Origin of the sequence: Caballeronia sp. INML1 (assembly GCF_023631085.1) — a bacterium.
GTDB classification, from domain to species: Bacteria; Pseudomonadota; Gammaproteobacteria; order Burkholderiales; family Burkholderiaceae; genus Caballeronia; species Caballeronia turbans.
Genome location: NZ_JALQDT010000064.1, coordinates 1 through 56,898, shown reverse-complemented (window position 1 = coordinate 56,898; position 56,898 = coordinate 1). Strand labels below are relative to the sequence as shown.

Below are 56,898 nucleotides of genomic sequence, written 5' to 3'. Positions count from 1 at the left end.
ATGCCGCGCTGTGCAGCGTGCCGTCGGCCGCGAAGCTGAAGCGCCCTTCGCGCCAGCCGAGGCCGAAGAGCATCAACACGCTCGTGTAGTAGCCCGGCGCCGCTTCGTGGTCCGCGCGCGCCGCCTGCGCATCCGCGAGTGCGCTCTGGCCGCGCGCGGCGAGAAACGGCACGGCGGCGGCGGAGAATCCCGCGTTGCCGTCGTTTTCTCCCGGCGTGCCGGTGCGCGTATCGACGCGCTCGGGCGGCGCGCCGTGCCGCTCAATATACGCCGCGAACGGCGCGAAGCGTTCGAGCAGTTTCGTTCGCGCGTCGTCGTCGGCGGCGAGCATGCCCGCCCACAGATAGACGCGGATCGCGTTGTAGGCGCTCTCGGCCTGGGTCTGCTCGTCGGGGGCGAAGCCTTTCGCGCGGTAGAGCGCCCAGTCGGGCGAGAACCCGCGCGGCGCGGTATCGATCAGCATGCGCGCGCTCGTCGCGGCGAGGCGCGGCCAGCGCGTGTCGTCCGGCAGGTGCGCGCCGATACCGCGTATGACTTGCAGCGGCGCGTAGCTCGGATTCACGCGCCAGGTATCGGCGGCGGGATGAAACCCCGCCGGCCCGGGCAGCAGCGTGGGCCCGAGGCCCGGCAGCGTGGCGGCTTCCTCGTCGAGCACGCGTTTCGCGAGCAATGTCCCGCGCGCCGTGTAGCTGCGCTCGCCCCACGCGCGGCCGGCTTCGAGGAGCGCGTAGGCGATCCACAGATCGGCATCGGATGCGGCGTTGGCATCGAGCACGCGGAACTGGCCGGCTTCGTCGCGGCCCCACAGCCACGCGGGCAGGTGCGAAGCGAGATCGCCCTGCGCGAGTTCGTGCTCGGTCCAGTGCAGGATCGTGTCGAAGCTCGCGCGATCATTGGCGACGAGCGCGAAGAACAGCGCGTAGGACTGACCTTCGGAAACGGTGCGTTCGTCAGCCGAGCCGACGTCGATCACGCGCCCGTCCTTCGAAACGAAGTCGCGCCTGAACCGCTCCCAGCGCGCCCACGATGCGCAGACGCGCGGATGACCGGACGACGGCCCGGATGCCGTCATGGCTGCGGCCTGCGCGGGCGCGCCGTGCGGCCCGTCGGCCACGCTTGCCCCGAACGCGTTCGCGCCAGCCGTGCCGGATGCGCATACGATCGACGCCACGCACGCCGCGCGCAGTAAGACCGGAGCCTTCATTCACATGCTCCGGCGGGCGGGACGCGTCATGCGGCGCGAGAGAAGAACGGTCATCGCTCAGATGCCCCGGCGGCGCGCGGCCAGTTCCTGAAGCCCGGTGAACGCGCCGATCGCGAGCAGCAGGCCCGCCAGCGCGCCGAGCACACCGAGCAGCGCCGGATGCCGGACCGCGAGACTCCACAGCTTCGCGTACCACGGTACGTAGCCGATCACATAGGTATCGCCGACGCGCGTGCTGTCGACGCCGCCGCGCCGCACCAGTGACAGATCGCCCTGCACCTGCGAGACGCGGTCGGAGCGCTCCAGCACGTCGAGCAGGTCGCCGAGGCGGCCGTCGCCGGTCGCCGCCAGCGCGACGACGCTGCGCCCCGCCGCGCCGGGCGCCTCGAAGCCCATGATCGCGGCGAGCGGGCCGCTCTGATCGAGCGATGCGCCGCCATGCGTGGCGAGCTTGCCGTCGCGCCAGCGCTCGCCGACCGAGAAGGACGCACGTGCGATGCCGTCGTTCGCCGCGGCGGCACCCGCCGCGCGCCCGCCCGCGATCGACAGCGACAGCGGCAGCGCGTCGTGCCAGCGTGCGAACACCGGCGATGACGGCGAGCCGCCGATCACGAGCAGATCCTTCTGCGCGAGGGCCGCGACATCGCCGGGACGGGCGATCGTCACGCGCAGCGCGGGAAAGCCGGTCCACTGGCCCATGTGGCCGAGCATCGTCAGCATCGTCTCGAGCTCGGCGTCGCTCGGATGATCCGGGATCACGACGGCCGTCTGCGCCAGGTCCGCATGGCGCGTGAACGGAAAGCCACTGTTGGCGAAGTACGCGAGGTTCGGCATCTGTGCGTAGTGCACGAAACCGGAGAAGTCGATGGTCGAATCCGGGTCCACCGCCGCCCGCGCCGGGTTGTTCTGCACGCCGGCGCACAGTCCGGTCTTCTGCGAATCGAGGTTAAAGCGCAGTTGCAGCTGGTTCGAGCTGCCTACGCGAAACGCCGGAATATCGAGCGCGCTCGCCGAGCCGCTGTTGACGCCCGACAAGAGCGGCAACTGGAAGCGGCCCTGGCTGTCGTCGCTGCGGGCGGGCGGCAGGCGGAACGACTTCACGAGCTGGTCGTTGACGTCGACGGCGAGCGCGGAGTTGTTCTGCACCGTCGGCGCGGTGTAGCGGTAGCGCAGGTTGAGCGGCACACCCGCGCTGTTCCACGCGAAGAGGTCGGCGGGCACGCGCAGGTTCAGGCGGATCGCATCGGGAGTGCCGCCCGAGACCTGCAGTTGCGACGGGTCGTCGACGAGTTCCTTGAAGGCGACCGGGCGATCGGTCGGCATCCAGCGCGGCGCATCGTAGGGCTCGCGCGGCTTGCCGATATCGACGTGCGCGACCTTGACCGAAGCACCCGACATCGCCGCGCGACCGAGCACCAGCGCATAGGTCGCGTCGTCCACTTCGGCGGCGGTGCGCCCGGTCACGACGAGCAGCTTGCGGTCCGCCGAGGCGGGGTTGTCGGTGACGAAGATGGTCGGCCCGTCTATCTCCGGCAGCACCGCATGCGCCGATAATTCGGCGGGCAATTGCGCGCGCGTGCCGACGACGAGCGCGTGCTCGTTCGCCGGCAGCGACGTGCGCGCCGGGAAACGCGCGTTGCGGTAATCGGCGAGCGCGCCGAGCCACGAGGCGAGAACGCCCGCGCTTTTGAGCGTTGCGCTGTCGGGCGACGCGGGCAGCACGAACGGCAGCGTGAGGCGGCTCACGTCGCGCGGGTCGAAGAACGGTGCGGGAAGAAGCGCGAGATCGCTCGGCAGCTTGATCGGCGCGGTGTCGAGAATGAATTCGCTCGTCGGGCTCACGTCGGCCCACAAAGCGGTGTTGGCCGGATCTTCGCAATGATCGAGCGTGTAATGGCCGATGAAGCGCAGGCCGAACTGGTTGTAATCGGTGAACAGGTGCGGATCGACGGGAATGTCCTGCGTGACCATCGTTCCCGCGTGCTCCTTGTCGAAGGGCACGGTGGCGATCACCTCGTTGTTGATCGACACCTTGACGTGCGACAGCGCGAACGCGAGCGCGGGAGAATACGTATAGCGCAGACGCAGGCGCGCGCCGGTCACGACGCGGTCGAGCCGCACGCCGAGCGAGACCGAGCGTGCGTCCTCCAGGCCGCGCAGATGCAGCGGCTCATACGCGCCCAGCGCGGAGAACGGCACGTGGATCGAGGCCGCGTCGCTGACGGCGGCAGGAACGGTTGCGTCGACGGGCGCGTTGGCGGCGACGGCCGGCAATGCCGCGGCGTAGATCGCGCCGGTAGCCATCGCGAGGAACAGGCGGAACGGAACGGACGGCTTCATCGACGAGCCTGCGCAGCGTCACGCGGGCGCAGACCGGCTCGCGGGCCATCGCCGTCTTGCGTTTGCTCGATGCATGCTGGCCCCACCCCGCCAGCCGCCGGCCCTACCGTCGCATTCTTCGTAAGCATCCGTACCAATCCACGCTTCTTCGATAAAGACCACATCGCCACGGCCAACTTCTTCTACCCGGGGCCACTCTCTTGCGTCGCAAAACCGCGCCACGGCAAATGCAGCGGACTGCCGCGCGGCTTCTTCGCACTCAACTCCATACGAAGCTTTGTCGGTCGATAAAGGCGAAACTTGATGGCTACGTTCGAGGAAGTTCGCCTGGCGGATGGAAAGTGCGCGAAAAACTTACCGATTCGATGAGAAATAGAGAATGAGAGAATGCGGACGCTGCCCTTGCTTACGAAACCGGGAAACGCGCGCCCGCACCAGTCTTGTCGACTACCCGGTATTGCGCGGCGATTGCCAGGAGGATGGCAACGAACTCGTCCATCGCTTGCGAAGTGGCTTCGTCTTTTCGCGTAATAACGCTGTAATTCGACAGCGTCCGCCGTATCGGCACGTCCAGGTATCCAAGCAGGCCATGCTTGACGTACTTGTCCATCGCGGCCTGTGGTTGAAGGGAGATCATGTCGGTGGCCTGCAGCAACTCCAGCGTCGAAAAAATCGAGGGCGTTTCCACGATACCCACCGGCGCGATCATCCCCGCCGCCGCGAACGTCTCTTCGAATAGCTGCCGCATGGCGGTGCCTTGGGGATACAGGATCCAAGGCCACTGGCCGAGATCGGTGATCTCCATGCGCCGCCGCTTCAGCAACGGATGATGCTGCCCGACGACCGTACGTGCAGGCTCCGCCAATAGATCGACCACATGGAAAAGCGCTTCGTGTCGTGGCTCTGTCGGGCGCCCGACCATCACGTCGAGTCGCCTTTCCTCGAGCCATGTCGCGAGCTGATCGCTACTTTGCTCGACCAGCTTGATGATGAGTCTCGGGCGCCGGCGCTGGATCTCCTTGATAGCCGCGGTCACGAGTTGTGCGGCGGAAGCCGGAATGAAACCCACCGTGAGATGTCCATAGCCGCCGTTCTTCAGTGTCGCGAACTCGTTCGAAAACTTGCCGAGACTGGATAGCGCGGTGCCGGCGTAGCGGACGGAGAGCGTTCCAAGATCGGTCGGCCGCATTTCGCGCGGTAGCCGTTCGAAGAGCGGCGCACCGAACATCGCCTCCAGATCGCTCAGAATCTTCGTCGCGGCCGGCTGCGTGATGTGCATGTGCTCAGCCGCAATACGGAGGTTGCGCGTACGCCCGAGCAGTTCGAGCAACTGCAGATGCCTGAAGCGCAGCTTCGTCAGCGCTGAAATAGCGGAGTTATTCGAATCTTGAGGCATAGGGCAAACGCGTAGAGACTCATAACCAGATGGAATTGATTTTACGCAATTCTCGATTGGACGCTTATCAAAAGCGCAATGGACAATCCAGAGCGCATCGGGCCTTTACTTGCCCGGCAGCTTCCAACAACCACCTTACTGACGCGATCACGATGAATACACAAGCCCGGTACTCCGCCGATGAACTGCAAGGCTTCGCACAGCGTCTGCTGGTCAGGGCCGGAATGGACGACGTCAAAGCGCTGGCAGTCGCCCGTACGCTCGTCGATGGCGACTTGATGGGACACGATACGCACGGGCTCGCGCTGCTGCCCGGCTATATCCGTGAGATTGAAAACGCCACGATGACGTGCTCCGGCGAGCCCGAGGTCGTGGCGGACCGGGGCGCCAGCCTGTTGTGGGATGGCCGGCGTCTTCCCGGCCCGTGGCTCGTGCTCAGCGGCATCGAAACACTCGCGCCGAGAGCACGAGAATACGGGAGCGCGACGCTCGTGATTCGGCGCAGTCATCACATCGCCTGTCTTGCCAGTTATCTGGAAAAGGCCACTGCCGACGGATTCATGATCGTGCTCGGCAGCTCCGACCCGGCGGTGCAAAGCGTGGCCCCTCATGGCGGCACGCGTTCGGTATTTACACCGAATCCGATCGCGGCGGGCATTCCGACATCGGGCACGCCGTTTCTGATCGATATCTCCTCGTCGACCGTGACGAACGGCATGACCGCGCGCCGACACAAGGCCGGCGAACTCTTCGAGGAGGCATGTTTTCTCGATGCGGACGGTCAGCCCAGCCGCGATCCCGCCGTGCTGTCCACTGAGCCTCCGGGATCGATTCTCCCGGTCGGCGGCATGACGTGGGGACACAAGGGCTTCGGGCTAGCGTTGATGATCGAGGCGCTGACGGGAGGTCTCGCCGGTCACGGCCGGGCCGATCCCGCCGAGGGATGGGGCGCCACCGTGTTTGTGTCGTTATACGATCCGGCGGCTTTTGGCGGTCCCGCCGCGTTCGCGCGGCAAATGGACTGGCTCGGCGATGCCTGTCGGGACAATCCGCCGCGCCCTGGAACGTCGGGTGTGCGGATGCCGGGCGATCGCGGATTGAGCCTCAAGCGCGAGCAACTACGCGACGGAGTCGCGCTGCACCCGACGATCGCACCGGCACTCGAGGCCTGCGCTCGGCGCTATGAGATCGGGTTTCCTGATGCACTGACCGGCTGAGTCGAGGCGAGCGAGAGTCTCTGACTCTCGCTCGCAGCAGCGCTGTGTTGCGGTTACGCGTCCTGGGCCAGCGCCGCCGGCGGAATCGGGCCGCGCACGAGCAGCCAGTAGCCGATCAGCGCGACGGCGGCAACGCCCGCCCCGACGAAGAGCGCAGGCTGGAACGAGCGTGTCTGCTGCACGATGAAGCCCGTGACGACCGGTGCCAGCGCGCCGCCGAAGTAGCCCCCGAAATTCTGCATGGCGCCGATCGACGCGGTGCAGTTGGAGGGCGCGGCAACGGACGCCGTCGCCCAGGCCGCACTGCTCGACACATACAGGAGCAACATCGAGATCGAGATGAATACGACCGCCAGTGTCGCGCTGTGCGTGAGGCCAGTCAGCACCGTAAACACGGCGACACCGAAAAGCGAGGCGGCCATCGGGTACTTCCGGCTGTTGATCGCCGACACCCCTCGCCGAGCGAGCACGTCGCAAATCTTTCCGCCGGAAAGGCTGCCCACTACGCCGAAGAGATAGGGGACCGCCGCCACCCACCCCGACTTCGCGATGGTCAGGTGAAATTCCATTTGCAGATACGTCGGCAACCACGCGTTGTAGAGCCACAAGACGTAGATCGTGCCGAAGAATCCCAGCAGCATGCCCCACGTGGTGCTGAACTCGAACAGACGGCGCCACTCGCGCCATGTCGGGCGGCTCTGGATTTCACCATCGACGTCGGTGAGATACGCGCGCTCCCGCTGCGTCAGGTCGACCTGACGCGGGTCGCGATGCACGAGAAAGAAACACAGTGCCACGACGAGCCCGGCGATTCCCATGATGCCGAACATCCATCGCCATCCCACGGTCAACATTACGACTGTCAGCAAAGGCGCCGATATTGCGGTGCCCAGCGTCGATGAACTGTTCCAGATGCCGGTCGCGGCGCCACGCTCTTTCTTGCCGAACCAGTCGCGAACGACTTTGGCGCTCGTCGGAAATTGCGGCGCCTCCCCGATTCCCAGCACCATGCGAGCGGCGAAGAACTGGCCGAAGCTGCTCACGACGCCGCCGAAGGCTTGCGCCACCGACCAAGTCGCGAGGCTGACGGTAAGCATGATCCGCGCGCCGAAGCGATCGACCAATGCGCCCGCCGGCAGTTGCGCAAACGCATAAGCCCATAGGAACGCGGAAAGCAGCAGGCCCATTTCCCCGACCGAAAGCCCGAGATCCTGCCGGATCAGCGGATTCGCGATGGATAGCGTTGCGCGATCGATGTAGTTGATGACCCCGCTCAGGAGGAGAAGAGCAAGCGCGGTACGCTGGATTCGCCGCACCCTTGGCGTAGCTCGATCGTTGGAAGCGATGTTCTGAGCGGCGCTGGCGTCCGACTCCGGCACACGCGGCACCGCGGAGGATTGCTCCATGGGTAAGTCTCCTGGATATTTTGTTCTGTCGGCGAGGCCGTTATTTCGATGCGAGCGCGCGGATTGCCGCATCGGACTACGCACGATAGGTCCGCACCCGATGGAAATCCAATCAAATTTTCTCGCAAAGCAATTCCATTTGTTTATCGCGAGCTAGGGGCAAACCCGCGCAGCACCCTTGCAGCTATCAGCGCACGATGCCAGCATCACTGCGGCGCCATGATGCGCAACGCCGGATGACCGTTGAGATCCTTGAGAGCGAAGTACGATCGATGCGTCGCCGGATCGACATACACGACATGAGCGTTCGGCCCCAGAGAACCTTCGCCCACTTTTGCCACATGAGTCCCGTCAAAACGGAACATCGGGACGACACCGCCCTCGCCAGCCACATACACCGTGCTCGCCGAAGCATCGAGCGCCAGTACGTCCGGATTTCGTCCCACGTCGAACGATTGGGAGACACGCATTGTGCGCATGTCCAGCACCAGCAATTTGCTGTTGCCTTCACACGCAATGAAGGCGAGTCTGGCTTGCCCAACGATGAGCAAGCCGTGATTCCCGTCTGCTCCGGGCAAGTCGATCCGCGCCGCGATTGCACCCGTCGAAAGGTCGATCTCGACCAGTTGCCGACGCGTTTGAACGTTGACGAAGATATGCCGCGTGACTGTCGATCGCCACGACTTCATTCGTTCCGGTCGCCGAGGCAAACACCCGCGAGCGCGGCGGGAACGTTGGTGGTAGCTGGCTGATGCGATGGCATGTACAGGTACAGGATCAGGATCGCGAGTCCCGACAGGGCGCACACCATGAACATGACTCGCATGGCCGAAAGCGCCGATATTTCGGAATGCGCAGCGACCCAGTCGGGGACGCCGGCCAGCAGCGCACCGAGCGCGCGCCCGCGAGCGCGCCCGCGAGGCTGTAGCGCGCGAACAATGCTGTACGTGCCTGCGCCTGCGACGCTTCGGCAAGACATGCGTGCTCGATCGGTAGAAACAGACTGACATCGTCCGCGCTCGGATTCAGCGTTCCGACGAATGCCACCGCAAGCTACAAGGTGACTCGCCTCCGGTAGTTACGCGCAAGGGTCGCGGGCGACTGCCCTCCAGCCCACTATTTACTTGACATCTAAACTATCAAAACCTAAATTATCGACGTGAGAAGACAACGGTCGGAGAGCAAGCATGCGCATCGTCTGCATCGGCGGAGGCCCGGCGGGCCTGTATTTCGGGCTTTTGATGAAGCACCGCCACCCTGGCTACGACATCACCGTCGTCGAGCGCAACCGGCCGTACGACACGTTCGGCTGGGGCGTCGTGTTCTCCGACCAGACGCTCGGCAACCTGCGCGCGGCGGACCCGCAAAGCGCCGACGCCATCCTCGATGCCTTCAATCATTGGGACGACATCGAAGTCCACGTCGGCGGCCGCACGATCCGTTCGTCGGGGCATGGCTTCTGCGGCATCGGCCGCAAACGTCTGCTGAATATCCTGCAGGCACGCTGCGAAGATCTCGGCGTAAAGCTCGTCTTCGAGACGCAAGTCGTCAACGACGAAGACTACGAGGCGGACCTCATCATTGCGAGCGATGGCGCGAACAGCGCGGTCCGGCAAAAATACGCGTCGACCTATCGACCCGACATCGATCTGCGCGATTGCCGCTTCGTGTGGCTCGGCACGAACAAGTGTTTCGACGCCTTCACGTTCGCATTCGAAAAGACGGAGTGGGGCTGGTTCCAGGCGCATGCCTATCGTTTCGACGAGAACACGTCGACGTTCATCGTCGAAGCGCCCGAGCGCGTATGGCGCGGAGCCGGCCTCGCCGACATGAGCAAGGACGACGGCATCGCGTTTTGCGAAAAGCTCTTCGCGAAGTATCTGGACGGTCACGCGCTGATATCGAACGCCACGCACTTGCGCGGCTCGGCGCAATGGATTCGCTTTCCGCGCGTGGTGAATCGTGAATGGGTGCATTGGCGCGATGGCGCGAACGGCAAGCGCACGCCCGTCGTGCTGATGGGCGATGCGGCGCATACCGCGCACTTCTCCATCGGTTCGGGCACCAAGCTCGCGCTCGAAGACGCGATCGAACTCGCGAACAGCATCGACACGGCATTCGCCAGGCAGAACGGCGATCTCGAAGGCGCGCTCGCGCATTACACGCAGGTGCGCAGCGTGGATGTGCTGCGCATCCAGAACGCCGCGCGCAATTCGACGGAATGGTTCGAGCATGTGGACCGTTACGCGGCGTTCGAACCGGAGCAGTTCGCGTATTCGCTGCTTACGCGCTCGCAGCGCATCTCGCATGAAAACCTGCGCGAACGTGATGCGCGCTATGTCGCCTCGTTCGAAGACTGGCTCGCCGCGCGCGCGGGTATCGAGCGCACTGCACAGCAACGCTCCATTCCACCGATGTTCACGCCGTTCAAGCTGCGCGGCGTCACGCTGAAGAACCGCGTGGTCGTATCGCCGATGGCGCAGTATTCCGCCGTCGATGGCGTCGCGGGCGACTATCACCTGATGCATCTCGGCGCGCGCGCGATGGGCGGCGCCGCGCTCGTCATGACGGAGATGACCTGCGTGTCGCCCGAGGCGCGCATCACACCGGGATGTCCCGGCATGTATGCGCCGGAGCATCTCGCCGCGTGGACGCGCATCGTCGATTTCGTGCATGCGCAATCGGATGCGAAGATCGGCATGCAACTCGGTCATGCGGGCGCGAAGGCATCGACGCGCGTGAGCTGGGAAGGCATCGATCAGCCGTTGCCTGATGGAAACTGGCCGCTCGTCTCCGCTTCGCCGCAACAGTACGTGCAAGGCGTGAGCCAATGGTCGCGCGAGGCGTCGCATGAAGAACTGCGTGGAATTGCAGCGCAATTCGTGCGTGCCGCCGAAATGGCCGCGCAAGCGGGCTTCGACTGGCTCGAATTGCACTGCGCGCACGGCTATTTCCTGTCGAGCTTTTTGTCGCCGCTAACGAATCATCGCACCGACCAGTACGGCGGCTCGCTCGAAAACCGTCTGCGCTATCCGCTCGAAGTATTCGAGGCGATGCGCGCGGCATGGCCGCAAGACAGGCCGATGTCCGTTCGCATTTCCGCGCACGACTGGGTGGATGGCGGCACGACACCGGACGACGCGGTCGAAATCGCACGCGCATTCAAGGCAGCAGGTGCGGACATGATCGACGTGTCGTCGGGGCAGGTCAGCAAGCAGGAAAAGCCCGTGTACGGCCGCATGTTCCAGACGCCGTTCGCGGATCGCATCCGCAACGAAGCGGGCATTGCCACGATCGCCGTCGGTGCGATCTCGCAAGCGGATCATGTGAACAGCATCATCGCGGCGGGACGCGCGGATCTCTGCGCGGTGGCGCGTCCGCATCTCGCGAATCCGGCGTGGACGTTGAACGAAGCCGCGAAGATCGGTTACTTCGACATCGCGTGGCCGAAGCAGTACGCCGCCGCCAAATCGCAACTCGAACGCAACCTGGAACGCGAGCGAGCGCTGGCCGCCGACAACGCGCGCCTCACGCCACAGGAACGCGCCCAACGCGCGGAAGGAACGGTCTGATCATGACGGCTCTCGCAGACAAGCACGCGGTCATCACGGGCGGAGGCAGCGGCATCGGTGCGTCGTGCGCAGAAGCGCTCGCACGGGCGGGCGCGCGCGTCACGTTGATGGGCCGCGATCGCGCGCGCCTCGAAGCACAACGCGAAGCGATGCGCGCGCATGGCGACGTCGCGTGCATCAGCGTCGATGTCACGAACGAAGCCGCCGTCGAGGAAGCATTTTCGCGCGCCGGTCCTGCCGACATCCTCATCAACAACGCGGGCCACGCGCAAGCCGCGCCCTTCACGCATACCGATGCCGCGCTCTGGCAACGCATGCTCGACGTGAATCTCACAGGTGTATTTCTCTGCACGCGCGCCGTGCTGCCTTCCATGCTCGAACGCGGCTATGGCCGCATCGTGAATGTCGCGAGTACGGCGGGGCAAATCGGCTATGCGTATGTCGCCGCTTACTGCGCGGCGAAGCACGGCGTCATCGGCCTCACGCGCGCGCTGGCTGCGGAAGTCGCGACGAAAGGCGTCACCGTCAATGCAGTGTGCCCCGGTTATACCGAAACCGAACTGCTGCGCGCGTCGCTCGATCAGATCATGTCGAAGACCTCGCGCAGCGAACAGGATGCGCGCGATGCCCTCGTGCGCCACAACCCGCAACGCCGCTTCGTGCAACCGGAAGAAGTCGCTAACGCCGTGCTATGGCTGTGCGCCCCCGGCTCCGATTCGATGAACGGCCAATCTATTTCCGTATCAGGTGGAGAAGTAACGTGACCCACGCCGCACGCAACAAGAAAACGACCGCCCCGACGGAGCCGAAAACGCCGCGCAAGGGCATAGAAAAGCCGGCGGACAACGTCGTCGATCTGGAAATGAGCACGGGCGCCGACAGCCACATGGGACTGCGCCTGTGGCTGCGCATGCTGACGACGACGAACCTGGTGCAAGCCGAATTGCGCAAACGCCTGCGCACGGAGTTCGATACGACCTTGCCGCGCTTTGACCTGATGGCGCAGCTCGAACGTCATCCGGAAGGCCTGAAGATGACCGAGCTGTCGCGCCGCATGATGGTCACCGGCGGCAACGTGACGGGCATCACCGATCAGCTCGAAAAGGAAGGACTCGTCTCGCGCGACATCGATCCGAATGATCGCCGCTCGATCAGCGTGCGTCTCACGCCGCAAGGCCGCGCCGCATTCGACAAGATGGCGACCGCGCACGAGCAATGGGTCGTCGAAATGTTCGGCGGCCTCGAACTGAATGAAAAATCGCAGACGCATCAGCGGCTCGGCAAACTGAAGCAGCATTTGATGAATACGCTAAAGGACTGAAGGAGACAGCGATGACCTCATCCGCCGCCGCCGCGCTTCTCGCCGGCAATCGCATGACGCTCGCGGACTATCGCGCGACGCACTTCGGCTGGTCCGTGACGAACGGCGTCGCGACCATCATGCTCAATCGCCCCGAGCGCAAGAACCCGCTGACGTTCGAGTCGTATGCGGAGTTGCGAGACCTCTTTCGCCAGCTCGCCTATGCGACCGATGTGAAAGCCGTCGTGATTCACGGCGCGGGCGACAACTTCTGTTCCGGCGGCGACGTGCATGAAATCATCGCGCCGCTCATCGATCTGCCGATGCCCGAGCTGCTGCTCTTCACGCGCATGACCGGCGATCTCGTCAAGGCGATGCGCCATTGCCCGCAGCCGATCGTCGCCGCCGTCGATGGCGTATGCGCGGGCGCGGGCGCGATCCTCGCGATGGCCTCCGACATGCGTCTCGGCACTTCGCGCAGCAAGCTCGCGTTCCTGTTCGCACGTGTCGGCCTCGCGGGCTGCGACATGGGCGCGTGCTCGATCCTGCCGCGCATCATCGGCCAGGGACGTGCGGCCGAACTGCTCTTCACGGGCCGCGCCGCGAGCGGCGACGAAGGCTACGACTGGGGCTTCTACAACCGCCTCTGCACGCCCGAGACTTTGCTCGACGAAGCCGCGAAGCTCGCATCCGAACTCGTCGCAGGCCCGACCTTCGCGCACGGCATCACAAAGAAGATGCTGCATCAGGAATGGAGCATGAGCATCGACGAAGCGATCGAATCGGAAGCGCAGGCGCAAGCCATCTGCATGAGCACGCGCGATTTCGAGCGCGCATATCGCGCGTTTGCCGCGAAAACGCGCCCCGTCTTCGAAGGTGATTGAATGAACGTCGATCTGCACAGCGCGCTCGCGTGGCCCTTCTTCGATGAACGGCATCGCGTACTCGCGCGCGATGTCGATGCATGGGCGCACACGCATCTGAAGCACGTCGATCACGCCGATACCGACGCCGCCTGCAAGCGCCTCGTGCGGATGCTGGGCGACGCGGGCTGGCTCAAGCATTGCGTCGGCGGGACGCAATACGGCGCATCGAACGAGTCGATCGACACGCGCGCCGTGTGTCTGCTTCGCGAAACGCTCGCGAAGCACGACGGCCTCGCGGACTTCGCCTTCGCCATGCAGGGCCTCGGCTCCGGCGCGATCTCGCTCGCCGGCACCGACGAGCAAAAGGCGCGCTATCTGCCGCGTGTCGCGAACGGCACGGCACTCGCGGCGTTCGCATTGTCGGAGCCCGACGCAGGCTCGGATGTCGCGGCGATGTCGCTCGATGCGCGCGCCGACGGCGATGACTACGTGCTGAATGGCGACAAGACATGGATCTCGAACGGCGGCATCGCGGATTTCTATGTCGTGTTCGCGCGCACCGGCGGAGCACCGGGCGCGCGCGGCATCAGCGCGTTCATCGTCGATGCGGATACGCCGGGGCTGCAGATCGCCGAACGCATCGACGTGATCGCGCCGCATCCGCTCGCGCGGCTGCATTTCGACAAGGCGCGCGTGCCGCGCAGCCAGATGCTCGGCGCGCCAGGCGAAGGCTTCAAGATCGCCATGCGCACGCTCGACATCTTCCGCACGTCCGTTGCGGCCGCATCGCTGGGCTTCGCGCGCCGCGCAATGCAGGAGGGACTCGATCGCGCCGCGTCGCGCAAGATGTTCGGCCAGACGCTCGGCGACTTCCAGCTCACGCAGGCAAAGCTCGCCCAGATGGCGCTGACCATCGACACGAGCGCGCTGCTCGTCTATCGCGCCGCGTGGTTGCGCGATCAGGGCGAGAACGTCACACGCGAAGCAGCCATGGCGAAGTGGCACGCGAGCGAAGGCGCCCAACAAGTGATCGATGCTGCCGTGCAGTTATGGGGCGGCCTCGGCGTGAAAAGCGGCACGGCAGTCGAATCGCTTTACCGCGAGATTCGCGCGCTGCGCATCTATGAAGGTGCGACGGAAGTGCAGCAGTTGATCGTCGGACGAGACTTGTTGAAAGCGCACGGAGAACGTCAACGATGACGCAAGCCTTCGATATGCCGATGCGCATCCGCTTCGCGCATTGCGACCCGGCGGGCATCGTCTATTTCCCGCAATACCTCGTGATGACGAACGCGCTCGTCGAGGACTGGTTCAACGACGCGCTCGGCATCGACTATGCAGCGATGATCTCCGCGCGTCGCGTCGGGCTGCCCATCGTCAAGCTCAACTGCGAGTTCTCGCGGCCGAGCCGCATGGGTGAAACGGTGACGTTCACGCTGGCTGTCGATTCCGTCGGACAGCGCTCGATTCGCATCGACATCGTCGGTCATTGCGATGGCGAAGTGCGCTTTCGCGCGAAGCAGGTTCTCGTGACGACATCGCTCGACGATGGCCGCTCGATCGACATTCCCGGCGACATCGCCCGCGCCATCGAACGGTTCGCGCCGGGCACGAGCCGCGCATTGCAAGAGGAGACACGCTCATGAAAAAGACGCTTCTGCCTTCGGGCTGGCTCAAGCCGCGCGGCTACGCGAACGGCGTCGCGGTGCGCGGCACGCAGGTGTATATCGCCGGACAGATCGGCTGGGACGAACAGGCGCGCTTCGTGAATCACGAGTTCGGCGCGCAGGCCACCCAGGCGCTGCGCAACGTCGTGGCGATTCTGCGCGAAGCAGGCGGCAAGCCCGAGCACCTCGTGCGCATGACGTGGTACGTGACGGACAAACGCGCGTATCTCGCGGCGGCGAAGGAAATCGGCGCGGCGTTTCGCGAGCTGATCGGCGACTACGATATCGCGATGAGCGCGGTGCAGGTCGTCGCGCTCATCGAAGACGAAGCACTGGTGGAAATCGAAGCCACGGCGGTTATTCCCGATTAAGCGGAGAGCACGATGGAACGGTCAGCACACGTCGATACATTCGCGCGCGATCATCTGCCGCCACAGGAACAATGGCCGGTGTTCATGCTCGACAACGCGGATGTCGCCTATCCCGCGCGCATCAATTGCGCGACCGAGTTGCTCGATCGCGCAATCGAACGCGGACATGGCGATCGCCCCGCAATCTGGTCCGATGTGAACGGCGAGCCTCGTGCGACGAGTTATCGCGAGTTGCGCGCGCTCGTGAATCGCAGCGCGCATGTGCTCGTCGATGAGATGGGCTTGCGTCCGGGCAACCGCGTTCTGCTGCGCGGGCCGAATACCTTGCAGATGGCGGTCGCGTTCTTCGCGGCGTTGAAGGCGGGTCTCGTCGTCGTGCCGACCATGCCACTCCTGCGCGCGAAGGAGCTCAAGCAGATCATCGACAAGGCGCGCATTTCAGCGGCGCTATGCGATGTGCGCCTGACGGAAGAACTGAAACGCTGCGAGACGCCGGGCGACGCGTTCCATTGCGAAGCGCTTGCGCAGGTTCTCATGTTCCATGACGACGCACCCGGCTCGCTCGAATCGCTCGCGGCGACGAAGCCCGATCATTTCGATGCGTGCGACACCGCCGCCGACGACGTGTGTCTCATCGCGTTCACGAGCGGCACGACGGGCGCGCCGAAAGGCTGCATGCACTTTCATCGCGACGTGCTAGCCATGTGCGATCTGTTCCCGCGACACATCCTCAAGCCGGCATCCGATGATGTGTTCTGCGGCACGCCGCCGCTCGCGTTCACGTTCGGTCTCGGCGGCCTGCTCTGCTTTCCGCTGCGTGTGGGCGCATCGACGGTACTGCTCGAAAAGCTCACGCCCGAAACGCTGCTGCGAACCGTCGAACGTTTTCGCGCGACGATCATGTTCACCGCGCCGACCTTCTATCGGCAGATGGCGCCGCTCATCGCGGGCTTCGACGTACGAAGCCTGAAGAAGACCGTGTCCGCGGGCGAAGCCTTGCCCGATTCGACACGCGTGCTATGGCGCGAAGCGAGCGGCATCGAGATGATCGACGGCATCGGCGGGACCGAGATGATCCACATCTTCGTTTCGTCGGCGGGCGCGGACGTGCGCGAGCACGCTATCGGACGCGCGGTGCCGGGCTATGCCGTGCAGGCCGTCGACGATGCGATGCAGCCGGTGCCGGCCGGCACGATCGGCAAGCTCGCAGTGCGCGGCCCAACCGGTTGCCGCTATCTCGCGGACGAGCGTCAGACGAAGTTCGTGCGCGACGGCTGGAATCTACCGGGCGATTCCGTCGTGATCGATGAAGACGGCTACGTGTTCTATCAGGCGCGCGCCGACGACATGATCGTATCGGCGGGCTACAACATTTCCGGGCCGGAAGTGGAAAGCGTGCTGATGCAGCACGAGGCCGTCGCGGAATGCGGCGTGATCGGCGTGCCCGACCAAACGCGCGGGCAAGTGGTGAAGGCATTCGTCGTGCTCAATCCCGGCTTCACGGCCGATGATGCGCTCATCGCCGAATTGCAGGACTTCGTGAAGCGCAATGTCGCGCCTTACAAATATCCGCGCATCGTGGCCTTCCTCGATGCCTTGCCGCGCACCGAAACGGGCAAGCTCAAGCGCTTCGCGCTGCGCTCGATGTAGCGGGAAGGAAAGACGTTTGCTTGGTAGAGTACGGGTCATGCCCGCCGTGAGGCGGCTCGCCCACTCTTCCGAGCAAACAAGAAAAATGCTTCTTTCACGACGTTTCCTTGTTGTTTCTCTTTCCGCCGCGCTTGCAATCACCGCGCAGACTGCATCGGCCGCGAGCAAGACGCTCGTGTTCTGCTCCGAAGGCAGTCCCGCCGGCTTCGATTCCGCGCAGTACACGACCAGCACGGACTTCGATGCGGGCGCTCACGCCGTCTATGACCAACTCGTCGAATTCAGGCGCGGCACGCTCGATCTCGTGCCCGGTCTCGCGGAGCAGTGGGAGGAATCGCCGGATGCGAAGACCTTCACGTTTCATCTCCGGCACGGCGTGAAATTCCAGTCGACACCGTATTTCAAGCCCACGCGCGACTTCAACGCGGACGATGTCGTGTTCACGTTCAAGCGCATGATCGATCCGAACGATCCGTTCCAGAAGGCGCATCCGGTCAGCTTTCCGTATCTGACCGATCTCGGCTACGACAAGAACATCGCGTCCGTCGAGAAGCTCGACGATTACACCGTGCGCTTCACGCTCAAGACCGCGGACGTCGTGTTCGTGCGCAACATCGCAATGGAGTTCGCGTCGATCGTTTCGGCGGAATATGCCGCACAATTGCTGAAGCAGGGCAAGCCCGAAGACCTCAATCAGAAGCCTGTGGGCACGGGCGCGTTCGTATTTCGCGACTATCAGAAAGACGCGACGATCCGGTATGACGCGAATCCGACGTACTGGAACCGGAAGGATGTGCACATCGAGAAGCTCGTCTTCTCGATCACGCCGGATGCCGCCGTGCGCCAGCAAAAGTTATCGAGCGGCGAATGCCAGGTGACGTCGTTCCCGCGCCCCGCCGATATCGCCGCATCGAAGCAGGACCCGAAGCTCACGGTGCTGTCCGGTGTCGGCTTCAATGTCGCCTATGTGGGCTACAACACGACGCACAAGCCGCTCGATAACGCGAACGTGCGACGCGCGCTCGACATGGCCATCGACAAGCAGGCGATCATCAAGACCGTCTACGAAGGCGCCGCGACCATCGCGACGAACCCGATGCCGCCTTCGCAATGGTCGTATAACAAGGCGTTGAAGGACGCGCCACGCGATCCCGCGAAGGCGAAGGAACTGCTGAAGGATGCGGGCTTTCCGAACGGCTTCACCATCACGCTATGGGCGATGCCCGTGCAGCGCGGCTACAATCCGAACGCGCGCCTGATGGCGCAACTGATTCAATCGGACTGGGCGAAGATCGGCGTGAAGGCGAATATCGTCACGTACGAATGGGCCGAGTACAACAAGCGCGCGAAAACGAACGGCGAGCACGACGCGATTCTCTACGGCTGGCTCGGCGACAACGGCGATCCCGACAACTGGCTCGGCACGACGCTGGGCTGCGACGCCGTCCACGGAAGCAACATGGCGAAGTGGTGCAACAGGCAGTTCGACGATCTGCTCGCAAAAGCGCGCCTCATCACGGATCAGAACGCGCGCACGAAGCTCTATGAAGAAGCGCAGGTGGTCTTCAAGGATCAGGTGCCGTACACGCCGCTCGCGCACGCCAACATCTTTCAGCCGATATCGAAGCGCGTGCACGGCTATCTGATCAGCCCGCTCGGCGGGCATCGCTTCGACGGGATCACGCTCGACTGATTGCGGCGGTTTTTTCAGCCTCCGCGAAGCCAGGCATCGATGCTGTCGCGCTCTTCGCGCTTGCCCGACTGCGTCTTGTAGGCATCGCCGCCGCCGACTGCGCCGGTGCCCGCATCCGGCATGTCGCGCATGTTTTGCGTGTCGTGCTTCGCGCTCATCGCATGAACGGCAGACGGCGCGTGCGATGCCGGTGCGACCGTGCTTGAATCGTCCGCGAAGGCGGGAACAGCTAATGACGCCGCGCTCGCGACGATAAGAACGGCAATGGTCTTCGCTTTCATGGCGATCCCCGTGAACGTGTCGATAAAAAGAGGCGCGACGATCGACACGTTTGCCGGAATCGAATCATGGTGCCGAAGCATCGCGCCCGCCTCATTCATTGCACGGCCTGTGCCAATGACGATAGACGCATCGCTCTGATTCTCTGAGAGGCCTGTGAACAAAGGGGCTCGGCGTGGCGCGCGAGCATCGTCGAAGCGCGCGGGTGTGGGATCGCGGCCAACGCTTGCGCGATGCCTGTGCGATGCGATCCGACAACACGAGCGTGCGTGTGTCGCTTTCTGCCGATTCAGAGACGCGTGAGCGAAGGCATGGGCGCGTCGCTATCCGCACACTCTAGAACCATCATGCCGAGGGCCGCGCGCCTCATCGGCGGCCTTTCTGCGCGAACACACGCAGCCGCACGCGTTCGCCTTGAAAACTGGAGTGAGACAATTGAGCCCCTCGCACGAGCGTAATGCCCGCAGCAAATCGTCGCCGAATCTCACGCTGGGCGATATCACCGTCGTCGATCACGCGCTTCTCAAACGTGCCGTCGGCGCGATGGCGCTCGGCAATGCGATGGAATGGTTCGACTTCGGCGTCTATAGCTATATCGCCGTCGTGCTGGGCAAAGTATTTTTTCCGTCGAGCAGTCCGTCCGCGCAGTTGATCGCGACCTTCGGCACGTTCGCTGCCGCCTTTCTCGTGCGGCCTATCGGCGGCATGGTGTTCGGCCCGCTCGGCGACAGGATCGGCCGCCAGCGCGTGCTCGCCATGACGATGATCATGATGGCCGTCGGCACGTTCTGCATCGGCCTGATTCCGAGCTATCACTCGATCGGCATTCTCGCGCCCGTGCTGCTGCTCGTCGCGCGTCTCGTGCAGGGCTTCTCGACGGGCGGCGAGTACGGCGGCGCGGCCACGTTCATCGCCGAGTTCTCGACCGATGCGCGGCGCGGCTTTTACGGCAGCTTTCTCGAAGTCGGCACGCTCGCGGGCTATATTCTCGGCGCGGGCACGGTCGCACTGCTGACCGCGCTGCTCCCGCACGACGCTCTGCTCTCGTGGGGATGGCGCGTGCCCTTCATGATCGCGGGACCGCTCGGTCTCGTGGGCCTCTATATCCGCATGAAACTGGAAGAAACGCCGGCGTTCAGGAAGGAAGCCGAGACACGCGAGGCGCATGAACGGTCGCGTCCGAAGCAAACGTTCGCCGAGCTTCTCTCGCAGCAGTTCAAGCCGATGATGCAATGCGTCGGCCTCGTGCTGATCTTCAATGTCACAGACTATATGGCGCTGTCGTACCTGCCGAGCTTTCTGTCGGCCACCCTGCATTTCGACGAAACGCATGGCCTCTTTCTCGTGCTGCTCGTGATGGTGCTGATGATCCCGATGACGCTCTTCGCGGGCCACCTTTCCGACCTGATCGGCCGCAAGCCGGTGATGCTGTTCGGCTGTATCGGGCTCTTCGCGCTCTCGATTCCCGCGCTTGTGCTCGTGCGCGCGGGCGCGCTGCTGCCGGTGTTTCTCGGGCTGCTGATACTCGGCGCGCTCCTTTCGACATTCACGGGCGTGATGCCTTCAGCGCTGCCCGCGCTCTTTCCGACGCGCATTCGTTTTGGCGCGCTCGCCATCGGCTTCAATGTGTCCGTGTCCCTGTTCGGCGGCACGACGCCGCTCGTCACGGCATGGCTCGTCGATGCAACGGGCAATCTGATGATGCCCGCGTATTACCTGATGGCGGCATCCGTGATCGGCGCGGTGTCCGTGCTCGCGTTGCGCGAGACGGCGCGCGAGCCGTTGCTCGGCTCGGGGCCGTGCGTCGCGACTAAAGCGGAAGCGCTCGCCCTCACGCGCAAGAAGCTGAAGGTCGTTCGGTCGGGCAAACGCGAGCGCGAGGTCGTGCCGCAAAAGAAGCGCGCATGAACGTCGCCGCATTCATGCTGCAAGCGCGTTCTTCAACGCTTCGAGAAACCTCACGTAAGCGGTCGCGCCCGGGTCCGCGTGCCCGATGCTGCGCTCCTGCACCCACGCGGCGCGGCCCTTTTTCGATTGCATCGTGGCGGTCGCGCTGACCTGCTCGCGGGCCTTCGCGATCATCGCGTCGAGCGCGTCCGTCGCGTTGCCTTGCGATGCGGCCAGCACATCGAGACTCGGCACGAGTGCATCGAGCACGGTCTTGTCGCCGACCTGACTCTTGCCGCGCTCGATGATGCGCGCCGCCACCGCCTGGCCGATTCCGAGCGCTTCGTCGCGCCCGATCGCGTCCTTGTCCTTCACCGTCTTCGCGGCAGCGAGCAGGCCACCGCCGACGAGCGCGGCGAACGTCGATGGATTCGCCGTCGAAAACGCCTTGGCGGCGGCAAGCATGACTTCGTTCAGTGTCGCCTCTTCGGGCAGCGCGCCCAGTGCCTTCACGACCGCCGCCGATCCCGACTGCACCGTGATCCCGAGATCGCCATCGCCGAGCGCGGCATCGAGATCGCGCAGTTCGTCGGCATGTGCGGGAAGCGCGTTCAGTGCGCGCGTGAGGATGTCCCGCAGTTCCTTGCTCGTTACGCTCATCGCAGCTCCTTTCAGGACTCGGTGCCGTCGCGGAAGAACGGCGAACGCGCGGGCGCTTCGAGCAGCGCTTCGAGTTCGTCGTCGAGCAGCATCACCGTGATCGATGCGCCCGCCATTTCGAGGCTCGTCACGTATTCGCCGACATACGAGCGCGCGATCTTGAGCCCTTCGTCGGCGATGAGCTTCGCGCAACGTCGATACAGCAGATAGAGTTCTTCGAGCGGCGTCGCGCCGAGGCCGTTGACGAGCAGCGCGACGCGCGAACCCTTCGGCGCGGCGAGATCATCGACGATCTGCCGGGTGATGCGCTCGGCGATGGCATCGGCGGATTCGAGCTTGCCGCGATGCGTGCCCGGCTCGCCGTGTATGCCGATCCCGATCTCCATTTCGCCTTCGGGCAACGTGAATGTGGGCTTGCCGGCGGCGGGCAGGATGGTGGGGGACAGGCCGACGCCCATCGTGCGGCAGTTCGCGTTGGCCTTGGCGCAGATGCGCGCGACATCATCGAGCGAATCGCCGCGTTCGGCCGCCGCGCCTGCGCATTTGAAGGCGAACACCATGCCCGCGACGCCGCGGCGGTCGTCTGCGCGGTCTTTCGGCGCGGAGGCGACATCGTCGGTCAGCACGACCGTTTTGATGTCGATGCCTTCGGCGTCCGCGAGGTCCGCTGCGAGGTCGAAGTTGAGCACGTCGCCGCCGTAGTTGCCATAGACATAGAGCACGCCGGCGCCGCCGTTGACCGCTTTCGTTGCTTCGAAGATCTGCTCCGATGATGGCGATGAGAATACGTTGCCGACCGCTACGCCGCCGCACAGGCCCTCGCCGACGTAACCGAGGAAGCCGGGCATGTGGCCCGAGCCACCGCCGGTGATGATGCCTACGCGGCCTGGTTTTGGAGCGTCGGCTCGGACCAGCGCGCGGTGGTCTTCAGTCGCCGGTTTGATCCATTTCGGATGGGCAAGTAGTAGTGATTCGATGATTTCATCGACGAAATTTTCGGGCTGGTTGATGATCTTTTTCATGGTTTTGTGGCTCCTTTGTCTCGTTGGTTCGTTTGCGCTTGCGCTTGCGCTTGCGCTTGCGTTTGCGTTTGCGTTTGCGTTTGCGTGGAATCCTGTTTTCTTGTCGGTCTATTAGCACTGCCCCTGTGCGGGGCGGCAGTCACTTTCTTTGCTGCTGCAAAGAAAGTAACCAAAGAAAGCAGCTCCACACGCCCGCGGTCACACGCAGTTTGGCCACGCTTGCCAGCCCATCGTGGGCTGCCTAAGTGTCGCCCTCAAAGGACTAACCGGGCTTGGATCGCGCACGGTCTGTCACCTCGCGTCGCATGGCGGAGCGGTTCAGCACCAAATGGCTCCAGCCCGCTTCGCGGCCGTTGGGTCAATCGGGTCCGCCCGAACTTTCTTTACTAACGCCTCCATCTCACTGCAAGTGCCGACCGATGTTGTCCCTTGCAGACCCAGCGGCAGCGCGTAGCGCTGTGCCGAAGCTATTTCGTGCTGAACCTGTGTCCTTAGAGCACTAGCTTGTCAGACCGTGCGCGATCCAAGCCCGGCGGGGCCTATGAGGGCACTCTTTACAGAGCCCACGATCGGCTGGCAAGCATGGCCAAACTGCGTGTGACCGCGGGCGTCTCGAGCTGCTTTCTTTGGTTACTTTCTTTGCAGCAGCAAAGAAAGTGACTGCCGCCCCGCATAGGGGCAACGCTAATAAACCAACAAGAAAACGGGATCCAGCGAAGCAAAAAAAAACATCAAACCTTCCTCCGCTGACTAAGCGCATCAAGCAACACAGCAGCAAAAATAACGCCGCCTTGAATGAACTGAGTCCAGAACGGATTCACGCCGAGCAACGAGAGGCCCACGTTGATGACGCCGATCAGCACCACCCCAATGAACGTCCCGACGATAGAACCGCGCCCGCCCGCAAGCGAGGTCCCCCCAATCACAATCGCCGCGATGACCTGCAACTCGAGCCCATTAGCCGCCGAAGGCAAAGCAGAATTCAGCCGCCCGGCAAGCACGATCCCGGCAATCGCCGCGGTCACGCCCGCAAGCATGTAAGTAAAAAACACGACACGCCTCACAGGAATCCCAGCAAGCCGCGCCGCTTCCTGATTGCCGCCGACGGCAAACACCTGATGCCCGAACGTCGTCTTGCGCAACAACACATGCCCGGCGACGAACACGACCAGCATCACGATCATCGGCATCGGCAAGCCCGCGACCGTCTTCGCACCGAACATCGTGAACGCGTTGGGAAAATCGAACTTCGTGCGGCCATCGGAAATGGCGAGCGTGAGGCCGCGCGCCATCGCCATCGCCGCCAGGGTGACGATGAAAGGCACGAGCCTGAGCCACGAAATCGCGAGCCCGTTCAGCGCGCCCGCGAACGCGCCCACCGCAAGCGCGACGCACAGCCCCGCAACGCCCAGGCCGACCGCGCCCGGGCTCGACCCCGCCATCACGGTTGCCGCCACCATGCCGCTCAACGCGACGAGCGAGCCGACCGACAAGTCGATGCCCGACGTGATGATGACGAACGTGCCGCCCACCGCCGCGATGCCCACCACCGACACCTGCACCATGATGTTCGTGAGCGTGCTCGTGGTGAGAAACTCCGGCGATGCGATCGACAACGCAATACAGATGATGACGAGCGCCGCGAACAAAGGCCCGATGCCGCTCCTCAATTGACGGATCACGCGGCGCGACAGCGCCTCCGTGTCCGAACGTTCGGCTGCCGTGGAGGTCATGCGCCTGCTCCTGTCGTTGCCCACTGAATGACCGTTTCCGAATCCGCCTTGTCGCGCGCGATCTCGGTCACGATGCTGCCGCGATACATCACCAGCACGCGATCCGACATGCCGAGCAACTCCGGCAGCTCCGAACTCACCATGACGACGGCCGCGCCCGCGCGCGCCATCGTCACCATGTGCGCGTAGATTTCGGACTTCGCGCCCACGTCGATGCCGCGCGTCGGTTCATCGAGCATGATGACGACGGGACTCGTCGCCGTCGCGCGGCCGAGAATCACCTTCTGCTGATTGCCGCCCGACAGCGTCCCCGTGATCTGCAGCACCGACGACGCACGCACGCCGAAGCGCGCGCTCGCATCCTGCGCGAGCTTGCGCTTCTTCGCGCGGCTCACGAAGCCGCCGCTCGCGAGCGCCTTCAGGCTCGACAACGCGACGTTTTCTTCGATGTTCGCTTCCAGCACGAGCCCTTCGAGCTTGCGATCCTCCGACGTATAGACGAGCCCGTGACGCACGCCTTGCGTCGGCGAATGATTGGTGATCTTCCTGCCCTTCACGAGAATCTCGCCATTCGTCACAGGCAACGCGCCGAAGATCGTCTTCAGCAATTCCGTGCGTCCCGCGCCCGCGATGCCCGCAATGCCGACGATCTCACCCGCGCGCACGGAAAAGCTCGCATTGCGCAGAAGCGGCGCGCTCGCGAGATGGCGCACTTCGAGCACGACAGGACCATATTCGCGCGGTTCCCACGGATAGAACGATTCGAGATTGCGCGCGACCATCGCCTGTACGAGATCCGCTTCGGTCCATTCGGACATCGGACGCGCGCCGACCGTTGCGCCATCGCGCATCACGACGGCGGAATCCGCAAGCTCGAACACTTCCTCGAGATGATGCGAGATGAAGATGATGCCCATGCCTTCCGCGCGCAGCCGCCGCACCACCGCATACAGGTTGGCGATGTCATGGCTTTGCAGCGCGGCGGTCGGTTCGTCCATTACGAGGATGCGCGCATCGCGCGCGATCGCCTTCGCGACCTCGACGAGTTGCCGCTTGTTCAAGGGCAGATCGCCGAGCCGCATCCACGGCGGCACGTTGTCCAGGCCGACGCGCGCCAACGCCTCGCGCGCCATCGTGTTGGCCTCGCGCATCCTCACGAAGCCGTTGCGCGAAGGCATGCGGCCGAGAAAGAGATTCTCCGCGACCGTCATGTCGTTGATGAGCGAAAGCTCCTGATAGATGACGGCCACGCCCGCATCGATCGCCGCATGGGTGCCGCGCGCGAGCGGCATGCCGTCGATGTCGATCGTGCCTTCGTCGGGTTCATACGCGCCCGACAGCACTTTCACGAGCGACGACTTGCCCGCGCCGTTCTCGCCGACGATCGCGAGCACATGTCCCGCGTGCAGATCGAGGCTCACGCCGCGCAGCGCTTTCACGCCGGGAAAGCTCTTGACGATGCCCTGCATGCGCAACAAGGGCATCGCTGCATTCGAAGCGGCGCTCGCTCGCGCCCGGGTTTCGACTCTCATGTCGTGCGTTCCGTGTGCGGGCCGCGCGTCGCTGAAACACGCGGCCCCCGGTTGCCCTTACTGCTTCACTTCCTCGGACCAGAGGCCGTACTTCTTTACTTCATCCGAGTCGATGTTCGACTTGTCGATGAGCATCGTCGGCCACGCATAGTTCGCGGGCACGTCCTTCTTCGCGTTGTAGTCGGCGATGAACTGCAGCGACTTCGCCGCCATCTGGATCGGGTTCTGCGAGATCGTCGCGTCCTGCTTGCCCGCGCGGATCGCGGAGAGCGCCTGCGCGGTGCCGTCGGCGCCGATCACGAGAATATGCGCCTTGTCGCCGAGCGGCTTGTAGCGGCCCGCGTTGTCGATGGCCTTCTCCGCGCCCACGGTGTTGTCGTCGTTCGCGCCGAAGACTGCATCGATCTGCGGGTATTTCTGGAGGATGCTGGTCATCGCGTTGAGCGACTTCTCCTGATCGAAGGCACCTTCCTGACGCGCAACCACCTTGATGTTCGGGTACTTCGCGATCTCCTCGCTGAAGCCCTTCTCGCGATCCGTTGCGGCGGTGGTGCCGACGAGACCGATCAGATCGACGACGTTGCCCTTCTCTTCGCCGTAGCGCTTCTTCAACTGCTCGGCGATCCACTTCGCCCCCGTCTGCCCGAGCGCGACGTTATCCGACGCAACGAACGACGTGACCTTGCCGCCATCCGAGCCGCGATCCAGCGTGAAGACCGGGATGTTCATCGAGTTGGCTTTTTCGACCGCGGGAATGATCGCCTTCGAATCGATCGGGTTGAGCACGAGCGCGGTCACGCCCTGGCTCAGCAGATTGATCGCATCGTTGACCTGCTGTTGCGCGTCGCCGTTCGCATTGGTCTGCACGAGATCGAAGCCCTGATCCTTCGCGCCGCGCTCGACGCCCGCCTTCAGTCCGACGAAGAACGCGTTGTTCAATGTCGCGATCGAGAAGCCGATCTTGGGCTTGCCGCCGGCGGCGGTTGCGGCCGGCGCGCTCGCCGGGGCGCTGGCGGGCGCGCTCGCGCTCGCCGCCGAACTCGTGCTGCTCGTCGATGACGTGTTGTCGCTCTTCGAGCATCCGCTCAACGCGGCCGCCGCGCACAACAATACGGCGCCGCCGGACTTTCCGAACGTTCCCCAACTGTCGAATCTTGCCGAACTCCATGCCATGGCTGTCTCCGTTGTACGAGTTGTTCAATGCGAGTTTCGTTGCGATGAGGCTTCGCTTCCCGTCACGCGTTTCAGCGATCCTCCGTGTTGCGCCTGCCGTAAGTCTTGAACTTCTCCAGCACTTCATCCATCTGTTCGTCGGAAAGCAGGGGCGGCGGGCCGATCTGCAACGCCAGCAGATATTGCTTCGACAGCACCTCCACTTCATGCGCGAGCCACACGGCGCGCGCGAGGTCCGCACCGAGCGCGATCACGCCATGATGCGCGAGCAGGCACGCGCGGCGATCGGCGAGCGCGGCGAGCACATGGTCGGACAACTGCTGGCTGCCGAAGACGGCGTAAGGCGCGCAGCGTATCGATTTGCCGCCCGCTGCCGCGACCATGTAATGCAGCGCGGGAATATCGCGCCCATGAATGGCGAGCGCGGTGGCCGCGATCGAATGCGTATGCACGACTGCGTCGATATCGTCACGCGCACGCAGGATGTCGCGATGAATGCGCCATTCCGACGAGGGCCGTTCAATGCGCAGAAGCTCGGCATCGTCGGCGATATCGAGCGGCAGCCACACGATGTCCTTCTCGTCGAGTTCGCGCGCGCTCACGCCGCTCGGCGTGATCAGCAAGCCCGCGCGATATCGCGCGCTCACATTGCCGGACGTGCCCTGATTGATGCCGAGCCGCTCCATCTCGAGCGCCGTCCCGACGATCGCGCGGCGCAGCGCGCTTTCATCGGCCGCGCTCATGCGGCGTTCCCCTCTGCGGCGAACAGCGTTTTCAGCGAGCGCTCGAACGGCGCACGCACGATGCCGCGCTCCGTGACGAAGCCGCTGACGAGCGCATGCGGTGTGACATCGAACGCGGGGTTGCGCGCTTTCATCGCATCGGGCGCGATGCGTCGTCCGGCGAGGTGCGTGACCTCCTCGGCATCGCGCTCCTCGATTTCGATGCCTGATCCGCTCGGCGTGCGCAGATCGAGCGTCGATGAAGGACAGGCGACATAGAACGGAATGCCGTAATACTGCGCGGCGATGGCGAGCCCCAATGTGCCGATCTTGTTGGCGAAGTCGCCGTTCGCGGCGACACGGTCCGTCCCGACGATGACGACATCGACGAGTCCTTGCGACATGACCGACGCGGCGGCGCTGTCCATGATGAGCGTGACATCGACGCCCGCCTGCTGCAATTCGAACGCCGTGAGACGCGCGCCCTGCAGAAGCGGACGCGTTTCATCGGCATAGACCTTGAACGCGATGCCCGCGCGATGCGCCGCGTAGATCGGCGCGGTGGCGGTGCCGATGCCGCTCGTCGCGAGCGCGCCCGCATTGCAGTGTGTGAGCACGCCGCATCCTTCGCGGATAAGCGGCATGCCATGCTCGCCGATGCCTTCGCACAACGCCTGATCTTCTTCGTGTATGCGCTTGGCTTCCGCGACGAGCGCTTCGTAGAGCGTCGCGGCATCGCTCGCATCGACATCGCGTGCATGACGCAGCATGCGCCGCACGGCCCAGCTCAGATTGACCGCCGTGGGCCGCGCCGTTTCGAGCCAGTTCGCATGACGTTCCAGCTCCGTTCTGAACTGCGCGACGGGCAGCGCGGTCGATCCGCGCATCGCGATGCAAAGCCCATAAGCGGCCGCAACGCCGATCGCCGGCGCGCCGCGCACACGCAACTCGCGAATGGCGCGCCACACCGCTTTCACATCGGCGATGTTCTCCACCACGATCTCATGCGGCAAACGCGTCTGATCGAGCAGCAGCAGATCGCCGTCGCGCCATTCGATCGTGGGTGGAAGCGTGGTGAACAAGGGCTGCGAAGCCATGAGATCTCCTGTCACATCGTCGCGGTATCGCGCTGAATGTCGCGCGCGAGCGCCGCCACTTGTTCGATATCGCCGAGCGTGGCGCGCTCGACGAGTAACGCTTCCGCGCAACGCAGGCAGCGCACTTCGATATTCGCCCGCGCTTGCGCATCCGGAATGCGCGTGACTTCCGCGACCTTCGCCATGCCGACGATGCGGCGAATCATCTTGCAGCCCGCGAAGCCGAGCGTATCGGCCAGCAGCCGCCGCATGAAGTGCGTGCGGTACGCCGTGAGCGCGCGGCTCTCCGCGTCCCCGCCGATGAAACGCCGCTTGCTGCGGCTTTCGTGATCGCGCCACAGTTCGACGAATTGCGCGCTGAAACCGCTCCAGATGCGCATCATCTGTTCGAGCAGCCACTCCTGATACGCGACGGGATCGCGCCCGTCGATGCGCCCATGCCAGTCGCGCGAGAAATACGCGAGCAACAGATTCGCGATCACCGCGCCGACATCGAAGCCCATCGGTCCATAGAACGCGAACTCGGGATCGATCACGAAGGTGTCTTCTTCGTTGACCATGATCGAACCGGTATGCAGGTCGCCGTGCAGCAAGGTCTCGGCGTGATTCATGAACGCCCACTTCATGTCGGCCGCCGCGATGCGCAATGGCGCATGCGTTCTCAGCCTTTCGATCGCAGCTTTGGGCAGCGCGGGACTATAGACGTTCGACGGATGATCTTCGAACGGAAACGTGAACACGAGATCTTCGGTGATCTTGCACAACTCCGCATTGACCGCGGCGCTCGCGGCCTGCTTCTTGATGTCGGGCGCGAGAAAGAGATCGGAGCCGTAGAAGAGCGTGTGCGCGAGATAGGTCGAGAGATGATCCGCGAGACGCGGATACATCGCGCCATCCATCAGCCCTTGCCGCAGGATGCGATGCGAGGCGAGGTGTTGCATGACCACGAGAAAGCGCTTGCTGTCCGCGTGATACACCTTCGGCACATGACGCGGACATAGCGCGCCGAAGCGCCGCAACGCAGCGACTTCGTGCTCCATGCGCTGACACGAAAGCGGCCACGTCTTGCCGACGAGCCGCAAAAACGGCGGCGCCTGCTTGACGACGACGCTGCGCCCCGGCGCTTTCGCGTTCGTCACGAAGTACACGTAGTTCAGATTGCCGTCCCCTACTTCGACGACTTCGAGATCGTCGGGGTCGCCCAGCAGCGCGCGCACGTCGGGCACGCCGCCGAGATAGGCGGCGAGTTCCTGCGCGGTGAAAGCTTCAAACTCCATCGGTGTCTCCTCCGATGTTGCCCGGGCGCGTGCATCTTGCTCAGCGACGCTTGCGCACCAGATCGAACTTGAAGATGCTCGTGTTGTAGTAGTCGTTGCTATAGCAAAGCGGCTCGCCGCTCTGATCGAAATCCACTTCGTCCAGCAGCAGAAAAAGGCCGAAGCCATCGCCCAGTTCCGGCAGATCGCGCGGCGTGAGAATGGTCGGCTGTATCGACGTATGCGTATGCGACAGCCGCCGCCCCGTGCGCGCGAACATACCGAAGAGCGATTCGCCCAGCTCACCCTCGGCGGCATCGAACACGTGCTTCGGAATCGTGTCGATGCAATACGCGGCGATCGCGTCATCCGCGCGCCGCACGCGCTCGATTCTCACGCACGGGTCGCCGTACTTGATGGCGAGCTTTTCCGCGAGACTCTCCGAAGCCGCGACAGTATCCATCTGGATGCGGCTCGTCGATGGCACCGCGCCCACACTGCGAATCATGTCGGTCACCGACATCAGATCATCGAGGCCGCCGTGCAGCTTCAGCGAAATTTGTCTGATGAAGGTGCCCTTGCCTTGCTGACGCGACAACAAGCCATGCGAGATCATCTGCGCCACGGCTTCGCGCAGGCTGGAGCGGCCGACGCCGAGCAGCTCGCAAAGCTCTATCTCAGTGGGAATCTGATCGCCGGGCTTGAGCTTGCGCTCGCGGATCATGGTGAGGAGCGACTCCTGGATCTTGTCGCTCATCGATCGCTCGACGCTCAGGCGCATGAAGGTCTCTCGGATGACAGTCCATGAAATATACATCAGACGTCTGATGTTTCTCTAAGGACTTTCCCGAAGCGCTTAATGCCTTAAACGCACGATTTTCATGACGCAGGTGCAGCACGAACAAGCCCGTCACGCGCAGCGCGACGGGCATCGCAGTGCACGAATTTTCGCGCTACGCCGGCGTGGCAATGCGGATGAACGGCGTGATGTTTTTCATCGCGCGCTCGACGTAGGCTTCCTTCTCGCCGACGGGCGCGACGTAATGCATCGCGCTGCGTGCCGCTTCGATGCCTTCGAGCCGAGCGATCATCCAGGCCGCGAGATATTGCGATGCGAGGCATCCGCCGGCCGTGGCGACGTTGCCGTTCGCGACGAACGGTTGATCGAGCGTGCGCACGCCCGCTTCCTCGACCCACGGCTTCGTCGTCACATCCGTGCAGGCGGGAACGTCCTGAAGCAGGCCGAGCTTCGCGAGAATGAGCGTGCCCGAGCATTGCGCGGCCAGCAACTGGCGTGCGGGATCGAGTTTGATGCGCGCCATCAGCGACGCATCGGCGACGACCTGGCGAGTCAGCCTGCCGCTGCCGACGATCACGGCGTCGGCATTCGCGGCTTCTTCGAGCGTGGCTTGCGCCTTCAGCACGACGCCGTTCATCGAACGCACTTCTTCGGATGGACACGCAATCGACACGGTCCAGTCCGGCTTTTTCACGCGATTGAGAATGCCGAGCGCGATCAGCGAATCCAGTTCGTTGAAGCCCTCGAAAGTGAGAATGGCAATGTGCATGATGTGCTCCTTTCAGCGCATGTGTGGCATGTGCGCATGCTACGGTCGAAAATGAATACAATCAAAAAATTGTCATGAATACATCCGCTTAGGCCGCTCATGCCGAAACCGCCGCGCTACAAGCAAATCGTCGACAGATTCGTTGAGGACATTCGTTCCGGTCGCCTCAAGGCCGGCACACGTCTGCCGACGCATCGTGAACTCGCCGCGCGCGAAGGACTCGGCATCGTGACCGCGACGCGCGTCTATGCAGAGTTGAACGCGATGGGTCTCGTGAGCGGCGAAACGGGACGCGGCACCTTCGTGAAGGAAACGACGCTCGCGCGTGAACTCGGCATCGATCAGGTGGCCATCGCCGCGGACATGGTCGATCTCAACTTCAACTATCCCGCGCTGGCGAGTCAGGCGGAGTTGCTGCGCAATGCGTTGCGGCAGTTGTCATCGGCGGGCGATCTGGAAGCGTTGCTGCGCTATCAGCCGCATGGCGGACGCGCGCGCGACCGGGCGGCGGTCTCGCGTCATCTCCTGCGCGGCGGCCTGGATGCGAGCGCGGATCGCGTGATGCTCGTCGATGGTGCGCAGCACGGCCTCGCCACGACCGTGATGGCGATGCTGAAACCCGGCGACGTGGTCGCCGTCGACACGCTGACCTATCCCGGATTCAAGTTGCTGGCCGAAGCGCATCGGCTCGAACTCGCCCCGCTGCCGGCGTCGGGCGCGGGCCCCGATCCGGACGCGCTCGATGCGCTATGCAAGCGGCGACGCGTGCGCGCCATCTACACGATGCCGACGCTGCACAATCCGCTCGGCTGGGTGATGACGGCGACGCGGCGCAGGCAACTCGTATCGATTGCGCGCAAGCATGGCTTCGTCATCATCGAAGATGCGGCTTACGCCTTTCTCGCCAGCGATGCCCCGCCGCCGCTCGCCGCGCTCGCGCCCGAACTCACGGTGTACGTGTCGGGATTTTCGAAGAACGTGGCGACGGGCTTGCGTGTCGGCTACGTCGTCGCACCGCCCGAATGGGTGCCGAAGATCGAACGCGCGATCAGAGTGACGACCTGGAATACGCCCGGGGTGATGACGGCCATCGCGTGCGGCTGGCTCGAGGACGGCACGGTGGACAGGCTCGAAGCGGACAAGCGCGCGGATGCTTCGATGCGTCAGGCGATCGCGTCGAGCGCCTTGGGACGATTGAAGCGGGTCGCGCATCCTGCTTCGTATTTCGTATGGCTGCCGATGCCTGGGGACGTGCGCGCGGACGGTGTCGCGGCGGCGCTGATTAAAGAGCGGATCTCGGTGTCGCTGGCCGGGCCGTTTTGCACCGCGGCGCAGGTGCCGCATGCGTTGCGGCTCGCGCTGGGATCGGTGGATGCGGGGACGTTGAGGGAAGCGTTGGGAAGGGTCCGGGAGATCGTCGAATCGCAGGTCGATATTTAGCCCGCGATCCGAATAACCTAGCACCACGGTTGTTTTTTCCGGCGTAGTCACGCCGCGCTTTGCAGCATATCGAGAAAGGCGCGCACTTTCGCGCTCAGCAATCGCCGCGAACTATAGAGCGCCCAGATTTCGACGGCCGGTCCCGCATCGAGTCCGAGCCTCGCGAGCCGTCCAGCGGCAATCTCGGGTTCGACCAGCAAGCCCGGCAATAACGCCACGCCCGCGCCTTCGAGCACGGCCTCGCGCGCCATCAGCAACGACGACAGGCGCAAAACCGGCTCGGGCGTGATCGTGCGCTCGCGGCCGTCGCCGCCTTGAATTCGCCAGGCCGTGCCGCCCGCGCGCGCGAGCACGACGGCAGGCAAGGAAGATGCGCCTTCGTCGATCGTGAAGCCGCGCGCCGCGACCAGCACGCGCCGGTCGATCGCAATGCGGCGTCCCACGAGCAATTCGTCGGCGTCGGGATCGATGCGGATGACGAGGTCGTATCCGTCCTGCACGGGGTCCGCGACACGATCCTCCGCGACGATCTCCAGCTCGACCTGCGGATACGCCGACGCAAAACGCGACGCGAGGCGCGGCAGCACGACATGCGCAAACACGATCGGCGCGCTCACGCGCAGGCGTCCGCTCGGCACGGGCGCGCGCGAGCGAATCGTTGCGCCCGCGTCGTCGATTTCGGCGAGCAGGCCGCGCGTGCGTTCGTGCAGGACACGGCCTTCCTCGGTCAGCCGCAGCGTGCGCGCGCCGCGCTCGATGAGCCGCACACCGAGACTGTGCTCCAGGTCCGCGACGCGCCGCGAGAGCGTGGCTTTCGGGCGGCCCGTGCGACGTGCGGCGGGTCCGAAGCCACCGTGTAACGCGACGGTGTTGAAATCGGCGAGTGCGGTCAGGTCCATGATCGTTCCATCGTTGAGACGAGCTGTCCCGAAGCAGGGTCTATCGGCTCGAAACCGGAACAATTATCGTAGGCGCTGTGTTCAACGGATCCAAGGAGATCGACATGACTATTCTCGTGACGGGCAGCACCGGCGTGATCGGCACACAGGTTCTCGACCATCTGAAGGACGGTGGCGCGAACGTGCGCGCGCTGACGCGCTCGCCGGAGCGCGCGAGTTTTCCGGCGGGCGTGACGGCGGTGAAGGGCGACCTGACTGAAATCGGCGCGCTGCGCGAGACGATGAAAGACATCGACACGCTCTTTCTTCTCGCGCCGAACGCCCCGGACGAACTGACGCAGGCCCTGCAGGCAATGAGCATCGCGCGCGAGGCGGGCGTGAAGGGCATCGTGTATCTGTCGGTGTTCAAGGGCGATGCCTACACGGACGTGCCCCATTTCACCAGCAAGCACACGGTCGAGCGCATGATCGAACACTGCGATCTCCCCGCGACGATCCTGCGCCCAGCCTACTTCATGCAGAACGACATCCGCCTGAAGGATGCACTGCTGCATCACGGCGTATATGGCATGCCGATCGGCGCCAAAGGCATTTCGATGGTGGATGTCCGCGATATCGGCGATGCCGCCGCGCGCGAACTGTTGCGCCGCGAACGCAGCGACGCGCCCTTGCCGCGCGAAGCCTATGAACTCGTCGGCCCCGATGCGCTGACGGGCGACAGCATCACAGCGATCTGGCGCGATGCGCTGCAACGCGAGATCCGCTACGGCGGCGACGATCTGGACGCGCTCGAAACCCGCATGAAAGGCGCGGGCCCGGATTGGCTCGCCTACGACATGCGTCTCATGATGCAGCGCTATCAACAGGATGGCGCGGTGGCCTCGGCACAGGAAGTCGGGCGCCTGACTTCGCTGCTCGGCCGTCCGCCGCGTGACTATCGCGATTTCGCCGCCGAAGCCGCACGCGAATGGGCCACGCAATAAAGCGAAGTGAAAACGCCGGGCTCGGCAGAAAGACGCCCGGCCCGCGACGCAGAATTCACCGCAAACGTTTGCCCGATATTTATGTTCCAATTGACGAAATTATCCGTCTTGCAAACTACGATGCCTCCGCGATTCACGATCGCGATCCATCGATTGGACATGGCCCATGCGGACTCAATACGAGGCGTCGAGCCCGGAAAGCAATATCAAGGCGAAACATGAGCAACTGGCGCATTTCCAGCGATGGTTCGCCACGTTCGCGAGCCTCGCCCATTCGCGGCTTCCCTTGTCCGCTTATCTGCAAAAAGTCACCGACACGCTGAGAGAAGTCGCGGGCGTCGCGTCCGCCGTGGTGGAATGGATCGAAGGCGACTCGCTCATCTATCGCGCGGTGAGCGGCGCGGCGGCGGCGCACATCGGCGTGCGGCTGCCTACTGCCGGCAGCCTGTCGGGCCTGTGCATCACGCGCCAGCAGGCGCTCATCTGCCGCGATTCGGCGACGGACCATCGGGTCGATCGCGCCGCATGCGAGGCGGTCGGCGCCGTGTCGATGGTGGTCGCGCCCGTCGTCTACGAAGGCCGCTCGGTTGCGGTGCTGAAGCTCATCTCCGGCGAGGCCGATCATTTCGGGCCACCCGATATCAGCATTCTCGACGCGTTTTGCGCGTGCATCGCGGAGACCATCGCGCGCGAGGAAATCGCGCAGGAAAACCGCAAGCTCGTGAAGGAAAACGCCAGCGTGACCGCGGATCTTTCAGTCGAGTCGTCGCTGCGCATCGAATTCGAAAAGAAGCTCGCCGACGCCATGCGCCGACGCCAGACCGTGCTCGACAACGCGCATGTCGCGTTCGTGTCGATGGACGAGGCCGGCATGGTCGTCGACTGGAACGAGGCCGCTACGCTCCTCTTCGGCTGGAAGCAGCAGGAAGTGACGGGCCGCGAGCTTGCCTCGCACATCGTGCCCGAGCGCTTTCGCGACGCGCATCGCGCCGGACTCACGCGCTATCTCGCGACGGGCGAGGCGCGCATGATCAACCGGCGCTTCGAGCTGCCCGCGCTGCGCCGCGACGGCAGCGAGTTCGCCGCCGAGCTGACGATCAGCGAAGTCTGGTACGAAGGCCAGCGCCAGTTCGCGTGCTTCGTGCACGACATCACCGACCGGCACGTCGCGACCGAGGCGAACGAACGTCTGCGCCTGCTCATCGACTCGGTGAGCGACTATGCGATCTGCATGCTCGACCAGAACGGCCATGTGCGCTCGTGGAACGACGGCGCGCGTGCGATCTACGGCTTCTCGGCGGCCGAAGCGATCGGCCGGCATTTCGCGCTCTTCTACACATCCGACGAACACGGGCGCGACCGTCCCGGCGACGACCTCGCGCTCGCCGCGAAGCGCGGCCGCATCGAGCACGAAGACTGGCACGTGCGCAAGGACGGCTCCGAGTTCTGGGCGCACGTCATGCTGAGCGCGCTGCCCGGCAACAGCGACGGCGAGCAGAGCTTCGTCAAGATCACGCGCGACATGACCGCGCGGCGGCGTCTCGAGGAACTGGAAGCATCGAGCCGGCGCATGAACGAGTTTCTCGCGTTGCTCGGTCACGAGCTGCGCAATCCGCTCGCGCCGATCCGCAACGCGGTGAGCATCCTCAAGCTCAAGGCGTCCGACGATGCCGAGGTGGTCCGCAGCCGCCAGATCGTCGATCGTCAGCTCGCGCATCTGACTCGGCTCGTCGACGATCTGCTCGAAGCCGGGCGCGTCAGCTCGGGCAAGATCCGCCTGACGACGGCGACCGTCGATATCGCCGATGTCGTGCATCTGAGTGTCGAGGCCAGCCAGCCGCTGTGCGACGAGCGCGGGCAACGCATCGACGTGAAGGACAGTGGTCAGCCCCTTTTCGTGAACGGCGATGCGACGCGGCTCGTGCAGGCGCTCAACAATCTGCTCAACAATGCGTCGAAGTTCAGCCCGCCCGGCTCGACGATCACGCTCGAAGTCGGCCCGCGCGGCGGCTCGGTGCTGGTGCGCGTGACCGACGAGGGCCGCGGCATTTCTTCCGAGGCGCTCGGCACCGTGTTCGATCTTTTCGTGCAGGAGCATCCGCCGGGCGCGCATCCGGACGAAGGCGGTCTCGGCATCGGCCTGACGCTCGTGCGCGCGATAGCGGAACTGCACGGCGGGCATGTCGAGGCGAAGAGCGGCGGCGCGGGACGAGGCAGCGCGTTCTCGCTCTGGCTGCCGCTCGCCGAGGCGCCGGCGAGCGGCGCACCGGCAGGCGGGACGCCGCTCGCCGTGACGAGCCGTCAGCTCGACGTGCTCGTCGTCGATGACAACCGCGATTCCGCCGACAGCATGACGCTGCTCGTCGAGCTGCTCGGCCACAACGCGCGCGCCGCCTACGACGGTCCGGGCGCGCTCGATTTGTTCGAAGCGCTTCGGCCGCAGGTCGTGCTGCTCGATCTGTCGATGCCCGGCATGACGGGCTTCGACGTGATCCGCCGCATGCGTCAGGACGGCGACAAGCCCGGCGGCACACGCGCGATCGTCGCCGCGATGACGGGCCTCGGCTCGGACGAAGACATGGCGCGCACGCGCGCCGCCGGTTTCGATGCGCACCTCGTCAAGCCGGTCGATCTTCCGGAACTGGAGCGCGTGCTGGCGCTGGCGGCGCGCGTCTGACGATTTCCGGCGCGCCGGGAACGGCACGCACGCGCGCGGGCGTTTTCGCGAGGCGATACGGCACTTTCCGCACCGGCCAGAACGCGCCGTTAGCATCGGCGTCGCGCAAATCGTCGAACTCACCGGGCAGTTGCGTGGCAGGGCCGGTGCGCGGCAGCGTCCGGGCGCGAAGGTCGCGCTCGCGGAGAACAACGGCGGTCAGCTTGCGGGCGATTCGGCCGTCGCGCTGGTCACGATTCTCTCGACGTAAGCTCGGTGCATTCCACCGTCACATTGCCCCGCTCCTCGAAGCGCGCGAGCACCGGCGCTTCGGCCAGCGCGTCGGTGACGAGCGTCCAGTTGCGCTCGAGCGGCGTCCAGTGCTGCTGGCTCGCGCGCTCGAGCTTGTTCGACGTGACCAGCACGAACACGCCCGCCGCCTGCGCGATGATGCATTCCTTCAGAAACGCCTGCTCCGCCGTCGCTTCGCACAGTCCGCGTCCGGCGACGACACCGTCCGCGCCGAGAAACGCCTTGTCGAACGTGACGCGCGTGAGCGCCACCTGCGCGATGGGCCCGAGCGTGCTCATGCTCGATGGCCGCACGTCGCCGCCGATCAGCGTCACGCGCACGTCCGCCGACGCGAGCACATTGACCGCGAGCAGATTGTTGGTCACGACGTGCACTTCCGAACGGCCGGCGAGCCAGCGCGCGAGCGCCGCCGTGGTCGTGCCGCCATCGAGGAAGATGGTGTCGCCGTCCTGCACGTGACGCGCGGCCGCGCGCGCGATCGCCTCCTTTTGCTCGCGAAAACTTTCGCGGCGCGTATCGAGCGATTCTTCCGGCTCGTGCATGCCCACCGATGCCGCGCCGCCGTACGTGCGCACGATGCGCCGCTCCTCGGCGAGCGCGCGCAGGTCGCGGCGCACCGTCGCTTCCGACATGCCGAAGTGCTCGCACAGCGCGGCGACATCGTTCATGCCGGAAAGCACGGCCTTGAGCATGGCTTCGCGGCGTTTTTCGACTTTCATCCTGTTCCCTGAGTTCTTTGCGGTTCTGACGGCGACGCACAGTGTAGCGAACCGGCCGGGTCCGTCGAATGCTGGCGGTTCATTCTGAACGTATCGCAAGCAATTTGATCGATTCGATCAGAGTAAACCCGCACGACGACGGATTTGCGCGAAATACGCCGAAGGACTACACTCCCATACGCTCGATTCGATCACTTTATGATCGAATCGCGCAAAAACCACTCTGGAGACTTGCATGGCTCAGATTCATATCAAGCGCGCCGTCGAGCGCGTGCCTGGCGGCATGATGATCGTCCCGCTTCTGATCGGCTCGCTGATCGCGACCTTCGCGCCGAACATGCCGAAGTTCTTCGGTTCGTTCACGAACGCGCTCTTCACCGGAGCGTTGCCGATTCTCGCGGTGTTCTATGTGTGCATGGGCGCGAGCATCAACGTGAAGGCGACGCCCTATCTCCTGAAAAAAGGCGGCGCACTGTTCGCGACGAAGGTCGGCACCGCGGTCGTCGCGGGCGTCGTGCTCGGGCACTTCCTCGGCGAGCAGCCGATCACGTCGGGCGTGTTCGCGGGCATCTCGACACTCGCTGTCGTCGCCGCGATGAACGACACGAACGGCGGCCTGTACATGGCGCTGATGGGGCAGTACGGCCGTTCCGAAGATGTGGGCGCCTACACGATCATGTCGCTCGAATCCGGCCCGTTCCTGACGATGGTCACGCTCGGCGTCGCGGGTCTCTCGGCGTTTCCGTGGCCGACGCTCGTCGGCAGCATCCTGCCGCTCGTGGTCGGCATGCTGCTCGGCAATCTCGATCGCGAGATGCGCGACTTCCTCGGCCGCGCCGTGCCGGTGATGATTCCGTTCTTCGCGCTGGCGCTCGGTGCGAGCCTCGATCTGCACAAGGTCTGGCAGGCGGGCCTGCTCGGCATCGGCCTGGGCTTCGCGGTCGTCGTCGTGACGGGCATTCCGCTTTATTTCGCGGATCGTCTGACGGGCGGCACGGGTGTCGCGGGCGCGGCGGCGGCGAATACCGCGGGTAACGCGGCCGCCGTTCCGGCGCTGATCGCGGCGGCCAATCCCGTCTATAACGAAGCGGCCAAATCCGCAACGCTGCTCGTCGCGGCGTGCGTCGTCGTGACGGCAATCGTGTCGCCGATATTGACCGCGTCGATTGCGAAACGCGTGAACGCGCAAAACGATGCGCGCTTGGCATCGAAGACACGCGAGGCCACGCAATGAAGAGCTTGTTGATCGTCGCCGACGATCTGTCCGGCGCCGCCGATTGCGCGATCGCGTTCGCGGCGGCCGGACTGAAAACCGTCGTCTCGCTCGATGAGAACGCATCACACGCGAACGCAAGAGTCATCGCGGCGGACACCGACACGCGCCGCCTCGCGCCCGCCGACGCCGCGAAGCGCACGGCGAGCACCTGGCAGACGCTGCGCGCGCCGGGCCGGCGTCTCTACAAGAAGATCGATTCGACCTTGCGCGGCAACTGGAGCGCGGAAGTCGCGGCGCTGACGCGGCTCGCCGGACCGGCGATCGTCACGCCCGCGTTCCCGGCGACGGGCCGAACCGTGCGCGATGGCCGTGTGTTCGTGCGCGGCGTGCCGCTCGAAGACACCGAAACGTGGCAGCTCGAACACGCCGGGCAAAACGCGGGGTTGCGCGCGATGCTCGACATGGTCGGCCTGCGCGTCGCGCACGTTTCGCTCGATGCGTTCCGGGCCGCGCCGCACGACGTCGCCGCGATGATCGCATCGGCGGCCGCGTCGGCGGATGGCATCGACGCCATCATCGTCGATGCCGAAACCAGCGGCGATCTGGCCGCGCTTGCCCGCGTGACCGCATCGGTCGATGCGCCGTTTTTCTGGGTCGGTTCCGGCGGACTCGCGCGCGAACTGGCCGCCCTGCCCGATCTCTTCGATGCCGATGCGTCCTCGCACCCGGCAAGCTCGATCGATCCGACGCAAGGCCCGATCCTCGCGCTCGTCGGCAGCCTCTCCGCGATTTCCGAGCGTCAATGCGCGATGCTGTGCGCCGAAGCCGGCGTGCGCGAAATGATCGTGCCGCCCGCCGTGCTACGCGATGGCGCGCAACACCCGCAATGGCAGGCGTGGCATGAACGAATCGGCGATTCGGTGCGCGGCAGGGAAGACGCGATCGTGCGCATCGGCCGCGACGACGCGTTCGATCCCGCCGAAGGCGCGCTGCTGTCGAACGCGCTCGCGGCGCTCGTCGCGCCTCAATTCGACGCGCTCGGCGGACTGATCGCGACCGGCGGCGAAACCGCGCGCGCGATCCTTTCCGCCGCGAGCGTCGGCAGCCTCGAACTCGTGCACGAAATAGAAGCGGGTGTCGCGCTCGGACGGCCAGCGGGCGGCACAGGCCCTTCCATCGTCACGAAAGCGGGCGCGTTCGGCAGCGAGCACGCGCTGCTCGGCGCCTACCTGCATTTGCGCGGCGCGGATATTCCCGTCGCGCGTTAAGACACGACATCACCAGACGAAAGATCATGACCAACACACTCCCCGTAATCGGCATCACGATGGGCGACGCGAGCGGCGTAGGCCCGGAAGTCGTCGTCAAGAGCCTCGCGCACGACGCCGTCCATCGGCAGTGCCGTCCGCTCGTGATCGGCGATGCGCGCCGTCTCGAGCGTGCGAACGAAATCGTCGGCGGCAAGGCGACCGTGCGACGCATCAAGGATGCGACCGAAGCGCGCTACGAGCCGGGCGTGATCGATTGCATCGATCTCGGCCTGATTCCCGACGACCTGCCCTTCGGCGAGCTTTCCGCCGTCGCGGGCGATGCGGCGTATCAGTACATTGCGCGCGCCGTCGAACTGGCGCAGGCGAACCAGATCGACGCGATCTGCACCGCGCCGCTCAACAAGGAAGCGCTGCACGCGGGCGGCCACAAGTTTCCCGGTCACACGGAGATGCTCGCGCATCTGACGGGCGTCGATGAAGTGTCGATGATGCTCGTCGCGCCGCAACTGCGCGTGATCCACGTGACGACGCATATCGGCATCATCGACGCGATCCGCAAGATCGAGCCGGGCCTCGTGCAGCGCACGATCGAGCGCGGCAACGCGACGCTCGTGAAAGCGGGCATCGAGAAGCCGCGCATCGGGGTGTGCGGGATCAATCCGCATGCGGGCGAGAACGGGCTGTTCGGCTATGGCGAGGAAGAGGAAAAGATCATCCCCGCCGTGAAGGTCCTGCAGGAACGCGGTCTCGATGTGACCGGCCCGCTGCCTGCCGATACGCTCTTCTACCGCGCGGGGCGCGGCGACTTCGATCTCGTAGTCGCGATGTATCACGATCAGGGGCACGGTCCGGTGAAGGTGCTCGGTCTCGAAGCGGGCGTGAACGTGACGGTGGGGCTCGATGTGATTCGCACGTCGGTGGATCACGGCACGGCGTTCGATATCGCGGGCAAGGGCATCGCCGATGAAGGCAGCATGCTCGAAGCGCTGCGTCAGGGCGCGGAGCTGGCGACGCGGCGTCACTGAACGCAGTTGGCGCGATAATGGGTGCTTCACACGAAGCACGCGCGCCGACCGATCATGACCTCTTCCTTCGATACGCTGCACGACATATGGCGCATCGCCGGCTTGCCCGGCGATGCGCTTTCTTTCATCGACCTTCCGGGTCGCGATCCGGTTTTTCCATCGAGCTTCGCCGTCGGCACGGCGGCGCAGGCGAGCATCGGCGCGGCCGCGCTCGCGGCGTGCGAGCTTGGTGCGCTGCGTGGCGGCGCTCGGCAGCGCGTGTCGGTCGACATGACGCATGCGGCGGTCGAATGCACCGGCGCGTTCATGGTCGATGGCAAGGAGCCGGAAACGTGGGGACGCTTTTCCGGGCTCTATCGCTGCGCCGATGGCTACGTCCGCATTCACGCGAACTTCGAACATCATCAGGATGGCGCGCTGCGGCTGCTCGGGCTCGATCCGAAAACGGCGACGCGCGAAGACGCCGAGCGCGCGTTGCTCGCGTGGCGCGGCTGCGATTTCGAGAACGCGGCGGCGGAGCGTGGGCTCGTCGTCACGATGCTGCGCACCTTCGATGCGTGGGACGCGACGCCGCAGGCGCAAGCCGTCGCCGCGCAGCCATTGATGACGATCACGCGCATCGGCGATGCGGCGCCTCTCGCGTTGCCGCCCTTGTCCGCCGATGCGCGTCCGCTCGACGGCCTGCGTGTGCTCGATTTCACGCGCATTCTCGCGGGGCCGGTCGGCGGGCGCGCGCTGGCTGCATTCGGCGCGGACGTGATGCTCGTGAATGGACCGCATCTGCCGAATATTCCCGCGATTGCGGATACGAGCCGGGGGAAACGCTCGGCGTTGCTCGACCTTCGCTTGGCTTCGGATCGCGACACGCTCTGGCGGCTGATCGATGACGCGCATGTGTTCGCGCAGGGGTATCGGCCGGGCGGGATCGCATCGCTGGGTTTCGGGCCGCAGGCGCTGGCGGCGCGCAGGCCGGGGATCGTCTATACGTCGCTGAGTGCGTATGGCACCGAGGGTCCGTGGGCCGAGCGGCGCGGCTTCGATTCGCTCGTTCAGACCGCTATGGGTTTCAACGCAGCCGAAGGCGAAGCGGCGGGCGAAGGCAAGCCGCGTCCCTTGCCCATGCAGATGCTCGACATGGCGAGCGGCTTCCTGATGGCGTTCGGCGCGGCCGCCGCGCTATGGAAACAGCAGCGCGAAGGCGGAAGCTGGCATGTGCAGGTTTCGCTCGCGCAGACGGGGCACTGGGTGCGCGGACTCGGGCGCGTGGCGGGCGGGCTGAAGACGGCGAAGCCGGATTTCGCGCCGTATGTCGAGCGGTACGAATCCGGTTTCGGCGAGCTGATGGCCGTGCGGCCGAGCGCGCAACTGGCGCGCACGCCCACGGGCTATACGCGCAATTCGGCGCCGCCGGGGACGTCGGACGCGCGGTGGTGACGCGCGTTTGCTGAACCGCTTCAAAGCGCGAACGTCCTGCGCGCGAGCGCCAGATATCCGCCCAATCCCAGCATGACGGCACCCGAGGTGCGTGTGAGGAATCTCGCGCGCGCGGCACGTGCGGCACTCGAGCCGAGCAGGCGCGACGCCGCGAGCACCGCGCCGACATCGACGAGCGTATTCAACGTGACGCAGATGCTCCCGAGCAGCACCAGTTGCGGAATCAACGCCTGACCTTGCGCGACGAACTGCGGAAGGAACGCCAGGAAAAAGAGCGCGGTTTTCACGTTGAGCGCTTCGACGAGAATGCCTTCGCGGAACGCGCGACGCGCACCGTGCGACGTAACCGGGGCGAGATCGGCTGCCTCTTCCTTGCGGATCAGAAGGCGAATGCCGAGGTAGATCAGGTACGCAGCCCCGATGTATTTGACGATGCTGAAGAGCATCGCCGACCGGGCGATCAGCAGAGAAAGGCCGAGCGCCGCGGCAGCGACGTGAAACAGGCCGCCGACCGCCGTGCCGAGACACGACGCCATGCCTTCGGCGCGGCCTCCTGCGACGGTTCGCGCGACGACATAAGCGATGCCGGGGCCGGGCGTAATGGCAAGCACGGTCGCCGCGATGAGAAATGTAAGGAAGGTCATGGTCTGTCACCCGGCCCGCGACATCGCCTGAGCCAGCTCATCATGTCCGCGCGCTTGCAACGTATCGGCTGCATTGATTCGATCGCGCGCCTCCTTGTTCTGGCTCAGCTTCGATTTGCCCACGAGCGATGTCACGGCGATCTCGATGCCCACGATGTTTCGCAACATGCCGTCGATGAACTCGGGTTCGGAGTCGCCCATCTTCCACGGCTTCGGCTCGTTCGCCTCGTGCCGCCGCGTCAGGCGCGCGACGAGGCCGCGCACGAACGGCTCGTCATCGCGCACGGTGAGCACGCCGTGCGCGTGCACGACTTCGTAATTCCACGTCGGCACCTGCCGATGCGCCTCGTGCTTGCTCGGATACCAGTTCGGCGAGATATACCCCTCGGCGCCGCGAAAAATCACCATGACGGGCGTGCCGGTCGGGTATCGCTGCCAGATATCGTTGGCGCGCGCCACGTGCGCGGTGAGCAACCCGTGCGTGCCCCGGTCCGGATCGAATTCGAAGGGAATGTGATTGGCGTCCAGACCGGCGTCGTCGCGCGTGACGAGGATGCCGAGCACATGCGCGCGAATGATCCGTTGCAACTCTTCGGGGCGAGTTTCTGCGAAATGCGGCGGGATATACATCGTGAATGCTCGACTGATGTGACGGAACTCCGTGACTATCGCCCGAAACAGGCACAATACGAAGGTCCAGTTTCGGTCGATTTTCATGGTCCAGTTGAACAAGCCTTCGTCGAGCGCGGTCGGTACGGGACAACGCATCTACGATTTGCTGCGCGCGCAGATCGCCGACGGCACGTTGCCCGCAGGCGCGCCCGTGCCATCGACGCGCGCGCTGGCGGCGGAGCTGGGCGTCTCGCGCACCACGGTTACCGCCGCCTACGAACAGCTCGCGGCCGAAGGCTTTCTCGTCACATCGGCGGGCCGCGTCGCACGGGTCGCGACGCCGCCCGTGCCCGTCGCGCCGCCCGGCCCCGCGCGTGTCGCCCGCACGGCGCCTGCGCTCTCCGCATACGGCCGGCGCGTCTCCGGCCTGCCCATGCCGGTTCTGCCTCAGACGAAGAAGGGCACTGTCAGCTTCCTGTACGGCGCGGTGTCCGCGCGCGACTTCCCATCGCTGATCTGGAAGCGGGCTTATCAGGCCGAGTTGCTGCATCAGCCGGACAGCCTCTACTACGTCGCGCCCGAAGGCGATGCCGCGCTGCGGCGCGCGCTGCAGGCGTATCTGGGCCGGGCGCGCGGACTCGTCTGCGACAGTGAGCAGATCGTCGTGGTGAACGGCACGCAGCAGGCGCTCGATCTATGCGCGCGCGTTTTGCTCGATCCCGGCGATACGTTCGCGTTCGAAGACCCGGGCTATCTGATCGCGCGCCACTGCTTCGAAGCGTCGGGCGGCGTGCCGCTGCCCGTTCCCGTCGACGAACATGGTCTCGACACGCGCCGTCTGCCCGCTCGCGGCCGCGCGCGGCTCGCCTACGTGACGCCATCGCATCAGTTTCCGTTGGGCGGCGTGTTGCCGGTCGGGCGCCGGCTCGAACTGCTCGAATGGGCGCGACGGCACGATGCGTGGATCATCGAGGACGACTACGACGGCGAGTTCCGTTACGGCCAGCGCCCGATCGACGCATTGCAATCGATCGATTCGAATGGCCGCGTGATCTACATCGGCACATTCTCCAAGGCGCTTTCGCCGCATCTCCGTCTGGGTTACATGATCCTGCCGCACGATCTCGTGCCGGTGTTCCGTCAGGCCAAAAGGCTGAGCGACCGTCATTCCGCGGTCATCGATCAGCGTGTTCTCGCATCGCTGATCGAAGGCGGCGCGTACGAACGTCACGTGCGGCGCGTGCGGCGGGAATACGAACGGCGTCGCGCCGCACTGCTCGATGCCATCGCGTGTCTTCTGCCGCGCCGCGCGGAGGTGACCGGCAGTGCCGCCGGGCTGCATGTCACGCTGTGGCTGCCGTTTCTCGATTCGAACGATGAGGCGGCGCTCGTGGCCGCTGCGCATGCGAAAGGCGTGGGTGTCTATCCGGTGTCGCCGCTCTATGTCGCGCCGGCCGTTGCCGCGCGCACCCGGCCCGCCGGCCTGATCCTCGGCTATGCCAGCGTGCCGGTCGATCAGATTCGCAGAGGTATCGAGATACTCGCCGGCGTGATCGGCGATACGAGCGCCTGAGTTCGCCTGCGCGGCAGCGTCAGGCCGACTGCGCTTTGGGCTCGCTCGTCACGCCCGCGTCGATGCTCACCGGCACGCGCCGCGCGAGCGCGCACATCAGCTCGTAGCCGATGGTGCCGGACGGCTCGGCCACCTCGTCCACCCGGACGTGCTCGCCCCACAGTTCCACCGATGATCCGATGCCCGCCGCCGGGCACGGCGTGAGATCGACGGTGAGCATGTCCATCGACACACGTCCGACGATGCGCGTGCGCACGCCGTCGATCATCACGGGTGTGCCCGTCGGCGCGTGGCGCGGGTAGCCGTCCGCGTAGCCGCATGCGACCACGCCGATTCTCATCGCGCGATCCGCCGTGAAGGTGCGGCCATAGCCGATTGTCTCGTTCGGCGCGAGCGTCTGCACGCCGATGATGCGGCTTTCGAGCGTCATCGCCGCGCGCAGGGCGAAGCCTTCGATGTTGCGCGCGCGGCCCGTCGGCGACGCGCCATAGAGGATCGTGCCGGGCCGCACCCAATCGCGATGCGCGCGCGGATGCCACAGCACCGCCGCCGAATTGGACAGCGAGCGCGTGCCGGGAAGATTGCGCGTGGCGGCATCGAACTCGTCGACTTGCCAGTCGATCGCGCCATCGTCCGCGTTCGCGAAGTGGCTCATCAGGCCGATCAAGCCGACCGCGCCGGTGCCCGACGCTCGCTCCCACGCGGCTTCGAACTCGCCCGGCCGGTAGCCGAGCCGGTTCATGCCCGAGTTCATCTTCAACTGGATGTCGATGCGTTCGCTCGGCCGCGCCGCTTTGAGCAGCGCGAGTTGCTCGTCGCAATGCACCGTCACGGTGAGGCGATGACGATCTGCCGTCTCGACGTCCGCAGGCTCGAAAATGCCTTCGAGCAGCAGAATCGGTTTCGTCCAGCCGAGTTCGCGCACGCGCACGGCTTCGTCGAGATCGAGCAGTGCGATGCCGTCCGCTTCCGCGAGCGCCGGATAAATGCGCTCTATTCCATGACCGTAGGCATTCGCCTTGATCACGGACCAGACGCGCGAGGACGGCGCCATGCGCTTGACGAGTTGAAGGTTCTGACGAACGGCGTCGAGATGAATGCGCGCGGAAATCGGACGTGGCATGACGTGCTGGATGCGAGGTTAAAGGCAGTGGATCGACGAATCGTATCGGCCAAATCGCAGTAGTTGTTATTTTATTTGCGATGTTTTTTGGTCGAAACGACTGACGGCTTCGGAGCCGTTCTGGCGCGCTTCGGCGTATGGTGTCGTTCATGCCGCGCCGCCGAGGAGCACGCCATGAACGACGCCCGCCGTCTCGCCTGTCTGCGTATCGTGCTCGTCATCGTCGGGCTGATCGCGCTGTTCGGCCTCTATCCGCTGATGTTGCTGTGGCCTTCGGGATGGGCATGGGAAAGCGGCCACGCGGGCCGCTCCGAGTATGCGCTGATGATCGTCGGCATCTATGCGACGCTCGGCGTGTTTCTGCTCATCGCATCCCGTGCGCCGATGCGGCATCTGAGCCTCATCTGGTTCACGGTGTGTTCGAGCGTCGTGCACGGCGCGATCATGACCGTGCAATCGTTCGGCGGCGCGGGACATTTCGGTCACCTGGCGGGCGATGTCCCCGCGCTTTTCATCGTCGCCGCCGCGCTCGCCGTCTTCACACCGCGCGGCGACACGGCGCGCAAGCTCAGCTCAGATAGCCAAGATGCTCAGCCAGAATGACACTGCCGACGCCGATCAGGACCAGACCGCCGACGATTTCCGCCCGCTTGCCGATGGTCGCGCCGACGAGCCGCCCGACCATCACGCCGATCGTCACCATCAGCATGGTCGCGAAGCCGATGGTCGCGGCCGTCGAGAAAATATCGACATCGATGAACGCGAGGCCTGCGCCGACCGCCATTGCGTCGATGCTGGTCGCGAAACCGGTGAGCGCGAGCACCCAGAACGAATGCGAGTTGGGTCTTTCCTCGTCGTGGGCCGCTTCGCTCAAGCCTTCGCGAATCATGCGCGCGCCGAGCACGAAGAGCAGGCCGAACGCGATCCAGTGATCCCAGGCCGTTACATACTGCGCGGCCGCCTTGCCCAGCGCCCAGCCGACGAGCGGCGTCAGCGCCTCGATCACGCCGAAGATCACGCCGGTCTTCAACGCTTCCGCGATGCGCGGCTTGTGCAGGGTCGCGCCCTTGCCGACCGCGGCGGCGAAGGCGTCGGTGGACATGGCGAAGGCTAGAAATATCGTAGAGGCGAGGTTCATCGAGTAGCGCTCTGGTCGGGCAAGATGGAACGACAGAACACGCGCCCGACCGGTCGCGAATTCCGTCGATGGTCTTGCCAACCTGTGACGGCTGCCCATGCCACGGTCTGAACGACCGAGCGTGTTGACATGAGCGCTTTTCCAGTGCGGAAAAGCCGGCTACTCCCCAGCGAAGAAGCGTGAGCTTAACACGGGTGCATGGGCGTTCCTGCGTCCATGAGACGGGTTGGGGTACAGTGGGCGGGCAATGCCGCCATTCCCACCTCATGCAGACAGCACCGAGAAGGAGGCACCATGCAGGCAGGTCAACCGACTCAATCGGCCGCGCGCGAAGCGGTCGAGCGCCTTTATCGCGCGTTTTCCACCAAGGACGTCGCGCTCTTGCGGCAGGCCGTCACCCCCGACTGGGAGTACATTCCCGAGCCGCCCGGACAGAAGCCAGGTCCCGATCAGATGATCCCCATCTTCGATGATCTCGCGACCGCGCTGCCCGACATGCGCATCGACATTCTCGACATGCTGGTGCAGGACGATCGCGTCGGCATTCGCGCGGAAGTGAGCGGCACGCAGTCGGGGCCATTGCTGGGCATCGCCGCGACGAAGAAGCCGATCCGCTTCGCAATTCATTCGTTTCACCAGCTGCGCGATGGGCTCGTGTCGAAAACGTGGCATCTCGAAGACTGGCTGAGCGTGTTCCGGCAACTCGACGCAGTGCCGCCGAGGGTCAATCCGCCGGTTTAGCCGCGGCGCGTGCGCGGCTTCGCGCGGCAGGCGCGATGCCCTCTCAAACGTCCCAAGGACTTCCGCGTGCAAGGAAATTTGTTGCAACGCGTCAAATGTGCTAACCTAGGGTTATTACCTAGTTAGTTACCCCTAGTCCGGAGTCCATCATGGGAATCATCGCCGCAACGCCCATCGCCCTCGTTTCCTTCATCGCCGCCAAGCTGCGCGCCGCCACGCGCGATGCGCTCATCGCACGCGCCAAGGTCAGCGCGCTGATGGCCGAAGCCTATCGTCGGACGTAATGCGCCGGCGCGGGAGACAAGTCCCGCGCCTCCTTGCATCGCTCACTGCAACGTGTAGGCGATCACGTAATCGCCCGCTTTGGTGCCGAGCGAGCCGTGGCCGCCCGCCGTCACGAGCACGTACTGCTTGCCGTTCGCATCGGCGTAGCTCATCGGCGTCGCCTGTCCGCCTGCCGGCAGACGCGCTTCCCAAAGCTTCTTTCCGTCGCGCACGTCGTACGCCCGCACGTATTGATCGAGCGTACCCGTCAGGAACGCGACGCCGCCCGCCGTCACGATCGTCCCGCCGAGACTCGGCACGCCGAGCGGCATTGGAACGGGCAGCGGCGCGCTGTCGACGATCGTGCCGTTCTTGTGCATCCACGCGATCTTGTTCGTGCGCAGATCGACAGCCGCCATGTAGCCCCACGGCGGCGCCTGACACGGAATCCCGAGCGGCGACAGAAACGCGCTGATCTCATAGGCGAACGGCGTGCCGCGCGCCTGCTTGATGCCGCTCGTCTCGCTCGTGCTCGTCGCGCCTTCCTGAAGCTTTTCGCGCGGAATCAGCTTCGACGTGAACGCCATGTAATCCGGATTTGCGATGAGAATCTGCCGCACCGGATCGACTGAAATTCCGCCCCAGTCGAACACGCCGAAATTGCCCGGGAACACCAGCGTCCCCTGTTCCGATGGCGGCGTGAACGGCCCGTCGTAGCGCAGGCTCTTGAACTTGATGCGGCACCAGAGCTGATCGAACGGCGTCGTGCCCCACATGTCCGCTTCCTTCACGTGCGGCGGATTGAAGTTGAGCGCGGAGACCGCCTGGGTCGGCGCGGTGTGATCGCCCTTCGCCGCGCCCTGCGGCACCGCCACTTCGCTGATCGGCACGATCGGCTGCCCGGTTTCGCGATTCAGCACGTAGATGCTGCCCTGCTTCGTCGATGCGATCACCGCCGGCTCCGTGCCGTGCGCCGTCTGCAGGTCCACGAGCGTCGGCTGCCCGCCGACGTCCATGTCCCACAGATCGTGATGCGTGAACTGGTAGTTCCAGCGCAGCTTGCCCGTCGCGGCATCGAGCGCGACCACGCCCGCCGCGAATTTTTCCGCCTGCGGCGTGCGCCCGCCGCCCCACAGGTCGGGCGTCTGGTTGCCCATCGGGAGATAGATCATGCCGCGCTTCTCGTCGACACTGAACATCGACCACATGTTAGGCGAGTTGCGCACGTAGGTCCCACCGGCCGCGATGGGCTCGGTGGCGTCCGGATTGCCCGGATCCCAGTTCCAGACGAGATGGCCGTCATTGACATCGAACGCGCGGATCACGCCCGAAGGCTCATTGTTCGATTCGTTGTCGGTCACGTGGCCGCCGACGATCACGAGGTTGCGGAACACCGCCGGCGGCGACGTGGAGTAATAGCCGCCCGGCGTGAACGGGCCGATGTTGGCGCGCAGATCGATCGCGCCGCCCTTGCCGAAGCTCGCGCACGGCTTGCCGGTTTCTGCGTCGAGAGCGATCAGGCGGGCGTCGGCGGTCGGCAGGAAGAGGCGGCGCGGGCATTCGGCCAGCGCCGTGGTCTGCGCGGGCGTCTGCACCGGCGCGGCGGGCTCCGATGCCGCCGCAGGCGCGGACGCGGCCAGTGCCTCGGTTTCGGACGACGCAACCGGCGCGCTCGCTTCGGCCGGCGCGGATGCCGCCGCAGCCTCGGATGGCATCGGATGCATGGACGTATCGTAATAAGCGACGCCCCGGCAAGTCATATGCTCCCAGTGCTTGAAGCCGATCGGGCTCTGGATCTGCGGGTCGAAGCGCCACTTTTCCTTGCCGCTCGCCGAATCGAGCGCGATCACCTTGCTGTGCGGCGTGCACAGGAAGATCGTGTCGCCAACCTTGAGCGGCGTGTTCTCGTCGGTGGTCTCGGTCGGATCGCCTGCGCCGGGCATGTCGCCGGTGCGATACGTCCACGCCACCTTCAGTTGATGCGCGTTCTCCGGCGTGATCTGCGTGAGCGGCGCGTAACGCTGCGCGAGCGGCGAGCCGCCATAGTCGATCCAGTCGCCCGGCGCACGGCCGGTCGCGGCGTTGGCGTCGGGCTGATTCGCGTCGGCGGCGACATTCACGTCGATGCGCCCCGGCCGATCATGCGGATCGATGAAATACGTGCCGATGCCGAGCAGCAGTGCGAGCACGATCGCAGCCGCGAGCGGCGTGCGCGCCCCGCGCGCGGTCGCGGGCGGGCCGAACAGCGCGCCGCGATGCACGAACGGAATCAGCAGCCAGATGCCGAGCAGCACCCAGATCCACAGACGCGGCATCAGTTGCCAGAAGTCGAAATGCACTTCGAACACGGCCCAGATCGTCGAGCCGAATAACACGAGCGCGAAGAGCAGCAGCGCGGAGCGCCGCCGTATCAGCAGCAAAAGGCCTGTCAGGGCGATGGCCGCGCCCGCGATCGCGTAGTACCACGATCCTTTCAGCGCCACGAGATACCCACCGCCCGCCGCCAGCAACACGCCGATGACAATGAACACGATGGCCGTAAAAAACGTGAGCGGATGAAGTCTTCCGTTGACAGCCATGCTGAAACCCTCCGTGACGATGAATGGCGGAACACGGCCGAGGAGACGGTCGTGGTTCGGACGCTGTCGCGTCGTGGATGGGAGCAATCGTTGTGCCGTTCGGCCGGAGATGGACGCGCGCGGAGCTGGCTTTACAGATGACTTTCGGGGAAAAGGCGCGTGCGCGCCTTCCGGTCAGAGCGGCCGCGGCCAGAGTCCGCCGCACGCATTCGCGGGCATGACGCCGGACACGAACGCGGCCTTCAGATCGGCGCGTTCGGAGAAGCGCGGCGCATCGAACCACAGCAGGAATTCGTCGCCCCAGTTGCCCCACGCGTTTTCGTCGAAATCGAAATCCTCGTCGATGCGCCCGTTGTCGCGCAGATAGGCACCGACCAATTGCGTGCCGTTCCAGTATGCGACGGCGACGTCGGTCAGATCGGCCGTCACGCCGCGCGGAAGATCGCGCAGCAGCATCGCGACATGCGCCTTGAACGATTTGAATTCGGTCGGTCTCATCGCGTGCTCCGCTTCAAAGAAGTGCGTGAAAAAAACCTGCATGCGGCGTGCTCGTTCAGCCGAACACGCCTTTATTCAAATCCTTTTCGAACGCGGCGGTCCATTGCGTGCCGTGTCCAATGCGATATTCGCGTTCCTTCAGCGTGGAACGTCGCGTGATGGTGACGAGGCCCTGCAACGGATAGACATCGTCCACGACATCGGACTCGCCGCCTTCCTGCACGAGAAAATCGCTCTCGTCGAGCCGATGGCGCTCGAGAATCGCGAGGAACTCCGCCTTTTCGTCCGGCGCGATCACAGTCATGAGACCCTCCAAGATCGAAGGCTGCTTCCATTCAAAGTAGCACACGCGCGGCGCAACGTCGGCGCATATCTTGCGACGAGCGCGGGACGGCGCACGCGCCATGTCTCAGGAGGAGTCGATCACGATGAAACACGCATCAATCACGATGTGCGCCGGCGCGCTTGCAACGCTCGTCGCATGCACGCACGCCCATGCCGACGATGCCATCTGCGGCACGCTCGAAAGCGCAACGAACGGACAGGACGGCATGATCGCGCTGCGCGAAGGAGAAAGCGTGAATTTCTGGCGGGGCGGCACCGTGCGGCACGGCGCGTTGCACGTCTACAAGGACGGCGAGGTGTATCGCGTGTACTGGCAGCCGGAGGGGAGCGGCGACCTGTACGTGCTCGCGAATGAAAGCGCGACCAGCGCGCGGCTCATCCTGACGCCGCCGCGCGGCACGAAGGTCGACACGGGACCGGGCAGCCTGCCGCCGCAGAAAGTGCTGTCCTGTCCCGCGCTATAGCGGTTACTTCGCGGCGAGCACCTTGCCGATCGCATCGGCGACGATCTGCACGTTGCTGTCGTTCAGGCCCGCGACGCACATGCGGCCCGAGCGCAGGATATACACGCCGAATTCCTCCTTGAGGCGATCCGCCTGCTCCGCGACGAGACCCGTGTACGTGAACATGCCGCGCTGCTTGATGTAGCGCGTGAGCATTTCGCCGCGCACGTGGTCCTTCAGGCCGTCGTGAATCGCCTGGCGCATGCGCGCGATGCGCTGGCACATCGACGCAAGCTCCTGCTCCCACGACTGCTTCAGTTCGGGCGTGTTCAGCACATGCGTGACGATCTTCGCGCCGTGCGTCGGCGGATTGCTGTAGTTCGCGCGCACCGCGCTCGTCAACTGGCCGAGCACGCGGTCGGCCGCGGCGGCATCGTCGCTGATGACGTGCAAGCCGCCGCAGCGCTCCCCGTACAGCGAGAAATTCTTCGAGAACGAATTGGCGATGAACGCCGGCACGCCACGGCGCGCAAGTTCGCGCACGGCGAACGCGTCGTCGTCCAGACCCGCGCCGAAGCCCTGATACGCCATATCGACGAACGGCAGCAGATCGCGCTTCTGGAGCACGTCGATGATCTTCACCCATTGCGCCTGATCGAGATCGACGCCCGTCGGGTTATGGCAGCACGCGTGCAGCAAGACGACACTCTTCGCGGGCAGCTTGTCGATGGCTTCGAGCATCGCGTCGAAGCGAAGGCCGCCGGTGGCTTCGTCGTAATAGGGGTACGTGTTCACCTCGAAGCCGGCACGCTCGAAGATGAACCGATGGTTCTCCCACGTCGGATCGCTCACCCATACTTTCGATTGCGGGAAATAACGCTTGATGAAATCCGCGCCGACCTTCAGCGCGCCCGAGCCGCCGAGCGTCTGCACGGTCGCGATGCGGCCGCCCGCGCGCGACGGGCTGTCGTTGCCGAATACGAGTGCCTGCACGGCGTCGCGATAATGCGCGAAACCGGCCATCGGCAAGTAGGGCTTCGGGCCGGGATCCTTCAGGATCGACAGTTCGGCCTCGCGCACCGCCTGCATCACCGGCAGGCGGCCTTCGTCGTCGAAGTAGATGCCGATGCTCAGGTTGACCTTGTTGGTGCGCGGATCCTTCTGGAAATTTTCGTTCAGCGACAGGATGGGGTCGCCGGGGTAGGCATCGATATGTTCGAACATGGTGTCGGTATCAGGACGAGAGATCAGCGGGATTGCAGGCGGTGGGCGCGCTTTGCGTCAGCGCCCCTTTTTTTGAGATAGTAGCCGATTCCGAGAACGGCCAGCCAGGCGGGGATCAGATAGACGGACAGGCGCAGGTCCGGAATCTCGTACATGACCCACGCGATGCCCGCGAGAAATGCGAGCACGATGTAATTCGTGAACGGATGGCCGAAGCTCCGAAACGATGTCGTCTCTTTGCTCGCGCGCTTTTGCCGGCGAAACATCAAGTGGATGATGCTGATCATCGCCCAGTTGATGACGAGCGCCGACACCGCGAGGCCCATCAAAAGCCCGAACGCGCGCCCCGGAATCGCGTAGTTGATGACGACGCACGCCGCCGTGACGATCGCCGACACCGCAAGCGCCGCGAGCGGAATGCCGCGCCCGCTCACGTTCAGCAGCGCGCGCGGCGCGTTCCCCTGCTGCGCGAGGCCGTAGAGCATGCGGCTGTTCGCATACACGCCGCTGTTGTATACGGACAGCGCGGCCGTCAGCACGATCACGTTGAGCCCGTTCGCGACGAGTGTGCTGTTCATATCGCGGAAGATCAGCACGAACGGGCTGCCGCCGGTCGCCACCTTGTCCCACGGATACAGCGCCAGCAGCACGCCGAGCGCGCCGACATAGAAAATCAGGATGCGATAGATGACCTGATTGGTCGCGCGCGGAATGCTGCGCGACGGATCTTCCGCTTCCGCCGCCGTGATGCCGACGAGCTCCAGCCCGCCGAACGAAAACATGATCACGGCCATCGACATAACGAGCCCGCTCACGCCGTTCGGAAAAAAGCCGCCGAGCCGCCAGAGGTTCGTGACGCTCGCCTCCGGTCCGGCCTTGCCCGACGCGAGCAGATAGCCGCCGAACAGGATCATCCCGACGATCGCGGCCACCTTCACGATCGCGAACCAGAATTCCGTTTCGCCGTAGGACTTCACGCTCGTCAGGTTGATCGCATTGACGATGACGAAGCACCCGAGCGCCGATATCCATGTCGGCAGCCCCGGCCACCAGTACTGCATGTAGATGCCGACGGCGGACAGCTCCGCCATGCTCACCAGAATGTAAATGGCCCAGTAATTCCAGCCGGAGATGAACCCGGCGGCGTGGCCCCAGTACTTGTCGGCGAAATGGCTGAAGGAACCGGCGACCGGTTCGTCGACGATCATCTCGCCCAGCTGCCGCATGATGAAAAACGCCATCAGCCCGGCGATCGCGTAACCGAGCAGCACGGACGGCCCGGCGAGCTTGATGGTCTGTGCGACGCCGAGAAAAAGCCCGGTGCCGATCGCGCCGCCGAGCGCGATCAGCTGGATGTGGCGGCTCTTCAGCCCGCGCCTGAGTTCGTGTTGGGATGCTTCGTTTGTCTTGCCTGAAACCATGTCGATGCCTGCATGAACCGCAAAATTACCCGCTCGTTTGACGGGACGATCGACCGCGTCGATTCGTCCGACTTTTCCGCGCTTCTAATCAGATAAAAAGTGTTGTTTTTTCGTGCGGATGACCCCACAGGCCGCTGCAAAAAAGGCCGATTATCTGTCGACGGATCTGCGATTTTACCGCCCGGCGACCCCAGAAGCCTTGATGGGCGGACCTACCGCAGCGCGCGTCCCGGACCTGAGCGCCGCACAACAAACGAACTGAGGCCGAAATCAGGGGTTGTTCGGAGGATTGCCCGGCGCGCATCGGCGGGAGAATCGCATCATCCACTCACAACGGGGTCGCCATGTATCAGACGATGGAAGGAAACGCCAGGCCGCATCGAACGGCGCAGTGTTTCACTGAAGGATCGCAGGACAGCGCGGCGGCGACGCAAGCCGAATTGCTGCACGCGCTGCAGGCGGCGTCGGACAACATCATGCGCCTCGCGGGCAAGTTGCGCGGCGAGCGCGATGCAACCGACGACGACGCCGTGACCATCACCGAGCAGCATGCGCTCGCGCAACAGCTGATCGGACGCTTGCTGGCGCTGCCCGCGTCGCAGGCGTAACGGACCAACAGGGCCAGCGGGGGGGGGCCGCCCCCCCCCCCCCCGGCCGGTAGCCGAGACGACTGTAGAGACGCGCCGCCGGGTTATCGACGAACACGCGCAACTGACATTCGGCAAGC

At 64.7% G+C, this 56,898-nt stretch carries 51 protein-coding genes, 3 pseudogenes and 1 riboswitch (1 of these 55 only partly in view); of the genes and pseudogenes, 25 read left to right on the top strand and 29 right to left on the bottom strand.

Going from position 1 to position 56,898, the window contains the following annotated elements; translation table 11 throughout:
- The 3 genes from bcsZ to NCR38_RS25930 form a co-directional block, all read right to left on the bottom strand.
- A protein-coding gene (bcsZ, locus tag NCR38_RS25940) for a cellulose synthase complex periplasmic endoglucanase BcsZ (RefSeq protein ID WP_409219309.1) crosses the window boundary here: on the bottom strand, positions 1-1,204 show its 5' portion. Its footprint begins 23 nt before the window's first position; the window shows 1,204 of its 1,227 coding nt (coding positions 1-1,204); its start codon is at positions 1,202-1,204; its stop codon lies off the left edge, out of view.
- Positions 1,205-1,261: 57 nt separating this feature from the next.
- Positions 1,262-3,544, bottom strand: a complete 2,283-nt coding sequence (gene bcsB, locus NCR38_RS25935; RefSeq protein WP_061116248.1) for a cellulose biosynthesis cyclic di-GMP-binding regulatory protein BcsB — start codon at positions 3,542-3,544, stop codon at positions 1,262-1,264.
- 406 nt (positions 3,545-3,950) lie between these two features.
- Complete coding sequence (locus tag NCR38_RS25930) at positions 3,951-4,940, bottom strand: LysR family transcriptional regulator (RefSeq protein ID WP_061116247.1); 990 nt, start codon at positions 4,938-4,940, stop codon at positions 3,951-3,953.
- A 152-nt stretch (positions 4,941-5,092) separates the two neighbouring features.
- Here NCR38_RS25930 and NCR38_RS25925 point away from each other — a divergent pair, with 152 nt between their 5' ends.
- Positions 5,093-6,157: an Ldh family oxidoreductase gene (locus NCR38_RS25925; RefSeq protein ID WP_061116246.1), complete on the top strand. Its 1,065-nt coding sequence runs from the start codon at positions 5,093-5,095 to the stop codon at positions 6,155-6,157.
- Positions 6,158-6,210: 53 nt separating this feature from the next.
- On the opposite strand, the gene NCR38_RS25920 is transcribed toward NCR38_RS25925, so the two are convergent.
- The 3 genes and pseudogenes from NCR38_RS25920 to NCR38_RS25910 form a co-directional block, all read right to left on the bottom strand.
- Entirely contained in the window at positions 6,211-7,563 is a 1,353-nt protein-coding gene (locus NCR38_RS25920) for an MFS transporter (RefSeq protein ID WP_061116245.1), read from the bottom strand.
- A 206-nt stretch (positions 7,564-7,769) separates the two neighbouring features.
- Complete coding sequence (locus NCR38_RS25915; RefSeq protein ID WP_061116244.1) at positions 7,770-8,252, bottom strand: YncE family protein; 483 nt, start codon at positions 8,250-8,252, stop codon at positions 7,770-7,772.
- A 22-nt stretch (positions 8,253-8,274) separates the two neighbouring features.
- A pseudogene (locus NCR38_RS25910) lies at positions 8,275-8,616 on the bottom strand (MFS transporter); the annotation flags it as partial.
- Positions 8,617-8,750: 134 nt separating this feature from the next.
- On the opposite strand from NCR38_RS25910, the gene NCR38_RS25905 reads away from it, so the two are divergent.
- The 9 genes from NCR38_RS25905 (at position 8,751) to NCR38_RS25865 (ending at position 18,682) form a co-directional block, all read left to right on the top strand.
- On the top strand, positions 8,751-11,135 hold the full coding sequence (locus NCR38_RS25905; protein ID WP_061116242.1) for a bifunctional salicylyl-CoA 5-hydroxylase/oxidoreductase: 2,385 nt from the start codon (positions 8,751-8,753) through the stop codon (positions 11,133-11,135).
- Between the two features lie 2 nt (positions 11,136-11,137).
- Positions 11,138-11,899, top strand: coding sequence for an SDR family NAD(P)-dependent oxidoreductase (locus NCR38_RS25900; RefSeq protein WP_061116241.1), 762 nt, complete (start codon positions 11,138-11,140; stop codon positions 11,897-11,899).
- On the top strand, positions 11,896-12,456 hold the full coding sequence (locus tag NCR38_RS25895; protein WP_061116240.1) for a MarR family winged helix-turn-helix transcriptional regulator: 561 nt from the start codon (positions 11,896-11,898) through the stop codon (positions 12,454-12,456). Before NCR38_RS25900 ends, NCR38_RS25895 begins: the two co-directional genes overlap by 4 nt.
- Positions 12,457-12,467: 11 nt before the next feature.
- Positions 12,468-13,319 (top strand): enoyl-CoA hydratase family protein, encoded by an 852-nt coding sequence (locus tag NCR38_RS25890; protein WP_061116239.1) that lies wholly within the window; start codon positions 12,468-12,470, stop codon positions 13,317-13,319.
- Positions 13,320-14,501, top strand: coding sequence for an acyl-CoA dehydrogenase family protein (locus tag NCR38_RS25885; RefSeq protein WP_061116238.1), 1,182 nt, complete (start codon positions 13,320-13,322; stop codon positions 14,499-14,501). It abuts the gene before it with no gap.
- The gene (locus NCR38_RS25880) at positions 14,498-14,947 is read left to right on the top strand and encodes a thioesterase family protein (protein WP_061116237.1); all 450 of its coding nucleotides are present in this window, start codon (positions 14,498-14,500) and stop codon (positions 14,945-14,947) included. Before NCR38_RS25885 ends, NCR38_RS25880 begins: the two co-directional genes overlap by 4 nt.
- The gene (locus tag NCR38_RS25875) at positions 14,944-15,339 is read left to right on the top strand and encodes a RidA family protein (RefSeq protein WP_061116236.1); all 396 of its coding nucleotides are present in this window, start codon (positions 14,944-14,946) and stop codon (positions 15,337-15,339) included. Before NCR38_RS25880 ends, NCR38_RS25875 begins: the two co-directional genes overlap by 4 nt.
- 12 nt (positions 15,340-15,351) lie before the next feature.
- A complete protein-coding gene (locus tag NCR38_RS25870) occupies positions 15,352-16,989 on the top strand; it encodes an AMP-binding protein (RefSeq protein ID WP_061116235.1) in 1,638 nt (545 codons plus the stop codon).
- 85 nt (positions 16,990-17,074) lie between these two features.
- On the top strand, positions 17,075-18,682 hold the full coding sequence (locus tag NCR38_RS25865) for an ABC transporter substrate-binding protein (protein ID WP_086960704.1): 1,608 nt from the start codon (positions 17,075-17,077) through the stop codon (positions 18,680-18,682).
- 14 nt (positions 18,683-18,696) lie between these two features.
- On the opposite strand, the gene NCR38_RS25860 is transcribed toward NCR38_RS25865, so the two are convergent.
- Complete coding sequence (locus NCR38_RS25860; RefSeq protein WP_250477786.1) at positions 18,697-19,044, bottom strand: hypothetical protein; 348 nt, start codon at positions 19,042-19,044, stop codon at positions 18,697-18,699.
- Between the two features lie 352 nt (positions 19,045-19,396).
- Here NCR38_RS25860 and proP point away from each other — a divergent pair, with 352 nt between their 5' ends.
- A complete protein-coding gene (gene proP, locus NCR38_RS25855; protein ID WP_061116232.1) occupies positions 19,397-20,869 on the top strand; it encodes a glycine betaine/L-proline transporter ProP in 1,473 nt (490 codons plus the stop codon).
- Positions 20,870-20,881: 12 nt separating this feature from the next.
- Here the strand turns inward: proP and NCR38_RS25850 are convergent, their stop codons facing one another.
- From NCR38_RS25850 to NCR38_RS25805, 10 genes are all read right to left on the bottom strand, one after another.
- Positions 20,882-21,508 carry a DAK2 domain-containing protein gene (locus tag NCR38_RS25850; protein WP_061116231.1) on the bottom strand — a complete coding sequence of 209 codons (627 nt, stop codon included), beginning with the start codon at positions 21,506-21,508 and terminating at the stop codon, positions 20,882-20,884.
- 11 nt (positions 21,509-21,519) lie between these two features.
- Positions 21,520-22,530: a dihydroxyacetone kinase subunit DhaK gene (locus NCR38_RS25845; RefSeq protein ID WP_061116230.1), complete on the bottom strand. Its 1,011-nt coding sequence runs from the start codon at positions 22,528-22,530 to the stop codon at positions 21,520-21,522.
- Between the two features lie 731 nt (positions 22,531-23,261).
- A complete protein-coding gene (locus NCR38_RS25840; RefSeq protein ID WP_061116229.1) occupies positions 23,262-24,263 on the bottom strand; it encodes an ABC transporter permease in 1,002 nt (333 codons plus the stop codon).
- A complete protein-coding gene (locus NCR38_RS25835; protein ID WP_061116228.1) occupies positions 24,260-25,795 on the bottom strand; it encodes a sugar ABC transporter ATP-binding protein in 1,536 nt (511 codons plus the stop codon). The genes NCR38_RS25840 and NCR38_RS25835 overlap by 4 nt, the downstream gene beginning before the upstream one ends.
- Before the next feature lie 57 nt (positions 25,796-25,852).
- A complete protein-coding gene (locus tag NCR38_RS25830) occupies positions 25,853-26,968 on the bottom strand; it encodes a sugar ABC transporter substrate-binding protein (RefSeq protein WP_061116227.1) in 1,116 nt (371 codons plus the stop codon).
- A 71-nt stretch (positions 26,969-27,039) separates the two neighbouring features.
- Entirely contained in the window at positions 27,040-27,711 is a 672-nt protein-coding gene (locus NCR38_RS25825; protein ID WP_061116226.1) for an L-fuculose-phosphate aldolase, read from the bottom strand.
- Positions 27,708-28,787 carry an S-methyl-5-thioribose-1-phosphate isomerase gene (mtnA, locus tag NCR38_RS25820; protein WP_250477785.1) on the bottom strand — a complete coding sequence of 360 codons (1,080 nt, stop codon included), beginning with the start codon at positions 28,785-28,787 and terminating at the stop codon, positions 27,708-27,710. Before mtnA ends, NCR38_RS25825 begins: the two co-directional genes overlap by 4 nt.
- Positions 28,788-28,798: 11 nt before the next feature.
- Positions 28,799-30,064, bottom strand: a complete 1,266-nt coding sequence (mtnK, locus tag NCR38_RS25815) for an S-methyl-5-thioribose kinase (RefSeq protein ID WP_061116224.1) — start codon at positions 30,062-30,064, stop codon at positions 28,799-28,801.
- Positions 30,065-30,104: 40 nt separating this feature from the next.
- The gene (locus NCR38_RS25810) at positions 30,105-30,800 is read right to left on the bottom strand and encodes a GntR family transcriptional regulator (RefSeq protein WP_250477784.1); all 696 of its coding nucleotides are present in this window, start codon (positions 30,798-30,800) and stop codon (positions 30,105-30,107) included.
- A gap of 196 nt (positions 30,801-30,996) precedes the next feature.
- Positions 30,997-31,611, bottom strand: coding sequence for a DJ-1/PfpI family protein (locus NCR38_RS25805; protein WP_061116222.1), 615 nt, complete (start codon positions 31,609-31,611; stop codon positions 30,997-30,999).
- A gap of 99 nt (positions 31,612-31,710) precedes the next feature.
- Here NCR38_RS25805 and NCR38_RS25800 point away from each other — a divergent pair, with 99 nt between their 5' ends.
- Positions 31,711-33,051, top strand: a complete 1,341-nt coding sequence (locus NCR38_RS25800) for a PLP-dependent aminotransferase family protein (protein ID WP_061116221.1) — start codon at positions 31,711-31,713, stop codon at positions 33,049-33,051.
- Between the two features lie 47 nt (positions 33,052-33,098).
- Here the strand turns inward: NCR38_RS25800 and NCR38_RS25795 are convergent, their stop codons facing one another.
- Positions 33,099-33,950, bottom strand: a complete 852-nt coding sequence (locus tag NCR38_RS25795; protein ID WP_061116220.1) for a LysR family transcriptional regulator — start codon at positions 33,948-33,950, stop codon at positions 33,099-33,101.
- 104 nt (positions 33,951-34,054) lie between these two features.
- Here NCR38_RS25795 and NCR38_RS25790 point away from each other — a divergent pair, with 104 nt between their 5' ends.
- The 3 genes and pseudogenes from NCR38_RS25790 to NCR38_RS25780 form a co-directional block, all read left to right on the top strand.
- Entirely contained in the window at positions 34,055-34,933 is an 879-nt protein-coding gene (locus NCR38_RS25790; RefSeq protein WP_061116512.1) for an SDR family oxidoreductase, read from the top strand.
- A gap of 166 nt (positions 34,934-35,099) precedes the next feature.
- Positions 35,100-37,610 (top strand): PAS domain S-box protein, encoded by a 2,511-nt coding sequence (locus NCR38_RS25785; protein ID WP_250477783.1) that lies wholly within the window; start codon positions 35,100-35,102, stop codon positions 37,608-37,610.
- Positions 37,611-37,707: 97 nt separating this feature from the next.
- Positions 37,708-37,860: pseudogene (locus NCR38_RS25780) on the top strand (thiolase C-terminal domain-containing protein); the annotation flags it as partial.
- Here the strand turns inward: NCR38_RS25780 and NCR38_RS25775 are convergent.
- Positions 37,841-38,620 carry a DeoR/GlpR family DNA-binding transcription regulator gene (locus NCR38_RS25775; protein WP_061116218.1) on the bottom strand — a complete coding sequence of 260 codons (780 nt, stop codon included), beginning with the start codon at positions 38,618-38,620 and terminating at the stop codon, positions 37,841-37,843. The pseudogene NCR38_RS25780 and the gene NCR38_RS25775 overlap by 20 nt on opposite strands.
- A 235-nt stretch (positions 38,621-38,855) precedes the next feature.
- On the opposite strand from NCR38_RS25775, the gene NCR38_RS25770 reads away from it, so the two are divergent.
- The 4 genes from NCR38_RS25770 to NCR38_RS25755 are packed head-to-tail and all read left to right on the top strand — an operon-like array spanning position 38,856 to position 43,566.
- On the top strand, positions 38,856-39,854 hold the full coding sequence (locus NCR38_RS25770) for a 2-keto-3-deoxygluconate permease (RefSeq protein WP_061116217.1): 999 nt from the start codon (positions 38,856-38,858) through the stop codon (positions 39,852-39,854).
- Positions 39,851-41,104 (top strand): four-carbon acid sugar kinase family protein, encoded by a 1,254-nt coding sequence (locus NCR38_RS25765; RefSeq protein WP_061116216.1) that lies wholly within the window; start codon positions 39,851-39,853, stop codon positions 41,102-41,104. The genes NCR38_RS25770 and NCR38_RS25765 overlap by 4 nt, the downstream gene beginning before the upstream one ends.
- A gap of 26 nt (positions 41,105-41,130) precedes the next feature.
- Complete coding sequence (pdxA, locus tag NCR38_RS25760; protein WP_061116215.1) at positions 41,131-42,132, top strand: 4-hydroxythreonine-4-phosphate dehydrogenase PdxA; 1,002 nt, start codon at positions 41,131-41,133, stop codon at positions 42,130-42,132.
- A 54-nt stretch (positions 42,133-42,186) separates the two neighbouring features.
- Entirely contained in the window at positions 42,187-43,566 is a 1,380-nt protein-coding gene (locus tag NCR38_RS25755; protein ID WP_061116214.1) for a CoA transferase, read from the top strand.
- Positions 43,567-43,586: 20 nt separating this feature from the next.
- Here the strand turns inward: NCR38_RS25755 and NCR38_RS25750 are convergent, their stop codons facing one another.
- Both NCR38_RS25750 and NCR38_RS25745 read right to left on the bottom strand, forming a co-directional pair.
- Positions 43,587-44,210, bottom strand: coding sequence for a LysE family translocator (locus NCR38_RS25750; protein WP_061116213.1), 624 nt, complete (start codon positions 44,208-44,210; stop codon positions 43,587-43,589).
- 6 nt (positions 44,211-44,216) lie between these two features.
- Positions 44,217-44,840, bottom strand: coding sequence for an FMN-binding negative transcriptional regulator (locus tag NCR38_RS25745; RefSeq protein ID WP_250477804.1), 624 nt, complete (start codon positions 44,838-44,840; stop codon positions 44,217-44,219).
- Between the two features lie 85 nt (positions 44,841-44,925).
- On the opposite strand from NCR38_RS25745, the gene NCR38_RS25740 reads away from it, so the two are divergent.
- Positions 44,926-46,395, top strand: a complete 1,470-nt coding sequence (locus NCR38_RS25740; protein WP_061116211.1) for a PLP-dependent aminotransferase family protein — start codon at positions 44,926-44,928, stop codon at positions 46,393-46,395.
- Positions 46,396-46,414: 19 nt separating this feature from the next.
- Here NCR38_RS25740 and alr read toward each other — a convergent pair whose 3' ends face one another.
- Entirely contained in the window at positions 46,415-47,518 is a 1,104-nt protein-coding gene (alr, locus tag NCR38_RS25735; RefSeq protein ID WP_250477782.1) for an alanine racemase, read from the bottom strand.
- A gap of 174 nt (positions 47,519-47,692) precedes the next feature.
- On the opposite strand from alr, the gene NCR38_RS25730 reads away from it, so the two are divergent.
- Positions 47,693-48,121, top strand: coding sequence for a DUF6632 domain-containing protein (locus NCR38_RS25730; protein WP_061116511.1), 429 nt, complete (start codon positions 47,693-47,695; stop codon positions 48,119-48,121).
- Here the strand turns inward: NCR38_RS25730 and mntP are convergent.
- Positions 48,087-48,656, bottom strand: a complete 570-nt coding sequence (mntP, locus tag NCR38_RS25725; protein WP_061116209.1) for a manganese efflux pump MntP — start codon at positions 48,654-48,656, stop codon at positions 48,087-48,089. The genes NCR38_RS25730 and mntP overlap by 35 nt on opposite strands.
- Before the next feature lie 7 nt (positions 48,657-48,663).
- Positions 48,664-48,836: riboswitch (yybP-ykoY riboswitch) on the bottom strand.
- Positions 48,837-48,950: 114 nt separating this feature from the next.
- On the opposite strand from mntP, the gene NCR38_RS25720 reads away from it, so the two are divergent.
- Positions 48,951-49,397 carry an ester cyclase gene (locus NCR38_RS25720; protein WP_061116208.1) on the top strand — a complete coding sequence of 149 codons (447 nt, stop codon included), beginning with the start codon at positions 48,951-48,953 and terminating at the stop codon, positions 49,395-49,397.
- Between the two features lie 149 nt (positions 49,398-49,546).
- Positions 49,547-49,681 (top strand): hypothetical protein, encoded by a 135-nt coding sequence (locus NCR38_RS34210; protein WP_284502400.1) that lies wholly within the window; start codon positions 49,547-49,549, stop codon positions 49,679-49,681.
- 42 nt (positions 49,682-49,723) lie between these two features.
- Here NCR38_RS34210 and NCR38_RS25715 read toward each other — a convergent pair whose 3' ends face one another.
- The 3 genes from NCR38_RS25715 to NCR38_RS25705 form a co-directional block, all read right to left on the bottom strand.
- Positions 49,724-52,240 carry a glucose/quinate/shikimate family membrane-bound PQQ-dependent dehydrogenase gene (locus tag NCR38_RS25715; protein ID WP_061116207.1) on the bottom strand — a complete coding sequence of 839 codons (2,517 nt, stop codon included), beginning with the start codon at positions 52,238-52,240 and terminating at the stop codon, positions 49,724-49,726.
- Between the two features lie 174 nt (positions 52,241-52,414).
- Positions 52,415-52,738 (bottom strand): hypothetical protein, encoded by a 324-nt coding sequence (locus NCR38_RS25710; RefSeq protein ID WP_061116510.1) that lies wholly within the window; start codon positions 52,736-52,738, stop codon positions 52,415-52,417.
- A 55-nt stretch (positions 52,739-52,793) separates the two neighbouring features.
- Positions 52,794-53,042 (bottom strand): hypothetical protein, encoded by a 249-nt coding sequence (locus tag NCR38_RS25705; protein WP_061116509.1) that lies wholly within the window; start codon positions 53,040-53,042, stop codon positions 52,794-52,796.
- A 124-nt stretch (positions 53,043-53,166) separates the two neighbouring features.
- On the opposite strand from NCR38_RS25705, the gene NCR38_RS25700 reads away from it, so the two are divergent.
- Complete coding sequence (locus NCR38_RS25700) at positions 53,167-53,547, top strand: hypothetical protein (RefSeq protein ID WP_061116508.1); 381 nt, start codon at positions 53,167-53,169, stop codon at positions 53,545-53,547.
- Between the two features lie 3 nt (positions 53,548-53,550).
- Here the strand turns inward: NCR38_RS25700 and NCR38_RS25695 are convergent, their stop codons facing one another.
- Positions 53,551-54,750: an amino acid aminotransferase gene (locus NCR38_RS25695; protein ID WP_061116206.1), complete on the bottom strand. Its 1,200-nt coding sequence runs from the start codon at positions 54,748-54,750 to the stop codon at positions 53,551-53,553.
- A 23-nt stretch (positions 54,751-54,773) separates the two neighbouring features.
- Positions 54,774-56,171 (bottom strand): amino acid permease, encoded by a 1,398-nt coding sequence (locus tag NCR38_RS25690; RefSeq protein ID WP_250477781.1) that lies wholly within the window; start codon positions 56,169-56,171, stop codon positions 54,774-54,776.
- Between the two features lie 344 nt (positions 56,172-56,515).
- Here NCR38_RS25690 and NCR38_RS25685 point away from each other — a divergent pair, with 344 nt between their 5' ends.
- Positions 56,516-56,779, top strand: a complete 264-nt coding sequence (locus NCR38_RS25685) for a hypothetical protein (protein WP_061116204.1) — start codon at positions 56,516-56,518, stop codon at positions 56,777-56,779.
- Here NCR38_RS25685 and NCR38_RS25680 read toward each other — a convergent pair.
- Positions 56,709-56,898, bottom strand: a pseudogene (locus NCR38_RS25680) (hypothetical protein); the annotation flags it as partial. The gene NCR38_RS25685 and the pseudogene NCR38_RS25680 overlap by 71 nt on opposite strands.

Bases quoted from the DNA above. Each gene is read 5' to 3' on its own strand.
- NCR38_RS25790 (WP_061116512.1), top strand. From the start codon at position 34,055: ATGACTATTCTCGTGACGGGCAGCACCGGCGTGATCGGCACACAGGTT.
- NCR38_RS25825 (WP_061116226.1), bottom strand. From the start codon at position 27,711: ATGAGCGCGGCCGATGAAAGCGCGCTGCGCCGCGCGATCGTCGGGACG.
- bcsB (WP_061116248.1), bottom strand. From the start codon at position 3,544: ATGAAGCCGTCCGTTCCGTTCCGCCTGTTCCTCGCGATGGCTACCGGC.
- NCR38_RS25865 (WP_086960704.1), top strand. From the start codon at position 17,075: ATGCTTCTTTCACGACGTTTCCTTGTTGTTTCTCTTTCCGCCGCGCTT.
- NCR38_RS25775 (WP_061116218.1), bottom strand. From the start codon at position 38,620: ATGAAAGTCGAAAAACGCCGCGAAGCCATGCTCAAGGCCGTGCTTTCC.
- NCR38_RS25685 (WP_061116204.1), top strand. From the start codon at position 56,516: ATGTATCAGACGATGGAAGGAAACGCCAGGCCGCATCGAACGGCGCAG.
- pdxA (WP_061116215.1), top strand. From the start codon at position 41,131: ATGACCAACACACTCCCCGTAATCGGCATCACGATGGGCGACGCGAGC.
- NCR38_RS25885 (WP_061116238.1), top strand. From the start codon at position 13,320: ATGAACGTCGATCTGCACAGCGCGCTCGCGTGGCCCTTCTTCGATGAA.
- NCR38_RS25795 (WP_061116220.1), bottom strand. From the start codon at position 33,950: ATGGACCTGACCGCACTCGCCGATTTCAACACCGTCGCGTTACACGGT.
- mtnA (WP_250477785.1), bottom strand. From the start codon at position 28,787: ATGGCTTCGCAGCCCTTGTTCACCACGCTTCCACCCACGATCGAATGG.
- NCR38_RS25840 (WP_061116229.1), bottom strand. From the start codon at position 24,263: ATGACCTCCACGGCAGCCGAACGTTCGGACACGGAGGCGCTGTCGCGC.
- NCR38_RS25700 (WP_061116508.1), top strand. From the start codon at position 53,167: ATGAAACACGCATCAATCACGATGTGCGCCGGCGCGCTTGCAACGCTC.
- NCR38_RS25710 (WP_061116510.1), bottom strand. From the start codon at position 52,738: ATGAGACCGACCGAATTCAAATCGTTCAAGGCGCATGTCGCGATGCTG.
- NCR38_RS25860 (WP_250477786.1), bottom strand. From the start codon at position 19,044: ATGCTTCGGCACCATGATTCGATTCCGGCAAACGTGTCGATCGTCGCG.
- NCR38_RS25810 (WP_250477784.1), bottom strand. From the start codon at position 30,800: ATGAGCGACAAGATCCAGGAGTCGCTCCTCACCATGATCCGCGAGCGC.
- NCR38_RS25925 (WP_061116246.1), top strand. From the start codon at position 5,093: ATGAATACACAAGCCCGGTACTCCGCCGATGAACTGCAAGGCTTCGCA.
- alr (WP_250477782.1), bottom strand. From the start codon at position 47,518: ATGCCACGTCCGATTTCCGCGCGCATTCATCTCGACGCCGTTCGTCAG.
- NCR38_RS25850 (WP_061116231.1), bottom strand. From the start codon at position 21,508: ATGAGCGTAACGAGCAAGGAACTGCGGGACATCCTCACGCGCGCACTG.
- NCR38_RS25720 (WP_061116208.1), top strand. From the start codon at position 48,951: ATGCAGGCAGGTCAACCGACTCAATCGGCCGCGCGCGAAGCGGTCGAG.
- NCR38_RS25695 (WP_061116206.1), bottom strand. From the start codon at position 54,750: ATGTTCGAACATATCGATGCCTACCCCGGCGACCCCATCCTGTCGCTG.
- NCR38_RS25900 (WP_061116241.1), top strand. From the start codon at position 11,138: ATGACGGCTCTCGCAGACAAGCACGCGGTCATCACGGGCGGAGGCAGC.
- NCR38_RS25765 (WP_061116216.1), top strand. From the start codon at position 39,851: ATGAAGAGCTTGTTGATCGTCGCCGACGATCTGTCCGGCGCCGCCGAT.
- NCR38_RS25880 (WP_061116237.1), top strand. From the start codon at position 14,498: ATGACGCAAGCCTTCGATATGCCGATGCGCATCCGCTTCGCGCATTGC.
- NCR38_RS25750 (WP_061116213.1), bottom strand. From the start codon at position 44,210: ATGACCTTCCTTACATTTCTCATCGCGGCGACCGTGCTTGCCATTACG.
- NCR38_RS25870 (WP_061116235.1), top strand. From the start codon at position 15,352: ATGGAACGGTCAGCACACGTCGATACATTCGCGCGCGATCATCTGCCG.
- NCR38_RS25830 (WP_061116227.1), bottom strand. From the start codon at position 26,968: ATGGCATGGAGTTCGGCAAGATTCGACAGTTGGGGAACGTTCGGAAAG.
- NCR38_RS25905 (WP_061116242.1), top strand. From the start codon at position 8,751: ATGCGCATCGTCTGCATCGGCGGAGGCCCGGCGGGCCTGTATTTCGGG.
- NCR38_RS25920 (WP_061116245.1), bottom strand. From the start codon at position 7,563: ATGGAGCAATCCTCCGCGGTGCCGCGTGTGCCGGAGTCGGACGCCAGC.
- NCR38_RS25890 (WP_061116239.1), top strand. From the start codon at position 12,468: ATGACCTCATCCGCCGCCGCCGCGCTTCTCGCCGGCAATCGCATGACG.
- NCR38_RS25915 (WP_061116244.1), bottom strand. From the start codon at position 8,252: ATGAAGTCGTGGCGATCGACAGTCACGCGGCATATCTTCGTCAACGTT.
- NCR38_RS25845 (WP_061116230.1), bottom strand. From the start codon at position 22,530: ATGAAAAAGATCATCAACCAGCCCGAAAATTTCGTCGATGAAATCATC.
- mtnK (WP_061116224.1), bottom strand. From the start codon at position 30,064: ATGGAGTTTGAAGCTTTCACCGCGCAGGAACTCGCCGCCTATCTCGGC.
- NCR38_RS25800 (WP_061116221.1), top strand. From the start codon at position 31,711: ATGCCGAAACCGCCGCGCTACAAGCAAATCGTCGACAGATTCGTTGAG.
- NCR38_RS25745 (WP_250477804.1), bottom strand. From the start codon at position 44,840: ATGTATATCCCGCCGCATTTCGCAGAAACTCGCCCCGAAGAGTTGCAA.
- NCR38_RS25715 (WP_061116207.1), bottom strand. From the start codon at position 52,240: ATGGCTGTCAACGGAAGACTTCATCCGCTCACGTTTTTTACGGCCATC.
- NCR38_RS25755 (WP_061116214.1), top strand. From the start codon at position 42,187: ATGACCTCTTCCTTCGATACGCTGCACGACATATGGCGCATCGCCGGC.
- NCR38_RS25690 (WP_250477781.1), bottom strand. From the start codon at position 56,171: ATGGTTTCAGGCAAGACAAACGAAGCATCCCAACACGAACTCAGGCGC.
- NCR38_RS25805 (WP_061116222.1), bottom strand. From the start codon at position 31,611: ATGCACATTGCCATTCTCACTTTCGAGGGCTTCAACGAACTGGATTCG.
- NCR38_RS25730 (WP_061116511.1), top strand. From the start codon at position 47,693: ATGAACGACGCCCGCCGTCTCGCCTGTCTGCGTATCGTGCTCGTCATC.
- NCR38_RS25930 (WP_061116247.1), bottom strand. From the start codon at position 4,940: ATGCCTCAAGATTCGAATAACTCCGCTATTTCAGCGCTGACGAAGCTG.
- NCR38_RS25740 (WP_061116211.1), top strand. From the start codon at position 44,926: ATGGTCCAGTTGAACAAGCCTTCGTCGAGCGCGGTCGGTACGGGACAA.
- NCR38_RS25705 (WP_061116509.1), bottom strand. From the start codon at position 53,042: ATGACTGTGATCGCGCCGGACGAAAAGGCGGAGTTCCTCGCGATTCTC.
- mntP (WP_061116209.1), bottom strand. From the start codon at position 48,656: ATGAACCTCGCCTCTACGATATTTCTAGCCTTCGCCATGTCCACCGAC.
- NCR38_RS25785 (WP_250477783.1), top strand. From the start codon at position 35,100: ATGCGGACTCAATACGAGGCGTCGAGCCCGGAAAGCAATATCAAGGCG.
- NCR38_RS34210 (WP_284502400.1), top strand. From the start codon at position 49,547: ATGGGAATCATCGCCGCAACGCCCATCGCCCTCGTTTCCTTCATCGCC.
- NCR38_RS25770 (WP_061116217.1), top strand. From the start codon at position 38,856: ATGGCTCAGATTCATATCAAGCGCGCCGTCGAGCGCGTGCCTGGCGGC.
- NCR38_RS25875 (WP_061116236.1), top strand. From the start codon at position 14,944: ATGAAAAAGACGCTTCTGCCTTCGGGCTGGCTCAAGCCGCGCGGCTAC.
- NCR38_RS25835 (WP_061116228.1), bottom strand. From the start codon at position 25,795: ATGAGAGTCGAAACCCGGGCGCGAGCGAGCGCCGCTTCGAATGCAGCG.